Source organism: Burkholderia sp. Ed8 (assembly GCF_040761425.1).
Classification (GTDB): Bacteria; Pseudomonadota; Gammaproteobacteria; order Burkholderiales; family Burkholderiaceae; genus Burkholderia; species Burkholderia seminalis.
In genome coordinates, this window is sequence record NZ_CP142885.1 from 679,298 (window position 1) to 735,204 (window position 55,907).

Below are 55,907 nucleotides of genomic sequence, written 5' to 3' on the forward strand. Positions count from 1 at the left end.
GGATCGCCAGGGCCGCAAAGTCGAGCCCGAATTCCGACTGCCACACGGGCAGCAACGCGTAGATCATGTCCGTATAGCCATCGTGCGTGGCGTGCGCAAGGCACGACAGCCACAGCACGCGCCGTCGGGGTGACGCGGTCTCCCGCATCATGGGCGGGGAAAAATCCGGCAGGCGCATCGTCGTTCGCTCCGTGCGAGCGGTCGGTGGAAGCCGTTCGTGGCTTCGCTTTCGCGCTCGAAGTGTCAATTTTATGGTTGAGGTAGCGGCCATTTCAATTGAACTAAAATTGCGTCAACAGAGAGAAAAAGTCACGTCATGAACGACAACCAGGACACGGCGAAGCACCGGGGCGAGTTGCCCCCGCTCAATGCGCTGCGCGCGTTCGACGCGGTCGCGCGGCACGGCAGCTTCGCGGGGGCGGCGCTGGAGCTGCATGTCACCCACTGGGCCGTAGGCAAGCAGATCAGGCTGCTGGAGGACTGGTTCGGCCTGCCGTTGTTCGACCGTCGTCCGCGCGGTGTCGTGCTGACCGACGAAGGAGCCGCGCTGCTGAATGACGTCAGCCACGTGTTCGAGCGCCTCGGTACCGCGGTGGGGCGGCTGCGCCACGACACGTTCAAGCACCGGATATCGGGCGTCGTGCGGGTGAATGTGCCGATGAGCTTTGCGCTGTGCTGGCTGCTGCCGCGGCTCGCCGATTTCCATTCGCGGTACCCCGACATCGACGTCAGGGTATCGACGACATCGCGCAAGTTGCGCTATGTCGCCGACGCTTTCGATATCGGGGTCCGTTCCGGTCCCGAGCAGGGCGCGGGCGTCGTATCGCGTCCGCTGATGCCCGACCTGCGCGTGCCGGCCTGCAATCCCGCGTTGCTGCGCCGGCATCCGATACAAAGCGTGGCCGACCTGCGCCATCACACCCTGCTGCATTCGGCCACGACGCGCTCCGCCTGGTCGCACTGGTTGCAGGAGGCGGGTGCTTCCGATCTGCGCGCCGCGCGTCATGTCGAATTCGATCATGTGAATCTTCAGCTCGGCGCGGCCGTCGAGGGGCTCGGCGTGGCCCTGGCGTCGTTGCCGCTGATCGGGCGCGATCTCGCCGAGGGGCGCCTCGTGTGTCCGATCGCGTCGCCCGTATGGCGTGCTGACGACTACATGCTGGTGACGAGCGCCGATCGTGCCGACGATGCCGCGGTGTCCGCGTTCGAGCGATGGATGGAAGGCGTGGCGAGCCGAGAGGCGGGATAGGCTCGCGGTGTCGGTCCGCGCGATCGGCACGGCGATGCACAGGGCCGGCGGTGCGGGGGCGGCGCAGCCGCGTCGATACCGCCGGTGGAGGCACGACGAAGCGCCGGCTTCGCTGCCATTGCGCCGGGCGTTTCGTTACCGTCCGGCGCCGGTCAACATGCCCGCTTCACGCGAACGCTCGATGTCGGGGCTGCGATACGCGCGCTCCGGAATCTCCGCGAGCCGCGACGCATGCACCTGCCGCGGCGCCAGCCCGTAGAACTTCTGGAAGCTCATGATCAGCGGCGACCACTTGTCCGGATCGATGCGGTCCGCATGGCCGTCCATCAGCAGGTCGGGATGCGCGTGCACGCGCTGGATGCGCAACTCGAACACGCGGATATGGCCGCGCAGGTCCGGCGCCTCGTCGCCGATCCCGTGCGCGGCCGCGACGACCGCTTCCATGTGCACCGGGCATTCGAGCGCGCGCGGCGGCGCGACGGTTTGCGACGCGGCTGCGGTGAGCCCGGCCGTGCCGAACTTGTCGGGTTCGAATACGTAGCCTTTCGCGCGTTTGCCGTCGGGCACCGGATACGTGCCCGTCGTGCGCGCGATCCGGTCGACCGCGTCCGCCTGCGCCGACGACGGCAGGTTCAGCACGCATTCGCCGGTGCGCAACAGGTTGCGGGTGGTCTGCGAGCTGGCGGCGATGCCGATCACGCCGCGCCAGCCGAGCCAGAACGCGGACGAGATCGGCGCGAGATTGGGCGTGCCGTTTTCGTTCAGCGTGCTGACCAGCACGACGGGCGTGCCGAAATAGAGGATGTTCGGTTCGGTGACGCAATGCGGCGCATTCATGGCGGGTGCCCTCGTTGACGGATCAGTCCGCATGCTGATCCGGTCGCGGCGGCGCGGCGCTCCGAATCTTGTCGTGTCATTCCGGAAGAGCGCAGGCGGCGTGGGCGCCGCGACGGGCCGGCCGGCATCGCGCGCGCTTTTCCGCTAGAGTAGGAAATCGTCGGCCGCGACCGCCGCACCACGCTCGCGGGCGCGGCCCCGTTCCGCCAACGCACACGAGGGCCCGATGGACACCGAACAACGCTACACCGCCAATGCGCCGACGCGCGCGGAAGTCGACGCACTGGGCGGCGCAACCGTCATCGAATTCGGCGCGAACTGGTGCGGGATCTGCGCAGGCGCGCAGCCCGCGATCGCCGCGTCGTTCTCCGCGCATCCTGCGGTGCGGCACCTGAAGATCGAGGATGGCCCGGGCCGCCCGCTCGGCCGCTCGTTCGGCGTGAAGCTGTGGCCGACCCTCGTCTTCCTGCGCGACGGCGTCGAGGTCGCGCGCGTCGTGCGCCCCGCCGACGCGAAACAGATCGAAGCCGACGGCTTCGCCGCGCTGGTCTGAGGTGGCCGAGATGCAACAGGCCCTCACGCACATCGGCGTCGACACGCGCGGCGGCGGCCTCGTCGAATTCACGCCGCAGGTGCGCGCGTTCGTCGACCAGCAGGCGATCCGCACCGGCCTCGTCACCGTGTTCTGCCGCCATACATCGGCGTCGCTGCTGATCCAGGAGAATGCCGATCCGTCGGTGCGGCGCGACATCGAACGCTATTTCGCGACGCTCGCGCCCGAGGACGACACGCGCTACGAGCACGACACCGAAGGCGCGGACGACATGCCCGCGCATCTGCGCACGGCGCTCACGCAGGTGCAGCTGTCGATTCCGGTCGAGCACGGGCGCATGGTGCTCGGCACGTGGCAGGGGATCTACCTGTTCGAGCATCGCCGCGCGGCGCACCGGCGCGATATCGTGCTGCATCTGATCGGCGAGTAGGCGGGAACGGGGAACGGGCGATGCGCCTGCTCAGGCGAGCAGCTTCTCGACGAGCGTGCCGAGCTCGCGCAAATGGACGGGTTTCGGCAGGAATGCATCGAACACCTGCTTGTTCTCGCGCAGCGCGGCCGACTCATATGCGCTGACGCCGAGGATCGCCGGATGGCGGCCGTCGTGGTCGGGTTCCGCCGCCGCGCGAATGCGCCGCGCGACCTCGAAGCCGCTCAGGTCCGGCAGTTCGAGATCGAGCACGACGATGTCGTAGCGGCCCGTGCCGAAGCGTGCGACGCCTTCCTGCCCGGTGCCGCACAGTTCGGCCTCGATGCCGAGGGCCGATAGCATCGCGCCAAGCGTTTCGCGCGCGTTGTCGTTGTCGTCGACCACCAGCGCGCGCCGGTCGCGGAGCGCGATCGCGGGCGGCAGTGCGGGCACGTCGCCGGCCGCGTGGCCGGCCGTGTCGATGCCCGGCACTTCGGCCGGCAGCGTCACGACGAACACGCTGCCTTCGCCGACCACGCTGCGCACGTCCACATGCCCGCGCAGCGTCGTCACGATTTCGCGCACGACCGCGAGCCCCATGCCGATCCCGTCCACATGCAGCCCGACCGCGTCGTTCGCGCGATAGAACGGCTCGAAGATCTTCGACAGGTGTTGCTTCGCGATGCCGGCGCCCGTGTCGTGCACGGCGATCTTCACCTGCTGGCCGGCCGGCGTGTCGGCGAGCGTGATCGACACCTTGATCGATCCGCCGTGCGTGTACTTGACCGAGTTCTCGATCAGGTTCGACAGCACCTGCCGCAGCAGCTTGCGATCGGAGCGGATCGCGAGACCCGGCGGCTCGATCCGCTGTTCGACCGTGATCCGCTTGGCCAGGATCTTCTCGCGCAACGGTTCGATCGCTTCGGCGAGCAGCGGCGCGATTCCGACGGTATCCAGTTCGGCCAGGCGTTTCGTCGAGCGCAGCTTGATGTAGTCGGTGAGGTCCTTGACGAGTGCTTCGAGCGACAGCGCGGAATTCTGCAGCCGCCGGATCGTCTTCAGGTTCGCGTCGGACTGCGGGCGCGCGAGCAGGATCTCGATCGACCCGCAGATGGCCTGCAGCGGCGTGCGCAGCTCGTGGCTGACCATCCCGAGGAACGCGTTCTTCGCCTCGATCATCTCGAACGCGCGGTCGGAGGCCTTGCGCTCGGCGTCGAGCGCCGCGTTTTGCCGTTCGAGCAGGTCGTCGCGCGTGCGCATCGTGTAGAACAGCAGCAGGAACAGTGCGCACAGGATCACGCCGAGCACGATGCCGAGGATCAGGATCGCACGCTGCTTTTCCTTCAGCTGATGGAACGTGAAATCGCGTTGTGCCATCTCGATCGCGCGGAAGTAGTTCGCGAGGCCGTTGACCTTCGGCCAGTATGCATTGACTTCGTCGATCACCTGCCGCGCGTTCTTCGGCGTGTCGCGCAGCGGCGGCACTTCCTGCTTCAGGCGCGTCATGAATTCACCGAGCGCGTCGATCTCGTTGCGCGCGCGCGGAATGCGCAGCCAGTATTCGGATACTTCGGACGGCCGCTGCAGGAACCCGAACGACACCGACAGGCTGTCGAGCTGCATCCGCACGTGATCGAAGTCGTCGTCCTCGCGTGTCGCGTAGAGGATCAGTTGCCGGTCGAATCGCGTATAGACGTTGCGGTATTGCGCGGCGGTCCAGAACACGCCTTCGCGCGGCCCTTCGAGCACGCCCTCGTTGACCGAGGTCGCGAGCAGGTCCCACAGCAGGAACGCCCACGCGGCGAACCCCATGATCCACAGCGAGCCGAGGACCAGGATGATCTTTCTGTTTTTCCACCGCCGGCGTTTCATGTCGCGGTCGAACTCACTTCACGGTCAGGCCGATGATCTGCCACGCGAACTTGGCCTCGCCGAGCGGCGTCTTCAGTTCGTCGGGATACTGGTCGCGCGGATACATGATCCACAGCGGGCCGTAGTTGTCGTTGCCGAGCACCTTGCCGTTCATCGTCCGCGCGAGGATCACGCCGTACTTGTCGGCATCCGACACGGGAATCGTGAACGTGTACTCGTCGATGCAGCGGAATTCGATCTGCGTGCCATGCGCGCCGACGGTCTTCAGCACGTCCGACAGGCGCGGGCCGGTGAAGGTCGACTTCGGCGTCCAGCTCGTCGACGTGACGATCGTATGCTGCGGCAGCGCCATCAGCGCCTGCTCGGAAAAGACGTAGGTCATCTTCCCCTGCTGGTTGCTCTTGCTGATCCTGCCGTCGACGGTGAACGTAAACGACGAAGCCGCCCATGCCGAGGCGGCCATGCCGAACAGGCAGGCCGTCAGCAGGCTCTTGATCCAGATGGTTGAAATGCGCATGTCGTGCCCTCGGTCTCGTGGTTCGTGTCGTGGTTTGTGGTTCGGGACTCAGTTCGCGGCGGCCACGGCCGGCAGCGTGATCTTCAGTTCGCGCGCCACTTCGGCGAACAGGATCGGCAGGCGCACCGGCTTTTCCTCGCAGCGCGCGTTGTAGTGCGACACGATGTGCGCGATTTCGTCCTCGCTGGCTTCGCCGGTCGAGATCTTGCCGGTCAGCAGGAAGATCGGCGCGCCGCTGTTCTCGCTCGAACGGATGCCGCGCACGAGTTCGGCGGCCGTCTGGTCGCCGAGCATCCAGTCGAGGATGTAGCCGTCGAAATCCTCGACTTCCAGCGCCTTGCGGAACGTCGCGCCGTCGAAGTACGGAATCGCGTTCACGCCTTTCTCGATGAAATATTCACACACCGTCTCGGCGACATCCTGCGAATCGTCGACCACGGCGATCCGCGCCGCGTAGACGTTCGGCTGGGTCGAGCGCAGCTCGATCACGTCGACCGGATAGGTGCGGCCCTCGCGCGCGTGCTGGCGCTCGGTCACGATCCATTCGCCCTGCCACTGCAGCGCGACGAAATCCGTCTCGATCTGGCTGCTGGCCTTCGTCGAGATCGCGGCGCGGCAGCGGAAGCGCCTCGATTCGATCACGAACGTCGCGTCGATCATCTCGGCGGCGGCCGGCTGCGTGCCCTTGTCGTCGAGCAGGATCGCGGGCGGCACGCCGAAGTGCGTCGCGATGTCCTGCAGCTGCGACAGGTTCCACGGGATCAGGCCTTTCATCTTGCGCGTGACGACCGAGAAGCTCAGGCCGAGCACGTTGGCGATCGTCGTGTTGTGGCTACGCGGCGGAATGCCGTTCCGGTTCAGTAGATCGCGCACCTTGTTCGCGGTGATGAGATCGACATTGGCCTGCTCGGTGGTGGACATCTCGATGGGGTCTCGAAGGGTTTTGGGCGAGGGAGAGCATAGCAAAACTGACGTGTCACGCAAACTTTGAAAAAGCGAATGACCTTGACATGCCATTTTTCTCCATTATTATTGCTCACCACGTCACTATTGTTTGCCGCGTCATGTTTGGAGATCGATGCCGGGATAGCCGGTACAGCGAAAAGCGGCAGCCATGAAATGGTGACGGAACAATTCCAAGAGAGAACCTGAGAGAGCCTTGGACTGCGTGTCGGCGTTGGCGGATTGTATCCGTTGCGCCGCACGCAACCAGGTACGAGCTCACGGGGTGGGATGGCTCGAAGAATTGCGGCGCCAATAAAACTGAGGACTGTACCAATGTATCGCCGTTTACTCGCTCCGGGGCTGCTGTTGCTGCTGGCCGCGTGCGCGCAGGACCCGTCCGTCACCGGCAACACGGTACGGATCTGCGACGACACCGGGTGTTCCGATCGCCCGAAAGATCAGGTGTCCTATCAGAAGAAGGACGATGCGGAAGACCGGGAAGATCCGCGTATCGCCGCGCTGAAGCAGACCGCGAAGACCCAGCCGAAGGCTGCCTACGACCTCGGCCTGCGTTATTTCCGCGGCGACGGCGTGCGCCAGGACAGCTATCAGGCGCTCAAGTGGATGCGCGAGGCCGCCGAGCGCGGCGACCTGCAGGCGCAGAAGGCGCTCGGCAGTTTCTACCTGTTCGGCCTCGAGGAAATGGGCTCCGACGCGCGCGAAGCGGAGAAGTGGCTGTCGATCGCGGCCGGCCGCGGCGACAAGGAATCGAAAAAGCTGCTCGATCTCGCGCGCAAGGCCAAGAAGGAAGACGAAGAAGACTGGAAGTGGCGCACGCAGTGGCGTGACGTCTATTACGGCTACTGGTACTCGGGCTATCCGTACTACGGCGTCTGGCAGCAGACGTACTGGTACTACTGACCGCGCATCAGGCAACGGGGGCAGCAGCGGGGAGACCACCATCGCGCGCCACGCCGGGGGGCTTATCGAAGTTCGCACGAACACATAAGCCGAACAACGACTCTAATCGATCGACAACGACATGAAGACCAACCTTTCCCAACGTCTCACTCAAGGTGCGCTGGTTGCAGCGCTTGGCGCGTCCGTCGCGGGTTGCGGCGGCGTGGTGACGCCCGGCGGACAGAACGCCGGCGTGACGGGTGCCGCGGCAGGCGGCGCGAGCGCGGGCGCGGATTCGCAGCTGCAGCGCTGTGCGTCGCCGCTCGGCACGATCGCCGTCGACGACGGCCGCAACGCCGACTGGTGGGGCCCGTTCGGTAGCGCGACCAAGATGACGACGATCGATCCACTGCTGCGCCTGGCCGTGCAGCAGTCGAACTGCTTCGTGATCACGTCGATCGGCAACCAGAAGAGCGACGCGCGCCTGTCGCGCATCACGCAGCTGCAGCGCAACTCGGGCGAATACCGCGCGGGCTCGAAGCAACAGAAGGGCCAGCGTGTCGCGGCCGACTACTACATGGAGCCGCAGATCGTGATCAACGATTCGCCGATCGGCGGCATCGGCAGCATGATCGGCGGGCTAATCGGCAACAGCGCGGTGGCGGCGGTGGCCGGCCACCTGCAGACGAAGGCGTCGGTCGTGACGCTGACGCTGTTCGACGTGCGCTCGGCCGTGCAGATCGCGGCGTCGGAAGGCAGCTCGACGGCGACCAACTACGGTGCGGCGCTGGGCGGATTCGGCGGCGGCGTGGGCGGTGCGCTCGCCGGGTTCTCGTCGACGCCGGAAGGCAAGGCGACGGTCGTCGCGTTCATCGACGCGTACAACAAGATGGTCGTGGCGCTGCGCAGCTACAAGGCGCAGGACGTGAAGGGCGGCCTCGGCCGCGGCGGCCAGCTGCAGGTCAACTGACGTTCCCGGGCCGGTGGTTGGCCGCCGGCCCAATCCCGATGCGGATGGTCCGTGCGCGCGGCGTGATCCGTGCGTAACGGCTTCGTTCGTCCTGTTCGTTCAGAAGGTGATTCCGATGAAAACCGTTGCATTGATCGCATTGACTTGCCTGGCGCTGACCGCTTGCGGCGGCGACGACACTTCCGCGCCTGCATCGTCCGGCGGATCGGGCACGAGCAACAACGGCGGCAGCGGTGGCACGGGCACCGGCTCCGGCGGGACGGGCGGCGGCGGGGCGGGAAGCGGTGGTTCGGGCGGCTCCGGCGGCGGTACGCTGACGTGGCGCTACGAGGCACAGCCGGTCGCGGCGGATCGGGCGAGCTTCCTGACGCTGGTCAACAACGAGGGCGCAAAAGGCTATCGATATCTGGGCGACTATTTCTACAATGCGAGCAACGGCGGGTCGCAGTCGATCTTCGTGAACGACGGCACCGCGCAGACCTACACGTACCAGTTGCAGACGGCGCCGGCCGACATGACGTCCTTCGTGAACGCGGCCAACGCGCAAGGGGCGAGCGGCTACCGCTACGAAGGGCCGCTCACGTACGGCGACCTCTATCGCAAGGACGGCGGCTCGTCGGCCACCTACACGTACACGGCGACGGGCCTGCCCGCCGACGCCAACGCATTCCTCGCGCAGGCGAACGGACAGGGCCAGTCGGGCTACTGGTTCCTTGGCCCGATGGCGGTGGGCACCGCGCAGGCGAACGTGTACATGAAGAACAACGCGTCGAACGCGACCTATACGTACGACGCGCTGGCGCCGACGTCGACGGTCGGCGACTTCATCGCACAGGCCAACAGCGAGGGGGCGAAGGGTTATCGCGCGAAGGGCGCGATGGCATTCGGTACGGCGATCTCGTGGGTCTACGTGAAGGACCAGACGCAGTCGCCGACCTTCACGTACCAGTCGGCCGCGATCCAGTCGACCGGCGCCAGCTTCGTTCAGCAGGCGAACACATTCGGCGCGCAGGGCAGCGCGTATCTGAGCGATCTCGCGCTCGGCTCGCCCGCGCCGGTGATGGCGTCGTTCTATTTCACGCCGAAGAACTGCACGGGCTTCCTGTGCACGACGCTGAATCCGCTCACCCAGAACTGAGCGGGCGATCCTGCCGGGAAGTCCCGCGCGGGTCGAATCGGGTGCCTCGGTGCGTCACGAGATTCGTTGACGCATCTTTTTGCCGCCGGCTCGCCGGCGGTATTTCATTGTGGACGGACCTGAGGCGATTCGCCGAAGCGACGGGTCCGAACGGCGCGGTGCGCGACACGCGATTCCACCGCCGATTCTCGTTCAAGTTCAAAACAATCATTAAAACAAATAGGACGTGTACTAAAAGGATAATGCACACCTGATTTTCGTGGTGTCGTTAGGCATGATCGGGACCTTACCGTCCCGAATGTTTCCATCGTGACGTCCGGCCGGCCGGGATTTGCCGCAGGTCCGCGTTCCGGGCTCCGTCACATCGAGCCATGCCATACAGCACGCTTCAGTCCATTCGCCGCTACCAGAGCATTTCGATGTTCGGGGGCGGCATCGTCGTCACGATCCTGATCCTGATCGCCTGCGGGCTCGGGATCACGTCGATCGTCTACGGCCATCTGGACGGCGAGCGGCGCAATTTCCTGAACGGTGTCGAGGAAGCCGCGGACGAGGTGCAGGTGGCCGAGACGTCGTTCCGCAACGGCGTCACGAATACGCAACTCATCTGGCGGGAGATCGGCGCGGCGCCGGCCGAGGTCGTGAACGCGTTCTTCGCCGACGGCCAGCAGCTGGCGATCAAGCCGTATCCGTCGCTCGTGGTCGGCGTGCCGGGGCAAACCGCGCGGCGCGACGAGGTCGCTCGTTATCTCGCGCTGTCGTTCATGCTGTCGCGCATCTGCGCGGCGAGTTCGCTCAATCGCGGGCGTACGCTCGAGGGGTACCACTACAGTACGCGCACGGGCGTCTTCGGCCTGGTGCCACACCTGGCGCGCGACAATCCGGCACTGGCGTCGGCCGACGCGCGTGCGCAAGTATTCGATGCGCTGCGCATCGATTTCGACGGCTCGCCGCCGGCGCCGAACGACGGTCGGCCGAACGTCCGCTGGCTGCCGCCCTACGTCAACCCCGTCACCGGGCAGATGCGCATCCGCGTCGCTGCCGAGGCGCGCGCCGCCGGCCAGCCGTTCGCGGTGCTGGTCACCGAATACGCACCCGACTACCTGCTGTCGTGGCTGCCCGGACGGGGCTTGGCCGGCACGTTCTTCATCACGTCGGCGGACAACCGGCTGATCGCGATCGATCCGGACGTCGCACGCACGAACGCCCTGAGCGAGCGCTTGCTGAGCCTCGATGTCGCGCATCGTGGAAGGGTGTCCGCCGAGCCGCTCTTTCGCGACGGCGCGATCGTGTTCAGCAGCAAGCTCGCGGCAACCGGCTGGACGATCGCCTATGTGCTGTCGTGGGCCGACGTGCTGGCCGGCATCGGCGTGCAGGCCGGCGGGCTCGCGGCGTCGACCCTCGTTGCGATCATCGTGATGTGGCTGCTGCTCGTGCGTTTCCACCGGCGCGTGCTTGTGCCGGTGTATGCACGCTCGGCCCGCGTGTTCGACAGCGAGGCGCTGTGCCGCAGCGTGATCGCGATGGCGCCGGTCGGCATCGGCCTCGTGTCGTTGTCCGACCGGCGCGTGATGCTCGCGAGCGACGCGCTCAAGCAGATGCTGCTGCCGCATGAAGGCGATTACCATGCGCTGTCCGCGCTGGCACTCGAGAAGTACGACGCGTTCGTCGCGAACGGCGGGGCCGGCCGGACGATGACGACCGAACTCGTGCTCGACGCACGCGGCGATACGCCGCTGCACCTGGAGATCATCGCGCACGGCGCGCGTTATCAAGGCGAGGACGTGCTGATCGCGACGTTCGCCGACATGAGCGCGCAGTGCCGCCTCGTTCATCAGCTCGAGGAAGCGGTGCGCGCGGCCGATTCGGCGAATGCGGCCAAGTCGTCGTTTCTCGCCGCGACGAGTCATGAGATCCGCACGCCGCTGAACGTGATCCTCGGCAACCTCGAGCTGCTCGAGCGCACGGCGCTCGATGCCTCGCAGCAAGGCCGCGTGCGGACGCTGCGCGCGTCGGCCGAAGGGCTGCTCGCGATCGTCAGCGACGTGCTCGATTTCTCGAAGATCGAAGCCGGCGCGATGTCGGTCGAGTCGATCGAGTTCGACGTGATCGCGGTGATCGAGCGCGAGCTCGCGGCATTCGCGTCGGTCGCGAAGGCAAAAGGGTTGCCGCTGTTCGCCGATATCGATGCGAGCGGCGCGCAGCGCATGCGCGGCGATCCGACGCGGCTCGCGCAGGTGGTCGGCAACCTGCTGAGCAACGCGATCAAGTTCACGAGCGCCGGGCGCATCGTCGCGCGCGTGGCGGTCGGGCGAAATGCGCGCGGCGCGCCCGAGATCGCCATCGGCATCGAGGATACCGGCATCGGGATCGACCCTGCGCAACAGGGCAAGCTGTTCAAGGCGTTCTCGCAGGTCGATGCGTCGATCACGCGGCGCTATGGCGGCACGGGGCTCGGGCTCGCGCTGTGCGACCGGCTGGTCGCGGCGATGGGCGGGACGATTGCGGTCGACAGCGCGCCGGGCGTCGGCAGCCTGTTCACCGTGCGCTTGCCGCTGCACACGGGCATTGCGCCGAAATCCCCGGCCAGCGCGGGTGCCGGCCGGACGCTGATCGTCGTGTCGCCGGAGGACGCGTGGCGTGCGTTTGCCTTTCCGCATCTGCGTGCATGGGGGTTCGACGTCGCGATGCATCCGAGTCCGATCGGGATTGCCGCCGGGTGCCTCGCGCGTGCACACGCGATCGTGCTCTTCGGCGATTCCGACCAATGGCGGCGCGAGGAGCTCGACAGCCTCGGCGGCGGTACGCCGGTCGTGCTGGCGACGCCGGACGGCCCGCTGCAGCCGGACGTCGCGGGCCGCACGATCCGCGTGTCGAGTTATTCGCTGAACGGGCTGCGCATGGCGATCGCGCAGGCGCGAGTCGCTACCGCCGAGTCGCCGCGCGGGCCGGGGTGCGCGCCCGATTTCGGGCAGTCGGCGTCGCCGGCTTCCAGTACGCGTGTGCCGCGTGTGCTGGTCGCAGACGATGCGGCGGTCAACGGGTCGATTTTCCGCGAGCAGCTGGATGTGCTCGGTTGCACGGTCCGGTGTGTGTCGTCCGGCGGCGCGGCGCTCGACACGCTCGAGAGCGGCATGTGGGACGTGCTGCTGCTCGGTGCCGACTTGCCCGACATGTCGGTCCGGGAACTGGTCGAAGCCGTTCATGCGCGCGCGTTGCCGTGCGACATGATCGTCGTGGCATCGTATCTGGCGCCCGACAATGCCCGGCGCTACGCGGCATCGAACGTCGCGTACGTGTTGACCAAGCCGGTGACGCTGGCCGACCTGCGCCGCGGCCTCGCCCGCGTCGCGCGGCGGCGCGGGATCACACTCCCCGCGGGCGCGGCGGACAAGCGGCCTGCTTCGGGCGTCATGGCTGCTGCGACGATGCACTGGCCCGGACGGTAAAAAAAGAGGCGGCGCGAGGGCGACGCAGATCGCCTGCGTCAGAACAGGGAAGGCAGACACGCCGCATTGCTTCAATGCCGCGTGATTTCGACTGAAGAAGGAAGGGTAAGGCCGTGCGCTATATGGGAAAGGTGTTCGGGCTGCTACTTGGATTCGCGACGTTGCCAGAGAAATCCAGACGGCATTTCCTGATGAAGCTGAACGAATTCATGATGATGTCGCCGTCGCAAAAGCGGCGGGCCGTCACCGAGTGGCAGCACGCCGTGGATGACGAGCCCGGCGAGCCGGACGAAACCGTGGTCAAGCACTAGGGAGCGGCTTCGGCCGCTCGGCGGGACGGGATGGATCGACGGCGTGGGGGCGCCGCCGATCGGACGGGCGTGGGCGGCGGACTGTCGACGGTTCATACCGCAATGTCGTGGTGCGCGCGCCAGCCGGCGAGATGGGCATGTGTGTCGACAGACCGCCACGCTTGATCGTACAGCCGTCTATTATCTTAAAATTGCGCTGCGCACCGCCCGGTTCGCTGGATGCCGCAACGCGATCGTGTTGCGGGATCGATTCGAGCTCCGGCGCGTCGCACAACATCGCACGTCGGGCCGCGTGTATCGGGAGAAAAGTAGAGATGGATGAATTTTTTGTGCGGGTGATGGTGGCGGACGATCATCCTTCGTCCGCGCTCGGGATGTCGCAGGCGCTCGCGGGCAGCAGCACGATCAAGCTGCTCGGCACTGTCTCGAATTCGACCGACCTCGTGGCGATGCTCGACGAGCAGCAGAGCGACGTGCTCGTCGTCGACTATGTGATGCCCGGCGGCAAGTATGGCGACGGTCTGTCATTGCTGTCCTTTCTGCAGCGTCGTTATCCGGCGCTTCGCCTCGTGACGATCACGATGATCGACAACCCGAGCGTGCTGCTCGCGATTCAGAAGCAGGGCGTCGGGTGCATCCTGAGCAAGTCCGATGCGATTTCGCATCTGGTGGGCGCGGTGCATGCGGCCTTCGTCGGGGCCAATTATCTGTCTCCGTTCGTCAAGAGGCTGCTGGAGGACTGCCAGCCGTCGGCGGGTGTCCGCACCTTGACCGCCCGCGAGATCGAAGTCGTGCGGCTTTACGGCGCCGGCCTGACGGTCGGCGAGATCGCCGTCCAGCTTCACCGCAGCAAGCAGACGATCAGTTCGCAGAAATCGAGTGCCATGAAGAAGCTCGGTATCGTTCGCGACGCCGATCTGATTCGCTACGCGAGCGAGGGCCAGCTGCCCGAATTGCCCGAGGCCAGTGCATAGACGGTGTCCGTCGGACACTACCGAGTGACCCGGACGGCGCACGACGCGGTGCCGACGCCGAGACGACTTCGACGACACTCATGCCAACCAAACTGAAAGCGCTGATCGCGCATGCCGCGGCCGCGGGCCGCAAGCCGTTCGAACCGGGGCGCGTGCGACGGCAGCAGCAATGGCTGCTGTACGGAAGCGGTGTGGCGATCACGGTGTTCGTCCTGGCCTGCGCGGCACTCGTCGTGCGGCTCGACCTGCAGGAATCGGTTGCGCATGAGCGGTCGGAGTTCCTGGTCCGCAAGGCCGACCTGCTGGCGGAGATGGAGGTGGTCAAGGCCCTCCAGAATCGCTATGTCGAAAACTTCGAGTTGATGGCTCGGCGCGGACCGACCACCCCGCCCGATGCGCTCGAGCCGTTTGTCGACGGGCGCGGCAGGCTGGCCGTCCTCGGACACGCGGGACGTGTAGCAGTGGCCGCGTTTGCGGCCGGTTCGTCGTCCCGGCCAAGGGGCGCCTACGCACCGTTTCTCGCGGCGTTTCTCGAGACGGTCGAGAAGACGGGCGTCATGCCGCCGAGGCAGCCCGGCGACCCGGGCATGGGCGGATATCTGATCGATCCGGCGGGCGACTTCGTCATCGTGACCGGGTATCCGCTGGTGAAGTCGACGCTCGCGCTGCCGGCCGGTTTCGACGTGAAGGCATTGATCCGGCAGCTGCAGCCGCCGGCCGATTTCGTATCGGCCGCCGCCGCGCCCGGCAATCGGCCGATTTTTCTGGACAGGCGGCAGGATCCGCTGCTCGGGCGGTCCGTGCTGCGGTTCGCGCAGGCGGTGCGAGATACGCAGGGCAAGCCGATCGCATGGTTTGTCATCGTCACGCGGCCGGAGATCGACGACATCCTGCGTTCCGCGTCCGCCGGCCAGAACTATGCACTGGTCGATTCGAACGCGAATGTCCTGACCGGCCAGCAGGCTGCGCCCGTGCTGACTGGCCGTGCGCTCGATTACGCGCGCGCGGCCGGAGGTGAACGGGCTGCCGCACACCGTGTCGGCACGAATATCGTCATCGGCGATCGCATGCCGGGATTCGACGAGGTACTCACCGCGACGCATTCGTGGCGCAGTGTGTTCGACGACGTGGCCGTCCGCCTGGGTATCGCAACCGGTCTCGCGTTGCTCGCGATCGGAACGGTGTGGTTCGCGATCGTCATGTTCGACCGGCGCGCGCTGCGCCCGGCCAACCGCCGCGCGATCCGGCTGATCGAAAGCGAGGCGCTCAACCGCACGCTGATTCGCACGGCGCCGGCCGGCATCATGCTGCTGTCGCTGGCCAACGGCGACACGATGGCGCGTAACGAAGCCGCACGGATTTACGGCGACGCCGGCACGGCGCCGTTGCTCGGCAAGCGCATCTGGCACGCATACCGCGACAATATCGCGGGCGGACGAAAGCCGCGCGTCGTCACGCACGAATTGGCGGTCGACCGGGCCGGTGGCGGGGCCGCCTACCTGGCCGCGCACATCGTCCGCACCCGCTATCGCGGCGTCGACGTGCTGCTTTGCACGCTGACCGACATCACCGCGCGCAAACAGGCCGAAGACAAACTCCATGAAGCGCGCGAAGCCGCGGACGACGCGAACAAGGCGAAGTCGACCTTCCTGGCGACGATGAGTCACGAGATTCGTACGCCGCTGAACGCCATCGTCGGCAATCTCGAATTGATGGCGCGCGCGGCGCTGCCCGCCGCGGAACAGCGCCGACTGCGGACGGTCATGTCATCGTCCGACGCGCTGTTGCGCGTGATCAACGACGTGCTCGATCTGTCGAAGGCCGAGTCCAACCAGATGGTGCTGGAAGCCGTGCCGTTCGACCTGCGTGCGGTGCTGCGCGACGTCGCGGCGATCTTTCGGCCGCTCGCCGACGCGAAACGGCTCGTACTCGAATGCCGCGTCGCGCCGGGGTTGGCCGACGGTTACGTCGGCGATCCGACCCGCCTGCGTCAGATCGTGTCGAACCTTGTCAGTAATGCGATCAAATTCACCGAGCACGGCAGCGTGACGATCGACGCGCTGCCGGCTGCCGCTTCCGGCAGGCCGCGCGGCGTCGAAATCGTGGTGCGCGACACGGGCATCGGCATCCCCGCGGAAGCGTTGCCGACGCTGTTCGACGTGTACGTGCAGACCGATCCGTCGATTTACCGGCGCTTCGGCGGCACCGGGCTCGGGCTGCCGCTCTGCGGACGTCTCGCGCGGCTGATGGGCGGCGCGCTGACGGTCGACAGCCGACCGGGTGCGGGGACGGGCTTCACCGCATCGTTGCCGCTGGCGGAGGCGCCGCCCGGATGGCGTGCCGCGTTCGACGACGAGCCCGCGGCAGCGGCGTTGCCGACGCACGCGGACGAAAGCGTGCCGCTGCGCGTGCTCGTCGCGGAAGACCACCCGGCGAGCCGCGTATTGTTGCGGGATCAACTCGATGCGCTGCGCTACGATGCGACGATCGTCACGAACGGCGTCGAGGCAATGCGTGCCTTCTTCGCGCGTTCGTACGACGTGGTACTGACCGATCTCGGCATGCCGGAACTCGACGGCTTTGCGCTGGCGAACTTCCTGCGCGAGCAGGGGGCGACGGTACCCGTGATCGCGATGACCGCGCACGCGACCGAAGAGGATCGCAGGCGGTGCGCGCAGGCCGGCGTCGCGGAAGTCGTGCTCAAGCCGCTGTCGATCGATGCGCTCGGGGCGGTGTTGCAACGCCATGGGGCGCGTGGCGCGACGGCGTTGCAGGCGGTCGATCGCGACGACCGGCAGGCGCCGCCGATGACGGACGCGATTCGTGAACAATTGCGTGCCGCGACACTGCACTCGCTGGCGACGATCGACGCCGCATTGCCGCGCGGCGACCACGATCGCGTCAAGGGCGAACTGCATTCGATGCGAGGCGGCTTTGCGCTGGCCGGCGACGCAGACGCGAGCGATACGTGCGCGAGAGGCGAGCGCGTGCTGGCCGCGGGCGGTGTCGATGCACTCCGGCCGGAGTGGCCGGAGATGCGCGTGGAGGTGGAGGCTGCGTTGTCGAGATTGTCCGGCGTCTGAACGATGCGACGCCATGCTTGCGGGCGCGATGGCGGGCGATGCCTGCGACGTTGACGGCCGACGACCATGCGCGCGCCGTGCCGGCGCGCGCACTGAATCGTCGAGCGGTACGCGCCGGCGAGCGTGTTCATGGACGGCGCGCGAAAACGATGAGGGGCGCACGGGCACCGCACGGCATTGCGCGGAACGGTGCAACGCTCGACCACCGGCTATCCCGCATGCCGCCGCCTCGGGCGGATGCCGGAGGCGCAGCTTCATGACGCGGAATTGGCCGTCGTGCGCCGGATCGACTGCGGAAGCCCGTCAGCCGTTGCGGAAGATCTCCGCGTAAGCGCTCAAGGCCGGCACGCCGCCAAGGTGCGCATACAGCACCTTCGACCCCGGCTCGAATTCCCCGCGCCGCACCTTGTCGATCATCCCGTGCATTGATTTCCCTTCATAGACGGGATCGGTCAGCATGCCTTCGAGCCGCGCGCACATCCGGATCGCCTCCAGCGTGCCTTCATCGGCAGCCCGTATTCGGGGCCGGCAAAACGCGTATCGAGCACGACGTCCCGGTCGTCGATGCGGCGCCCGAGTTCGACGATCTCGGCCGTATGCCGCGCGATGCGCGTGATCTGCGCATGCGTCTTCTCCGGCGTCGCGGACGCATCGATGCCGATCACGCGGTCCGCGCGCCCGTCGGCCGCGAAGCCGACGACCATCCCGGCCTGCGTGCTGCCCGTGACCGAGCAGACCACGATGTAATCGAACCTGAAGCCGAGCTGCGCTTCCTGTTCCCGCACTTCTTCCGCGAAGCCCACGAAACCGAGGCCGCCGAGCGGATGCTCGGAACATCCGGCCGGAATCGGGTAAGGCTTGCCGCCCGCCTGCCGCACGCTGTCCATTGCTTCTTCCCAACTGCGGCGAATGCCGATGTCGAAGCCGTCGGCGACGAGCCGTACGTCGGCCCCCATCATCCGCGACAGCTGGATGTTGCCGACGCGGTCGTATACCGGATCGTCGTAGTTGACCCAGTGCTCCTGCACGAGCACGCACTTCATCCCGAGATGCGCGGCGACGGCCGCGACCTGGCGTGTCTGGTTCGATTGCACGCTGCCGATCGACACGAGCGTGTCCGCACCCTGCGCGAGCGCATCGGGAATCAGGTATTCGAGCTTGCGGGTCTTGTTGCCGCCGAACGCAAGGCCGCTGTTGCAGTCCTCACGTTTCGCATACAGCTCGACCTTGCCGCCGAGATGCGCGCTCAGGCGCTTGAGCGGCTGGATCGGGGGCGGACCGAACGTGAGCGGATAACGGGGGAAACGTCGCAGGTTCGTCGACGCGCTCCGGGGGACGGTGGACAGGAAACCGGATCGGCGGGGTGCGGCTTGCACGCCGTGTCCCGATGGAAAAATGATAGGCAGGATGGTGCGAAATGGGCTTGCGAAATAAATAATGAAAACCTACGTTATCTGTGAGGTCAGGAATGAATGAATAATTTTGATTCGCAAAATTTCGAGGAAACGCAATGAAATTAGATCGCGTCAGTGCATCGCCGGCCGACGCCGCGGCGGCGCTCGACCGCATCGACCGCGCGATCCTGCGGCAGTTGCAGCAGGACGCGTCGATCTCGAACGTGAGCCTCGCGGCGAAGGTGAAGCTGAGCGCGCCGGCGTGCCTGCGGCGCGTCGAGCGGTTGAAGGAGATGGGATTGATTCGCGGCATCGTCGCGCTGCTCGACCCGAAGCCGCTGGGTGCCGGGATGCTGGTCGTGATCGGCTTCGTGCTCGATCGTTCGACGCCGGAAGCATTCGCCGAATTCGAGAAGGCCGCGCAGAAAGTGTCGGGGTGCGTCGAGTGTCACGTGGTGACCGGCGAATTCGACTACTTCATGCTGCTCCGCACGCGCGACAACGAGAGCTTCAACCGTTTGCATGCCGAACAGTTGCTGTACCTGCCCGGTGTGCGACAGGTGCGCTCGTTCATGGTGCTCAAGGAAATTCTGTCGACGCACGCGTTGCCGGTTTAGCGTGGAGCGCCGTCGATTCCCGCCGGTCCGTGTGAGAGCGGCGCATGCGCCGCGGCGTGGAGGGGCCGGGCGAACGCGGCGCTCGGCGGCTTGAAGCCGCTCGACGTGCGCGGTCGCGTTGCCCGATCAGCGCTGCCATGGCGCACCGCCTGGATGCGAGGTCTTGCCGAGACGCTCGCGTGCGTCGCGCACGACGGTCGCATCGAGTGCGCCGTCATCGGCGAGCGCCTTCAGCGCGGCGAGCACGATGCTCGCGCGATCGACCTCGAAGAATGCGCGCAGCGCGTCGCGCGTGTCGCTGCGGCCGAACCCGTCGGTGCCGAGCGTCACGTAGCGGCGCGGCACGTAGGCGCGGATCAGCTCGGGCACCGCGCGCACATAGTCGGTCGCGGCGACCACCGGGCCCTGCGTTCCTTCAAGCATCCGCGTGACATACGACGATGCCGATCCGTCGCCAAGCCGCGACAGCCGTTCGGCTTCCATCCCGTCGCGCTGCAATTCGCTGAAGCTCGTGACGCTCCAGACGGCCGCATCGATTCCCCAGCCGTCCTGCAGCATCCGCTGCGCGGCGAGCACTTCGCCGAGAATCGCGCCGGCGCCGAACAACTGCACGCGCGCGGCCGCGTTCGAGGCGGACGGCAGCCGGTGCATGCCCTTCAGGATGCCTGCGCGACGGGCGGCCGGATCGTCGCCGGGCATCGACGGCTGCGCGTAGTTCTCGTTCATGACGGTCACGTAATAGAACACGTCGCGCTGCTGCTCGACCATCTCGCGCATGCCGGCATCGACGATCGTCGCGACTTCGTACGCGAACGCCGGGTCGTACGCGCGGCAGTTCGGAATCGTCGACGCCGCGAGATGGCTGCTGCCGTCCTGGTGCTGCAGGCCTTCGCCGCCGAGCGTCGTGCGGCCCGCTGTCGCGCCGACGAGGAAGCCGCGCGAGCGCTGGTCGGCGGCGGCCCAGATCAGGTCGCCGATGCGCTGGAAACCGAACATCGAGTAGTAGATGTAGAACGGCAGCATCGGCAGGTCGTGCACGCTGTACGACGTCGCCGCGGCGATCCACGACGACACCGCGCCGGCTTCCGAAATCCCTTCCTCGAGAATCTGCCCGCGCGTGTCCTCGCGGTAGTAGAGCATCGAGCCGAGATCCTCGGGTTCGTAGCGCTGGCCGAGCGGCGAGTAGATGCCGACCTGCCGGAACAGGCTCGCCATGCCGAACGTGCGCGCTTCGTCGGCCACGATCGGCACGACGCGCGGGCCGAGGTCGCGATCCTTCAGCAGCGCTGCCAGCATGCGCACGAGCGCCATCGTCGTCGACATCTCGCGGTTCGCCGCGTCCAGCGCGAACGCACCCCAGGCAGGCATCGGCGGGACGGTCAGTCCTTGCGATGCCGCCATCCGCCTTCTGGGCAGATAGCCGCCCAGGGCAGCCCGGCGGGCATGCAGGTAACGCATCTCCGGGCTGTCTTCCGCTGGCTTGTAAAACTTCAACTGCTCGACGTCGCTGTCCGACAGCGGCAACCGGAAACGGTCGCGGAACGCCTTCAGGTCGTCGACGTCCAGCTTCTTCTGCTGGTGGGTCGTCATCCGCCCCTGGCCGATCGTGCCCATCCCGTAACCCTTCATCGTCTTCGCGAGGATCACCGTCGGCTGGCCGCGATGGGCGAGCGCGCGCGCATACGCGGCGTGCAGCTTGAGCGCGTCGTGGCCGCCGCGGCGCAGGCGGTCGATTTCCGCATCGGTCAATTGCGCGGCGAGCGTGTCGAGCGCCGGGTCGCGGCTGAAGAAGCGTGCACGGTTGTACGCGCCATCGTTCGCGGAGAAGGTCTGGAACTGGCCGTCGACGGTGTCGGCGAACGCGCGGGCGAGCGCGCCGGCGTGATCGCGCGCGAACAGCGGATCCCAGTCGGAACCCCACAGCACCTTGATGACGTTCCAGCCGGCGCCGGCGAACAACGCCTCGAGTTCGTCGATCACGCGGCCGTTGCCGCGCACCGGGCCGTCGAGCCGCTGCAGATTGCAATTGATCACGAACACGAGGTTGTCGAGCCCTTCGCGGGCGGCGAGCGACAGCGCGCCGAGCGATTCGGGTTCGTCCATTTCACCGTCGCCGAAGAAGCCCCACACGGTGCGGTTCGCGGTGTCCGCCAGGCCGCGATGCTGCAGGTAGCGCATGAAGCGCGCCTGGTAGATCGCGTTGATCGGACCGATGCCCATCGAGCCGGTCGGGAACTGCCAGAAGTCGGGCATCAGCCACGGATGCGGATACGAGCACAGACCGGGCCCGGCGATTTCGCGGCGGTAGTGCTTCAGGTGTGCCTCGTCGAGGAAGCCTTCGAGATACGCGCGTGCATAGACGCCCGGCGACGAATGCGGCTGGAAGTAGACGAGATCGCCGCCGGAACCGCCTTCGTCATGCCCTTCGCCCGTCGCCGCGCGGAAGAAATGGTTGAAGCCGACTTCGAACAGGTCGGACGCCGACGCATAGCTCGCGATGTGTCCGCCGAGCTCGCCGTATGCACGGTTCGCGCGCACGACCATCGCGAGCGCATTCCAGCGCAGCGCGGCCGACAGACGCGCTTCGAGATCGGCATCGCCCGGATACGGCGGTTGTTCGTGCGCGGCGATCGTGTTCACGTACGGCGTGACCGGGCCGCGCGATGCAGCAAGACCGCGCGTGCGCGCGTGCGCGGCCAGGCGATCGAGCAGGAACTGCGCGCGATCCTGGCCGACGTGAGCGACGACCGCGTCGAGCGCCTCCAGCCATTCGGCGGTTTCTTCGGGGTCGGCATCGGCATGCGCAAGGCCCGCGCGCCGCGTGGCGTCAATTCCGTTCGACAGGTCCGTCATCGCAGGTCTCCCGCACGCCGGTTCGGGCGGCGCGCAATCAGTGGCAATCGGTCGAATCATGCTACCCGTCGATCCGCAAAATATGCGTCTGATTTCATTGGAGTTTCACGGTCTGATAGTGTAAATATTCCGGTTATCGCCACTCTTTCGGAATATTTCGATCATGAGCACAAACCCGCGGCGGCTCGACCGCATCGACATCGGCATCCTGAACCAGCTTCAGCAGAACGCGCGGATCACCAACGCGGAACTCGCACGCGCGGTGAACCTGTCGGCCACGCCGTGCTTCAACCGCGTGCGCGCGCTGGAGAAGCTCGGGCTGTTCCGGCAGCAGGTCACGCTGCTCGATCCCGAGCCGCTCGGGCTGCGGATCAACGTGTTCATCCAGGTCAGCCTGGAAAAACAGGTCGAGGATGCGTTGCAGCGCTTCGAGGAGGCGATCTCGCAGCGGCCCGAGGTGATGGAGTGCTATTTGATGTCGGGCGACGCCGATTACCTGTTGCGCGTCGTGATGCCCGACATGCGCACGCTCGAGCGCTTCATCATCGAGCGGTTGACGACGATCCCCGGGGTGTCGAACATCCGCTCGAGCTTTGCGCTGAAGCAGGTGCGCTACAAGACCGCGCTGCCGCTGCCGGCGGCGGGGCTCACGCTCGTCGATCCGGACGAGGCGGCGTCCGACTGGAGTTGAGCGCGCGCCAGCCGACGAAGCGGCGACGATTGCCTGACATGACCGAAAGGAACGGGCCGGGACGCCTGTGGGCTTCGCGACGCGGTGCGGCACGATCGCGTATGCTCGTTTGGTCGCCGGCGAAGGCAGCCGCCGGAGCCGGTTCATTCGTGTGACGACCGATCAACGAGCGAGGGCATCATGGCAAGACAGACGATGGCGGAATACCTGGCGAAGACGCTGGCGGCAGCGGGCGTCGAGCGCATCTGGGGCGTGACGGGCGACAGCTTGAACGGCCTGTCGTTCAGCCTGAGCCAGATTGGCTCGATCCGCTGGATGCATACGCGGCACGAGGAAAGCGCCGCGTTCGCGGCCGGTGCCGATGCCGCGTCGACCGGCCGGCTCGCGGTGTGCGCCGGCAGCTGCGGCCCCGGCAACCTGCACCTGATCAACGGGCTGTACGACTGCCACCGCAATCACCAGCCGGTGCTCGCGATTGCCGCGCACATTCCGTCGACCGAGATCGGCCTCGGCTACTTCCAGGAAACCCATCCGCAGGAACTGTTCCGCGAGTGCAGCCACTTCGCCGAACTCGTGACGAACGCGTCGCAGTTCCCGCGCGTGCTCGCGCGCGCGATGCGTACCGCGATCGACGAGCGCGGCGTCGCGGTGATCGTGCTGCCGGGCGACATCGCGCTCGGCGACGGCCCGGACGAGGCGCCGGCATGGAGCGAATCGGCGCCGCCGTCGATCCTGCCGGCCGATGCTGATCTCGACCGGCTCGCGGCACTGCTCAACGCATCCGACGCGGTCACGCTGCTGTGCGGCAGCGGCACGCAGGGCGCGCACGACGAAGTGGTCGCGCTGGCCGACACGCTCGGCGCGCCGGTCGTGCATGCGCTGCGCGGCAAGCAGTTCGTCGAATGGGACAACCCGTTCGACGTCGGGATGACGGGGCTGATCGGCTTCAGCTCGGGTTATCACGCGATGGAATCGTGCGACACGCTGCTGATGCTCGGCACGGATTTCCCGTACCGGCCATTCTATCCGGCGAATGCGAAGATCGCGCAGATCGACTGGAAGGGCTCGCAGCTCGGTCACCGCGCGCCGCTCGCGCTCGGCCTCGTCGGCACCGTGAAGGAAACGATCGCGGCACTGCTGCCGCGCCTGACGCGCAAGACGCAGCGGCGTTTCCTCGAGAACGCGCTGAAGCACTACGCGGCCGCGCGCAAGGGGCTCGACGATCTCGCGGTGGCCGAGCCGCCCGGCCGCGCGATCCATCCGCAGTACCTGACGAAGCTCGTCGACGACGTCGCGGCCGACGACGCGATCTTCACGGCCGACGTCGGCACGCCGACGTTGTGGGCCGCGCGCTACCTGACGATGAACGGCAAGCGGCAGCTCCACGGCTCGTTCAACCACGGGTCGATGGCGAACGCGATGCCGCAGGCGCTCGGCGCGCAGGGCGCGCATCCGGGGCGGCAGGTCGTGTCGCTGTCCGGCGACGGCGGGCTGTCGATGCTGCTCGGCGATCTGCTGAGCGCGCGCCAGCTCAACCTGCCGATCAAGATCGTCGTGTACAACAACAGCCTGCTCGGCTTCGTGTCGATGGAGCTGAAGGCGGCCGGTTATCTCGATACGAACGTCGACCTGAGCCCGACGGACTTCGCGGCGATAGCGAAGGGCGCGGGTATCTTCAGCGTGCGGGTCGAGCACTCGGAGAACGTCGAGCACGCGTTGCGCACGGCGTTCGAGCATGACGGACCGGCCGTCGTCGACGTCGTGACGTCGAAGTACGAACTCGCGATGCCGCCGAAGATCGAGCTCGCGCATGCGAAGGGCTTCAGCCTGTTCATGCTGCGCGCGATCCTCAGCGGGCGCGGCGACGAGATCGTCGAGCTCGCGAGAACCAACCTGCGGTGACGGCAGCGCGTGCGCCGCATGGCGGCCGCGTCGGGAACGCCGGCGCGGCCGCTCGCATCGACGGCCGGCGCGCGCGCCGCGATCGCGGCCGCGCGGCAGCCGATCCGGCTCGTCGGCGCACGTGAGCGCGTGCATATGCTGCAGTGCGTCGATCGCCGGTCGGGCACGAATTGATCAGGCAAATCAGGGACAATCTTCACGTCGCCTTAAGTTTGCGTTTCCTAGAATCGATTGATCGCCGCGCGTCCCGCGGCGGACCGATTCGCCCAGGAGGATGCGCATGCCGAAGCACCGTGTCGCCGTAGCCTTGTTCCACGCAGTCATCCGCCTGTCGAGGCCGATGACGCAACCGCTCGAGGGTCGCCGATGATGTGGCCGAACGCATGGCGGGTCTCGGCGCTGTTCGTGCGCGAGTGGGTCGGCCGTCCGGCCGCGGTGGGGGCGTTGTGCCCGAGTTCGCGGCACCTGGCGCGCGAGATGGCCGACGCGGTACCGGCTGGCGACGGGCTGGTCGTCGAGCTCGGCGGCGGCACCGGCGCGATCACCGCGGCGTTGCTCGAGCGCGGCGTCGCGCCGCGGCGCCTCGTCGTGGTCGAACGCTCGCCCGCGTTCGTGCGGCATCTGCGACGGCGCTTTCCCGGCATCACGATCGTGTCGGGCGATGCGCGGCAGCTCGAGCGGCTGCTGCCGCCCGATGCGCGCGTCGATGCGATCGTGTCGTGCCTGCCGTTGCGCACGCTGCCGCGCGAGGACGTGGCGGCGATCGTCGATCAATGTCACCGCGTGCTGTCGGCCGACGGCGTGATGATTCAGTTCACGTACGACCTGCGGCCGCCCCGCCGCCATCCGCTCGGCGATGCGGCGTTTGTCGCCAGCGGCAGCCGGATCGTCTGGTCGAATCTTCCGCCCGCGCGCATCGTGACCGTGCGCTGTGCCGCCGCGGAATACGCGGGCTGACTCGATCGAAACGTCGTAAGCGGACCCTGGCCGTTTTTTCCGTTTTCGCCGCCGCGCGACATGGATCGCCGCCGCCGCGCTACACGCGTGCGCGGTTCGTCACTTGCACCGCCGGCCGTAACGCGAGCCGCTTGATCAGGCGGTCGAGCGGCGTCGCGTAGCCGCGCGCGATGACGGCACTCGACCCGGCCGACAGCACCAGATACGCGACGAGCAACGCCAGCTTGCCGTCTCCGTGCGTGCCCGACGGCGGCCACACCGTGCGCAACGCGCCGAGCACGATCAGGTGGAACAGATACAGCTCGTAGCTGAGCCGGCCGCTCCAGCGCAGCGGCGCGAGCACGCGACCGTGCGCGCGTTCGCGTTCGGCATGCGCGCCGATCAGCAGCACGGCGGTGCCGAGCGCCATCGCGGAGACGCCGGGCACATGGCTTTCGGCAATCGGCCACGCGAGATAGAGCGCCGTCATTCCCGCCGCGACGAGCCATTGCACGGGCGCGGCCGCGAGCACCTGCCAGCGCGCGCGTTCGGCCAGCAGCGCGGTGCAGCAGCCGATCGCGATGCCGTCGAAGCATGCAAAGTACGCATAGAGGAAGCCGCCTTCGTCGCCCGGATGCGTGTAGCGATACACGGGGCCGATCGCGGCGATCAGCAGCCAGAACGCGAACAGCCGCCCGTCGCGGCGCAATGCGATGCACAGCAGCGGAAACGACAGGTAGAACACCTCCTCGACCGACAGCGACCACAGCACGCCGAGCGCGTAATTGACCCAGCCGTATGCGCCGATCAGCACGTTCATCCAGAACGTGAGCGACGCGAGGTTCACGAGCCAGTACGACACGGCGATGCCCTGCGGCGCATGGTTCGTGAAGATCGGCACGCCGGCCGCCGCGAGGCCGTTGACGAGCGCGAGCAGCAGAAGCAGGCAAGGGACGATCCGCGCGATACGCGACACGTAGAACGCGCGTACGTCGAGCGCGCCGAGGCTGCCCCAGCGGCGGCGCGCATTCGACGTGATCAGGTAGCCCGAGATCGCGAAGAACATCGTCACGCCGTAGTTGCCGTTGCGCACGATCGCGTGGATGGTGTCCCAGCCGAGCACGCGCGCGAGCGCGGTGTCGCGCAGCGGATACGCGATGTTGAAGTGATGCAGCAGCACGAGCAGGATCGACACGCCGCGCAGCAGGTCGATGCGTGCGTTGCGCCGTCCGGTGCTCATGGCGACGCGCCTGCTTCGGCGAGTGCCGGCAGCGCCGCGAGGAACGTGTCGCGCGAGCGCAGGCCGGCATTCGGCGTTTGCCGCGTGTCGTCCTGGATCAGGTTCGCGAACACCAGCGTGCGCGATCCCTTCGTCGCCCAGCCGACGAACCAGCCGTACGCATGCGCGCCGTCGTATTTGAGACCCGGCGAGCCGGTGCCGGTCTTGCCGTGCACGATCCAGCCGCCCGGTTGCGCGTCGATCAGCGTGATGCGCTCGGTCATGTCGTACGCATGCGCGCTGACGGGCAGCGTGCGGCGCACGATCTTGCGCATGAACGCGACCTGTTCGAGCGGCGAGATCCGCAGCGACGAATTGGCCCACGCGCCCATCACGCCGCTCAGTTCACCCTGCTTGCTGGTGACGTCGGCGTTGCCGTAACCGAACGCGCTGGCGTACTGCTGGAAGCGTGCCTGTCCGAGCGCCTGCGCGACCTGCTCCGAATACCAGAAGATCGACAGCTTCATCCAGCGCGCCGGGTCGGTCGGTTCGCGCCACGGCGCACCGCCCCAGTCGGGGTAGCCGGCGTGGAAGTCGAGCGTGGGCGTGTGCTCGTCCGTCAGCACGCCGGCGTCGAAACCCATCAGGCTGATCGCCACCTTGAACGTCGATGCGGACGTGACGCGGGTCGCGCAGTCGCCTTGCTGCACGAGCACTCGGCCGGTGGCGGCGTCGGCGACGACGGTGCAGACGGGATGGGCATGGGCGGATGCGGCGGCCAGCAGGCCCGTGGCGAAGGCCAGCAGCGCGGTGCGGCAGTGCTTCAAGTGTTGCTCCCTGGAAAGCGTGCGGAAGTTGCGCGGGGCGGGCGGGGAAGCGGGCAGCCGCGCAATCGGAACGACGGCCTGCTTTGAAGGGGAGGGCGGATCGCGGCCGTCGGGATCACACAGTGTATCGGCTGATCGCGGGCCGTTGACCTGTCATGGTTGACGGGGTGCGTGCGGCTTTCGGCGGATGGGGCTGCCGGCGCCCGTCACGGCACGGCGTGATCCATGAAAAAACGCGCCGGCAGGCTGGCGCTTGCGGGCGGGCGAAGACACCTCGGGCCGACCGGCGCGGGTGTCGCGTGAAGGAGGGAGAACCGGGTTGCGTCAGAACTTGTGGCGCAGCGCGAGGCGCACGGCCACCTGGTTCGACGTCGACGACGGTGCGTCGGTGCCGGGGATGAAAGCGTTGTCGAGGATCGCGTTCGTCTTGTCGCCGGCGATGTGCTGGTACGCGGCCTGCACGTACACGTCGGTGCGCTTCGACAGGTTGTAGTCGGCCATCAGCCCGACCGAGTGGATTTTCGGCTTCGCGTCGCCGGTCGATGCGTCGTACTTCTCGAGCGACAGGACATACTGCGCGCCGACCATGAATGCCGGCGTGATCTGGTACGAGCCGTTCACCTCGAAGTTCTGGTACTTGATCGCGCTGACCGTCGCCCCCGGCGCGATGATCGCGCCCGGCGTGCCGAGGTAGCCGTTGCCGGTCGGGTTCTTGTAGTTCGAGTTCGTATACGCGAAGCCGACGGTCGCGGGCCCGAACGAGTAGTTGATGCCCGCGCCGAACACGCGCATGCGCTCGGCGATGTAGCTCGCGTCGTTCGCGGTGATCGCACCGGCCGAGCCGTCGCCCGGGCGGTTCGCCTGCAGGTAGGCGGCGCCGATCAGCAGCCCGTTGTTCTGGTACTGCGCGCCGAAGCTGTAGGCGCGGTGTCCGAGAAGTTCGTGCTGTTGCTGAAGCTGTACGCGCCGCCGAACTGGAAGCCGCCGAAGTTCGGGCTCGCGTACTTGACGGTGTTGTCGAGCCGGAACGAGTTGTCGGTGTTGTCGTTGTCGAACGGATGCGCGAGCAGGTAGCCGCCCCAGTTGCCGTTGGCGGTGGTCGGCGCGAGATAGTCGACGACGGAATCGTACTGGCGGCCGAACGTCAGCGTGCCGTACTGTGTCTGGCTCAGGCCGACGTACGCCTGGCGGCCGAACATGCGGCCGCCCTGGTTGAGGCGGCCGGTGTTCACGTCGAAGCCGTTTTCGAGCTGGAAGATCGCCTTCATGCCGCCGCCGAGATCCTCGCTGCCCTTCAGGCCCCAGCGGCTGCCTTGCGCGTAGCCGCTGGCCATCTCGTAGACGTGGCCGGTGCCGACGTTGTTCGTGTAGTTCAGGCCTTCGTCGATCACGCCGTACAGCGTGACGCTGCTTTGCGCGAACGCGGGCGCTGCGAAGGTTGCCGTCACGGCGAGCGCCGTCAGGGTCTTTTTCATTGAGATCTCCGGGATATCCAGCGTGTATCGGTTGTCGTGAGCGCGTCCGGCGAGGCGCGCCCCCGTCATCCGGGGCGATCCGGCGCCGCGCGCGGCGCCGGCAACGTGCGGCGGCGCGGCAACGGCGGCGTCGGGTCGTGTCTCCTCCGATGACACCGCGCATTCTTCCCAAGCCGAAACGGATTCGAAAGCGAGTAATTTCGATGGACGGGATCGGGTTCGCCAATGGGGGCGGCGCAGGCCGTTTCGACAGTCGAAACGGCGGGGACGGCGCGGCCGTTCGACACCGGCCGGGGGCGTTCGAACAGGCGCCCGCGCCGGGTCATGGCCGGCTGCCTGCAATCGCCTGCAAGGCCCGTCCGGCGGGCCTCCTGGGGGCGATGGCGATCGATTGGCGCCGCCGATTGCAATGATCGGAATTACTCGTTTCCCTAAACAAAATGGCCGCTCGAACATGCAGGCTGACCGGACGTGGATGCATTCACGATGCGCCGGTTGCCGCGCATGCCGCGACGCACAAACAACAGATTCGATTTGGAGACGACCCACCATGCAGATTCGACGACTGAAAACGGTCCTTCTCGCCGCCGCGGCGATCCTGTCCGCGCCCGCGGCCCACGCGGCCGGCGGCGCGTGCGCCGACGGCAAGACGGTCCATTTCGCGGGCATCACATGGGAGAGCGGGTCGTTCGCGACCGAGGTGCTGCGGCAGATCATGGAGAAGGGCTACGGCTGCAGGACGGACGTCGTGCCGGGCAGCACGGCCGCCACCGAAACGGCGCTCGCGCGCAACGACCTGCAGATCTGGGCCGAGCAGTGGATGGGCCGCAGCGAGATCACCGCGAAGGCCGTCTCGTCGGGCGCCGTGAAGCTGATCGGCGACACGCTGCCCGGCGGTACCACCGAAGGCTGGTTCGTGCCCGACTACGTGGTGAAGGGCGATCCGGCGCGCAACATCAAGCCGGTCGCGCCGGGGCTCGCGTCGGTCGACGATCTGCCGAAGTACAAGCAGGTGTTCGCCGACGAGGAGGAGCCGGACAAGGGCCGCTTCCTGAACTGCCCGACCGGCTGGGACTGCGAGCGCGTGAACACGCGCCTGTTGCGCGTGCTGAAGCTCGACCAGTCGTACACGAACTTCCATCCGGGCACGGGTGCGGCGCTGGATGCGGCGATCGCGTCCGCGTACCAGCGCGGCGCGCCGATCGTGTTCTATTACTGGGGCCCGGCCGCGCTGATGGCGAAATACAAGTTCACGGCGCTGAAGATGCCGGCCTTCAACGAAGCATGCTGGAAGACGCTGCGCGACGAGAGCAGCACGCATCAGTGCGCGTCGTCGTACATGGTGTCGCGGCTGACGGTCGGCGTGTCGAAGCCGTTCGCCGATGCGAACCCCGATCTCGTCGGCGTGTTCGGCAAGGTGCGGTTTCCGATGGACTTCCTGAACCAGACGATCCTCGAGATGACGACGAAGAAGATCGACGGCGCGGCGATGGCCACGCAGTTCCTGAAGACCCGCCCGGACATGTGGAAGCAGTGGGTGCCGGCCGACGTCGCGCAGAAGATCGCCGGCAGCCTGAAGGGCGCGTAACCTGCGCGCGGCGGCGGGCCCGCGCTCGCCGCCGCCGTCACGCGCCTTCGCGGCGCGACGGAGAATCAACATGAACGGCTTCTTCCTGCACCTGTCGATCGCCGACTGGGTCAACCGCGCGCTCGAGACGTTCGTCGCGCAATACGGCGACAGTTTTCATCACTTCAGCACGCTGCTGCTGCGCTACCTGCTCGTGCCGCTCGAAGGCGCGTTGCGCATGGCGCCGCCGTGGCTCGTGCTGCTGGTCGTCGGCGCGATCGCGTGGAATGCGACGCGCCGCATCGGCCTCGGCGCGCTCTTCATGCTGCTGCTCTACGCGATCGGCTGCTTCGGCCTGTGGGACAAGCTGATGCAGACGCTCGCGCTGATGCTCGTCGCGACTGTGCTGTCGGTCGCGATCGGCGTGCCGGTCGGCATTCTGGCGTCGCGCAGCGCGTGGTTGCGGCGGATGCTGCTGCCGGTGCTCGACGTGATGCAGACATTGCCGAGCTTCGTCTACCTGATCCCGGTGCTGATGCTGTTCGGCCTCGGCAAGGTACCCGCGATCCTCGCGACGATCATCTACGCGCTGCCGCCGCTGATCCGCCTGACCGATCTCGGCATCCGCCAGGTCGATCCGGACGTGACGGAAGCCGCGCGCGCGTTCGGCACCACGCGCTGGCAGCTGCTCGTCAACGTGCAATTGCCGCTGGCGCGGCCGAGCATCATGGCCGGCATCAACCAGACGACGATGATGGCGCTGTCGATGGTCGTGATCGCGTCGATGATCGGCTCGCGCGGGCTCGGCGAGGACGTGCTCGCGGGCATCCAGACGCTCGACGTCGGCAAGGGCACGCAGGCCGGCCTCGCGATCGTGATTCTCGCGATCGTGATCGACCGGATCAGCCAGGGCTTCGGTCAGGAGCGGCGCGCGCGGCGGCGGCTTGCGCAGCAGCGCCGGCAGAAGGGTGCATCGCGCGTGCCGTACCGGCTGCCGCGCAATGCGTCGGCGCCGAGCGTCGATTCGAATCAGGCGACGCAATCGTCGCGCGCATAGGAGCGGAGACAGACATGGCGACCATCGACGTCAAACACGTGTACAAGCTGTTCGGGCCGCAGGCCGCGCATGCGCGCGTGCTCGACCTGCTGCGGGCCGGCAGGCGCAAGGCCGACGTGCTGGCCGAAACCGGCTGCAACGTCGGGCTCAACGACGTGAGCCTCGGCATCGAGTCGGGCGAGATCTTCGTGATCATGGGGCTGTCGGGTTCCGGGAAATCGACGCTCGTGCGGCACTTCAACCGGCTGATCGAGCCGACGGCCGGCGAGATCGTGATCGACGGCAGCGACGTGATCAAGCTCGACGCGCACGGGCTGCGCGAGCTGCGCCGCTACAAGGTCAGCATGGTGTTCCAGAACTTCGGGTTGCTGCCGCACCAGACCGTGCTCGACAACGCCGCGTATGCGCTGCGCACGCGGGGCGGGAAGCGGCACGACGCGGCCGACGCGGCGCGCAACTGGCTGACGAAGGTCGGGCTCGACGGCTACGGCGATCATTACCCGGACGAGCTGTCGGGCGGGATGCGGCAGCGCGTCGGGCTGGCGCGCGCGCTGGCGGCCGACACCGACGTGCTGCTGATGGACGAGGCGTTTTCGGCGCTCGATCCGCTGATCCGCACCGAGATGCAGGATCAGCTGCTCGAGCTGCAGGCGACGCTGTCGAAGACGATCGTGTTCATCACGCACGATCTCGACGAGGCGCTGCGCATCGGCGACCGCATCGCGATCCTGCGCGACGGCACGCTCGTGCAGGTCGGCACGCCCGACGATATCCTGTCGCGGCCGGCCGACGATTACGTGAAGCGGTTCGTCGAGAAGCGCACGAGCGTGAACTGACCTGGCGCATCGTCTTGCTCAGGCCGCACGGTGCGCGGCCGTCGTCAACACGATCTTGCCGATGTGCACGCCCGAATCGATCAGCGTGTGCGCATCGCGCGCGTCGTCGAGCGAGAAGGACCGAAACACCTGCGGCCTGACCGTGCCGGCCGCGACGTGCGGCCACAGGTGCCGTTCCAGCTCGGCGATGAGCGCGCCTTTCTCCTCGGGCGTGCGCGAGCGCAGCGTCGAGCCGATGTGCGTCAGGCGCTTGGTCATCATCGGCCACACGTCGAGTTCCTTCGCCGGCCCGTTGAGCGCGCTCACCTGCAGGATCCGGCCGTTCGTCGCCGCGGCCCGGTAATTGCGCGCGACGTAGTCGCCCGCGATGATGTCGAGGATTACGTCCACGCCGGGGCCGGCGGTGATCCTGTCGACTTCGGCGACGAAATCCTCTTCCCGGTAATGCACCGCGTGATCCGCGCCCAGCCGCAGGCTCGCGGCGCGATGAGCTTCCGAGCCGACCGTCGTGATGACGGTCGATGCACCCATTGCCTTCGCGATCATCGTCGCGGTGGTGCCGATGCCCGACGCGCCGCCGTGGACCAGCACCGATTCGCCGGCCTGCAGCCGTCCGCGCTGGATCAGGTTCAGCCACACCGTCAGGAACGTTTCCGGCATCGCCGCGGCTTCGATCATGTCGAGGCCGGGCGGCAGCTTCATCGTGGTGAGGCGGTGGGCGACCGCGTATTCCGCGTAGCCGCCGCCCGTCACCAGCGCGCTGACCTGATCGCCCGGGACGAATTCGCGCACGGCCTCGCCGGTCGCGACGACTTCGCCCGCGAGCTCGAGGCCCGGGATGTCGGACGCGCCGGGCGGCGGGTGGTAGTGCCCCTTGCGTTGCAGCACGTCCGGGCCGTTCACGCCGGCGGCGTGAACCCGGATCAGCACTTCGTCGGCGTTCGGCCGCGGCACCGGGCGCCGTGTCGTTGCCAGCACCTCGGGGCCGCCGGGGCGGGTGATTTCGACTGCCGCCATGTCGGCGGGAAGGGGCGCGTGCGTACCGGACATGTTTGCCTCGCAACGGGTAGATGAGTGATCGGTGAAAAAAGTATAGGCTTCTGGGTTGATGAATTCGCGCAGCGATTTTCAAGACAACAGATGCAAATTTGCATCACTTCAGGAGAAGGCCTTTGAACTGGGACGACGCGCGGATTTTTCTCGCCATCCACCGGGAACGCAGCCTGCGCGGCGCCGCGCGGGTGGTCGGGCTCGACCAGGCGACGGTCGGCAGGCGGCTCGCGGCACTCGAGCGCGCGCTCGGCGCGACGCTGTTCCTGCGCACGTCGGCCGGTTACGTGCCGACCGCGGTGGGCGAGGTTGCGCTGCGCAACGTGGAGAAGATGGAGCAGTCGGTGATTGATCTGATGCGGCAGACCCAGGGCGTCGACCGGCGCCTTGCGGGTGACGTGCGCGTGACGACGACCGATACGATCGGGCTCGAATTCGTGATGCGCGCGATGCGCAACCTGCACGACGAGCATCCGGACGTGCGTGTGCTGCTCAACACGTCGACGCAGGTGGAGAATCTCGCCAAGCGCGAGGCGGACATCGCCATCCGCACGATCAAGCCCGACAACCCCGATCTGCTCGTGCGCCGGCTTGCTGCGTGGCCGACGGGGTTATACGCGTCGGCGGACTATCTGGACCGGCATGGCGAACCGGTGCCCGGCACCGGCTTCGACGGCCACGATCTCGTGTGCTTCCTGCCGCACCTGAATGCGCGCCGCCCGCTCACGATGGTCGGCGAGCCGGTTCGGGCCGGACGGATCGTGTCGGGGCTGAATTCGAATCTCATGCTGCGCGCGGCGGCGCGTGCCGGGCTCGGGCTCGCCGAACTCCCGGTGCCGATCGCGGAGCGAGACGGGCTGGTGCGCGTGTGGCCGGCGCGTACGTCGGCGCGCCCTTACGAAGTCTGGATGGTGACGCACAAGGATTTGCGGCATACCGCGCGGATGAGCGCGATGATCGATCACATCGTGCGGGTGTTCGACGCCGTGCCGGCATCGGGCGGTGCTTGGGGGGATGCCGGGCACGTGTGACGCGAGCCGGAAGGGCGGCAGGCCGCGACGGGATGCGGGCCGTCCGCGTCGATCGGCGCGGTGCAACGCGCCGTGCCGTGTTTCATTCCGGTTCGCGTATCGCCTGCCGTTACGGTTCGATCGACAGATACCGCGGATAGCGCCCGCTGCCGTAGTTGTCAGGCATCCTGCATTTCTGGTAACACTGCGTCAGCCGGAACGCGGCCTTCTCCCGGTCCGTGTCGTCGCCGTCCTGCAGCCAGATCGCGTGGCTTTTCTCCGCGAGCAGGATCAGCAGGCGCCGTCTGGTGGCCGACAGGGCCGAACGCTCCAGCAGGTCGCAGACGAGATTGGCCGTGACCATGCCGAACAGCCGGCGGTGCTCGCGGCAGTCGCTGGACGCGAGCAAGTGCATCGCTTCGGTGAATGCCGCTTCCGCCTCGGCCGCGGATTGTTGAAGCGTGATCGCGGGGAGCGCGAGTGCCGTGACGTAGAGGCGATCGTCGGCGTCGAACCGGTCGAGCGGCGCATGCAAGTCCCGCGATTTCTCGAGCACCGCATGCTGGCGATCGATCCGCCGGCGCGCATCGGCCGGTGCATCGTCGTGCGCGTCCACGAGTCGTTCGAGCGCGTCCATTCCCGCTTCCCAGTCGCCGAGATGCTCGCCGAATACATGCGTCACGAGCGCCGCCAGCTCGACGAGGTCCTGCGCGCCCATCGGGAGCGCCAGCCGTTCCCGCAGGCGGGTCGCGACCGCTATCGGCTGCTTCGTATGCTCCTGCCAGTCCCGGATCAGCAATTCGCGCAATGGCTCGTCGTGTACTTGCATTGTTTCCATGCATTCCTCCGTTCGGTTGCACGAATGGTAGGAGCGGGGATCGCGTGTGTACAGTGCAGGTTTGTCAGATATATGATGCATTCAACGCAAATCTGCGAGGAGCACGGCGTTGAACCGAATCGACCTGAACCTGTTGCTGGCGCTGAAGGCGCTGATCGACGAGGAAAGCGTGTCGCGCGCGGCGCGCAGCCTCGATTTGAGTCCGTCCGCGATGAGCCGGACCCTTGCCCGCGTTCAGGACGCGATCGGCGACAAGGTGCTGGTACGCGCGGGCAAGGGCATGGTGGCGACCGAAACGGCGCGCCGGCTGAAGGCGCCGCTCGACCGCATCCTGCAGGATGTGGAACAGCTGCTCGGTGCGCAGCACCGGTCGATCGACGCGCAACGCGTGTTCAACATCAGCGCCAACGACGGATTCATCGATTCGTTTGCGGTGCCCATCATCGAGCAGGCGTACGCGGCATGGTCGCATGCGAAGCTGCGGTTCCTGCCCAAGCACGAGAAGACGGTGGCGCGGCTGCGCAGCGGCGAAGTCGATATCGAAATCGGCGTGATCGGCGAGACGGGGCCGGAAATCATGGTCCGCAAGCTGTTCGACGACCGCATGGTCGGCGTGCTGCGCAAAGGCCATCGGCTGGCGCGGCGCCGGATGACGCTGGACGCGTACCTGTCCGTGCCGCACATCAGCGTGTCGCGCAAAGGGCGGTTTCACGGGCCGATCGACGATGCGCTCGGCGAGCAGGGGCGCGAGCGGAACGTGATCGCGGTGGTGCCGAACTTCAAATCGGGCATCGAGCTGGCCCGGCGTTCGGACTGGATCGTGCAGGTGCCGGAGAAGCACACCGCTCAGGCCCGGCGAGACGTCGTGACGTTCGAGTTGCCGGTCGCGACGCCGGGGCTGGCGATCTCGATCATGTGGCATCCCCGCTTCGACCGGGACACGGTGCATGCGGGGCTGCGGGACCTGATCGTGAAGGTTTGCCGGCAGGTCGTGGACGCGGGGAACGGCTGAGGGCCGGCGGCCGCCGCCGGCCCTGCCGGCGTGGCGTCACTCACTGTGCGACCGTCTCCCGTTGCGTCGACGGCATGCCGGCCCGCTCCGCCAGCGCAGCCTCCGCCAGAATCAGGTCCGCGCCCTTCTCCGCGACCATCATCGTCGGTGCATTGATGTTGCCGGACGTGATGTTCGGGAAGACCGACGCATCGACGATCCGCAGCGCCTGCAGCCCGTGCACGCGCAGCGACGCATCGACGACGGATGTCGCCGCGTCGAGCCCCATCGCGCACGAGCCGCACAGGTGGTAGATCGATCCCGATTGCTCGCGGAAATACTGCAGCATCGCTTCGTCGGTGTCGACCTGCGGCCCCGGCGAGATTTCCTCGACGGTCATCGACTTCAGCGCCGGCGCGCGCATCAGCGCCCGGATCACCTTGCTGCCCTGCACGGCTTCGTCGAGATCCTTCTGCGTGGTCAGCGCGTTGATGTGGATCTTCGCGGCATCTTCCGCGCGGTTCGACGCGATCTCGATCGTACCGCGGCTGGTCGGCCGGCACGGGTTGAACGCGATCAGGAAGCCCGAATACGGCTCGGGCTTGATGCTCGCACGGTCGCTCTTCGGAATCCGGTACGACAGCGGGTTGAAGTACAGCTGCAGGTTCGGCTCCCGCACGTCAGCCGAGCCGCGGAAGAAGCCGCCGGCCTGGTTAACGCTCATCGCGAGCGGGCCGCGCTTCGTCAGCAGGTAGCGCAAGCCGATCTTCATCTTGCCGAGCAGCGTGCCCATCTCGTCGTTCAGCGTCGGCCGGTTCGCCTTGAAGTAGAAGCTCACGCACAGATGGTCCTGCAGGTTGCGGCCGACGGCCGGCAGCGCATGCGCGTGCTCGGCGAGGCGGACGGATTCCCGCCGCTGCCGGCGGCCGATCTCGAACTGCATCGCTCGCCCGGCATCTGCGATCCGCTGACCGACGATCTCGTGTCGCTGATCGAATCGATGGTCGACGAACGACGGCGCGCGTCGCTCGAGGCGTTTGCATAGCGCAGCGGTCGCGCGGCAGGGGAGGCGTGGGGTCGAATCGGTACGGCGCGCTGCGCTCTGCATGCCGTTTTTTGCGTCGCCGCGGCATTTTTTTGCACGACGTTTATGCCGTCTCTTCTAAGCTGGGGGACATGTCGAACAGCCGGGACGGCTCCCGTCCACTCCATGACCTTCATCCATCCCTTTCCCGCCTTCGATGTCGCCGGCCGCCAAATGCGCGCCGGCACCCGCACCCGCGTCATTCCGTTGCCGCCGCCGCGCCCGCGCCTGCAGTTGCCCGTCACGCTGACGGCCGATTCCGGCGAGCACGCGCGCGAGCGGCTCGCGGCGCTGCTGCATTCGCCGCTCGGCGTGTATGTCGTCCGCGCCCGCGCGGTGCGCGACGTGATCCACGTTCATTTCGAGATCGCGCCGGAAGACCTGGACTTCACGCTGCACTTGCTGATCGCGCAGCAGGCCGGTGCGGTGATCGGGCCCGTCGCGCGCCGGTTGCATGTCGGGCCGCGGGCCCGGTGACGCGGGGAACGGTTGTTGCTCGTACACGGACGGTTCGTTTGCTCCGCCGCCGGATCGCCGGTCGCCGTGGCTGTCCATCGGCCGGCGGCGCCGGAGGTTCGCGCGCCGCGTCGTGCGCGGCGCTACCCCCTGAATACGGAGTGACCATGTACATCCCGGAAGAAGTGCGTGTCGCGCGGCCGGCAAGCCGCCGCGCGCGGACGGCATCGCTGCCGTCAGGGCAGCAACTCGCGCGTCAGCTGCTGACGACGGTACGCGTGGCCGAAGTGCTGCTGCATCAGGCGATCGTCCTGCCGCCCCGGCATCAGTGGTCGGTCGACACCGAACGGGTCGACGCGATCGGCGGCCCGCTCGCGGCGTGGGAGACCTGCGTGATCTGGCGGATCGGCAAGGTATTCGGCGCGACGGTCAGCCCGGCCGCGCGCGTCAACGATCCCGTGCAGGTGGCGGTCGAGATCCGGCTTTATCTGCCTGAGCAGGCGTATGTGGCCGGGCAGCGCGTGAGCGTCTTCGGGCGTCGCCACGGCCATCGGTTCGGTGCGACGCTGTCGGTCGCATCGGGCGCGCAGTGGGGCGGGCGGCGCTCCGAGCACGTGGCGCCGGAACACCGGTACGTGTGCGGCGACACGCTCGAAGCGCTCGTCGATGCGGTCGCCGCGCATGTCAACGCGGCGCTGGGCGCGGCAGGGTTCGGCGCGACGCGCTGATCACGCGTCGCCGGTCTGCCCGGTCTGGCGCTGCAGGTCTTCCATCAGTTGTTCCGCGAGAAAGTCGCACGGCGGCCGCTTCGATTTCGTGCTGCGCGCGAGGATCAGTTCGAGCGGCGGCAGATCGGGCAAGCCGTGCGAGCGGCCGAGCATCGACAGTTGCGCGGGAATCGCGCAGCGCGCGAGCGGCGCGACCGCGAGGCCGGCCTCGACCATGCTGAGCAGCCCGAGCAGGCTCGGGCTTTCATACGACGTGCGGTACGGCACCTTCGCGCGTTCGAGGCTGCGGATCGCGTTCTCGCGCGCGACGCTGCCCGGCATGAACACCGCGATCGGCAAAGGCCGTTCTTCCCATACGCGCGGCCCGTTCGTCATCGCGGCCCACGCCATCGGCTCGTGGCGGATGAAGTCGCCGGTCAGCCCCTTGATGCGCGTGCCGCACACGAGATCGACGGTGCCCTCCTTGATCAGCGGCGCAAGCGCACTGCTCGGCAACCCCATCACCTGGATCTCGACCTTCGGATAGGTCGCCGAAAATTTCTTCAGGACCGACGGCAGCAGCGACGACGCGTAGTCGTCCGGCACGCCGATCACGACCTTGCCGGTCACTTCCGGCCGCACCACGGCCGCCCACGCCTCGTCGCGCAGCGCCAGCATTCGTCTGGCGAATCCCAGCAGCACCTCGCCCTCGCGCGTCAGCACGATGCTGCGCGGCTTGCGCACGAACAGCGGCCGGCCGATCGCGTCCTCCAGGCTCTTGATCTGCATGCTCACGGCAGACTGCGAGCGGTTCACGGCCTCGGCCGCGCGGGTCATGTTGCCGGTCTCCGCGACGGCGACGACGGTGGCCAGCACGTCGTGATCGAGCATCTTCATCGGTATCAGGAAAACTGAACGTAACGATCAACATTATGCGTTTTTATTGTTGATGTGTGTCTGCCATAGTGCGATCACGCTGGCGTCCTGCCCACGGGTGGCGCGGCATTCAGGCCGGTCGACCCGGTGGGCAGCACTGAACGAGGAAGCGTGGTGTATCGATGATCGACCATCCGTTGCGCGCCGCGCTGGCCGCCGAATTGCATGCCAGGCCGTTTCTGCGGCTCGCCGAAGCCGTGTCGCTCACGCACTACGCGATCTACGCGGACGGCCAGCCCGATATCCACGAAACGCTGCTGCACGCGCTGTGCCGCGACACCGGCATTGCCGCGCCGCACGAAGGCGCGACGCACCACGCGGTGCAGTCGCCGTGCGGCTGGCACCTGAAGTGGGAGCGTCACACCGAATTCTCGACTTTCACGTTCGTCGCGCCGCGTCGTGACACCGGCTACTTTGACGATCTCGCGATCGAAGGCATTCCGGCCGCGTGGTTCGCGCGGCTGGCCGGCATCCGTTTCGTCGCGGTGAGGATGGAGCTGCTGTCGGGCGACGCCGCGCGACGCGTGTGCGGCGACCTGCGGCGCTGGATCGACGGGCCCGCGCTCGTCGGCAGCAACGTGCTCGGCGGCGGCAAGGTGTTCTGCGACTGGCACGTGCGCGACGACGGTTTCATGCGTTTTCTCGTCATCGACGAGGATTTCCGCGAGGAGCAGGGCGGCCGCCTGCTGCAGCGCCTGTATGAAATCGAAACGTACCGGATGATGGCCTTGCTCGCGTTGCCTGTCGCGCGCCGGATGAGCCGCGAGCTCGACGAGATCCACGCGGCGCTGCATGCGTTGATGCAGCGGATGGACGCGAGCGGCGCCGACGGCGACGACACGGCGCTGCTCGTCAAGCTCACGCATCTCGCGGTGCGGGTCGAGTCGCTGGCGGGGGCCGGCGCACGCTTCAGTGCGTCGCGCGCGTACGAAAAGCTCGTGCTGGCGCGCATTCAGGAACTGCGCGAAGAGCGGATCGAAGGGATGCCGACGATCGCCGAATTCATGGAGCGGCGCTTCGCGCCGGCGATGGAAACGTGCCGCAGCGTATGGGCGCGCCACGAGCAGATCGCCGCGCGGATCGCCCGCGCGGTCGACCTGCTGCGCACGCGCGTGAACCTCGCGCAGGAAAAGGACGTGACGCGCCTGCTGGCCGGGATGGAGCGCACCGCGCGCAACCAGCTTCATCTGCAGCATGCGGTCGAAGGTCTGTCGGTGGCGGCTATTTCGTACTACGTGCTGTCGCTCGCGACGGCGGCGTTCAAGGCGCTGCACGTGATGAACCTGCCGGTCGATCCGGAGCTGGCGGAAGGCCTGCTGATCGCACCGGTCGTGTTCGCGGTGATCCACATCACGCGGCGCACACGTGCGCAGCTTGCGCGGTCGGAAGCCGCGCATGACGGTGCGCCCGTGCAGGTGACGGCGTTGAAGCGCGTCGGTTAGTTGATCAAGAACACAATCAAGGAAAGGAGTGGAGATGACTTTTTCGCAGAATCAAGCGGGGTTTTACAGCGGTTTCGATGCAGCGTTCGACGAGCCGGCATCGGACGATGCCGGTGTGCCGGAAGCGGCGCGCGTGACGTCGTATCAGGCCGTGCTGCAGGAACCGATGACGTCGCTCGTCGGGAATACGCTCGACCGGCCGGAGGTCGCGGCGGTGGCGATTCTCGGGTACAACTGACGCGATCGTTCGCGCCGATCCGGCGTAGCGCCGGCGTTCATGATCCGGCCGTTCCTGGGCGTGCCGGACGTGGTTCGCCTTCTTTTTTCCCTTTCCCTGCCCCCAGCGCGAGCGCCAGCTCGACGAACGCACGCGCGGCCGCGCTCCGGTACGCGCCCTTGCGCTGCAGCAGCACGGCCGTGCGCCGCAGGACGGCCGGATCGAGCGCGACGGCGACGAGATCGTCATGCCCCGTCGCGATCGTCGCGGGCAGCAGCGTTGCGAGGTTCGTGCGGTGCACGATCTCGATCACCGCACCCAGCGAATTCGCCTCCATCAGCACGCGCGGCTGCACATCGTGCTCGCGGAAATAGCGGTCGATCTGCACGCGTGTCGCGAATTCCGCGGTGAGCAACACGAGCGACGCGTCGTGCAGCGCGCGCTGGCCGGCCTTGCGTTTTCCCGCGAGTGCATGCCGACGGCTCACGACGAGCGCGAGCGTTTCGACCAGCAGTGCCTCTACTGCGATATCCGCCGACTGCACGTCCTCGAATGCGATGCCGACGTCGAGCTCGTCGTCGACGAGCAGCGTCTCGATACGCTCCTGCGACAGCTCGCGCACCGACAGCGTCACGTCCGGATAGCGGCCGTGGAACGCCTCGACGAGCGGCCCGACGAGATAGCTCGTGAAGGTCGGCGTGACCGCGATCCGCAGCGAACCGCGGCTGAGATCCTGCACGTCGTGAATCGCGCGCCGGCCTTCAGCGAGATCGTGCAGCGCCTGCCGTGCGTAGCGGAAATACACGTCGCCGGCATCGGTCAGCCGCGTGACGCGCCCGGTGCGGTCGAACAGTTGCGCGCCGAGCGTCTCCTCGAGCTGGCGGATCTGCTGCGACAGCGCGGGCTGCGACACGTGCAGCGCGGCGGCCGCGCGCGTGAAGCTGCGGTGCTCGGCGACGGCCAGGAAGTAGTTGATATGGCGCAGCAGCATGGCGATTCCTATAAGGCGTACTTATCCGATTGATCATAAATCAGTCTTTTACGTTATTGGAAGCGCGGCGTAACCTGCCCTTCATCGATTCCACCTGCACCGGAGAACACGTGATGAAGGACATCATCGAAGGCTTCCTGAAGTTCCAGCGTGACGCGTATCCGGAACGCGCCGCGCTGTTCCGCGATCTCGCGCGCAGCCAGCACCCGCGTGCGCTGTTCATCTCGTGCTCGGACAGCCGGCTCGTGCCGGAGCTCGTCACGCAGCGCGAACCGGGCGACCTGTTCGTGATCCGCAACGCCGGCAACATCGTGCCGTCGTACGGCCCAGAGCCGGGCGGCGTGTCGGCGTCGGTCGAATATGCGGTCGCCGCGCTGCGCGTGACCGACGTCGTGATCTGCGGTCATTCGGATTGCGGCGCGATGACCGCGATCGCGACCTGTCAGTGCATGGACCACATGCCGGCCGTCGGCCACTGGCTGCGCTATGCCGATTCGGCGCGCGTCGTGAACGAGGCGCGCCCGCATCGCAGCGAACGCGAGCGGATCGACTCGATGGTGCGCGAGAACGTCGTCGCGCAACTCGCCAACCTGAAGACGCACCCCGCCGTGCGGCTCGCGCTCGAAGAAGGACGTCTCGCGCTGCACGGCTGGGTCTACGACATCGAATCGGGCTGTATCGACGCCTACGACGGCGCGGCCGGCCGGTTCGTGTCCCTCGCGGACCACCCCGGTGTCCGCGCGACTCCCGCGACGCTTGCCGCCGCGGCCTGAATCCGGATTGCTCCCACCCCACCACGAGGAATTGCCATGATCCAGTCCCAGCACAGCCAGACTGCCCGCCACGCGCTTGCGGAAACCGTCGTGCTCGCGAAAGCGCGCAAGAACCTGTCGTTCGCCCAGCTCACCGAAGGCACGGGGCTGAGCGAAGCGTTCGTCACCGCCGCGCTGCTCGGCCAGCATGCGCTGCCGGCCGATGCGGCGCGCGTCGTTGCCGACAAGCTCGGCCTCGACGACGATGCGGTACTGCTGCTGCAGACGATCCCGCTGCGCGGCAGCATCGACGATCGCGTGCCGACCGACCCGACGATCTACCGTTTCTACGAAATGCTGCAGGTGTACGGCACGACGCTGAAGGCGCTCGTCCACGAGAAGTTCGGCGACGGCATCATCAGCGCGATCAACTTCCGGCTCGACGTGAAGAAGGTCGACGATCCCGAAGGCGGTTCGCGTGCGGTGATCACGCTCGACGGCAAGTACCTGCCGACCAAGCCGTTCTGACGTTTGCGCGGCGCGGCGGCAGCGGTGCCGCATGCGCCCGACGTGCGCCGGCCGCCGAGGGTGCAGCGGACGCGCGAGCGGCACCGCACGGCCGCCCGAAAGGCGGCGTTCTCGGTGGCGTGAGCGTGTGGCGGCGCGCTATAGTCATGCGACGCCCGCCGCGGGTACCGCGCACCCGGCGGCTTCATTCACGCACGCGTTCGCCCGATGACTACCCCTGCCGACGTCACCCTGCAACTGACCGATACCGAACAACCGGCCGCCCGCCATTTCATCAGCCGCAAGCTCGGCGAATTCAACCGTGCGATGACGGGGCGCGCCGACTCGGCCGCGCTCGACGTCTACGTGACCGATCCCGCGACCGGCGAGATATTGGGCGGCCTGACGGGCCGCACGTCGCTCGGCCTCTTTTTCATCGACCTGTTCTACCTGCCCGAATCGCTGCGCGGCGGCGGATTCGGCAGCCGGCTGCTGCGCGAGGCCGAAGCGGAGGCGAAGCGGCGCGGCTGCGCGCGTGCGGTGCTGTACACGATCTCGTTCCAGGCGCCGGACTTCTACCGGAAGCAGGGCTACGAGACGTTCGGCGAAGTGCCTTGCGATCCCGAAGGCGCGGCGCGCGTGTTCATGGTCAAGGTGCTTTGAGCGCTGCGTGGCGGTGCGGGCTACTTCCTGACGCCTGCCGACATCGCGGACGACCGGCCGGCACAGGCAACGCCCGCATGGCGCGCGTTACCGCCCCGGCGCGGCCCGCTCGACGATCATGTCGTAGAGCGCACGCGCGGCCGGTGACAGTTGCGCGCTCTTGCGCGTGACGAGCACGAGCGTGCGCGACACCGACGGCTCGACGAGCTCGATCGTGCGGATCATCGGATACGCGTTCTTCTGGATCGCGAGTTTCGGCACGACGGCCGCACCGAGCCCTTCCGCGACGAGCCCGAGCGCCGTCGAACTGCGCTGCACTTCGTAGAACGAATGCAGCGACACGCCGCTCGTCTTCAGCGCGCCTTCGAGCAGCCCGCGATTGCCGCTCACCTCGCCGGCGAAGATCAGCGGATGCGGCTGCAGCGCCGCCCAGCGGATGCGCCGGCGCCTCGCGAGCGGATGATCGTCGCGGCACACGAGCACGTAGGGATCGTGCGTGAGCGGCACGCTGACAAGTTCGGGATGCTGGTCGCCGGCGATGCTGATGCCGAATTCGGCTTCGCGCCGCAGCACGGCCTGCAGCACCGACGCCGACGCATGGTCGAGGATCTTCACGCGATCGTGCGGGCGATGCCCGGAGAACGCGCGCAGGATGCGCGGCAGGTATTGCACGCCGACCGTCGGCACGCACGCGATCGTGACGTCGCCGCGCTGGCTCAGGCCCGTCTCGCGGATTTCGGTCAGCGCGTCGGACAACTCGTTCAGCAGCCGGCGCGCTTGCGGCAGAAAGCGCCGGCCGATCTCGGTCAGCGTGGTGCGGCGCGTCGTGCGCTCGACCAGCGCGACGCCGAGATAGGATTCGAGCTTGCGCAGCCGCTGCGTGATCGCCGTTTGCGTGACGTGCAGCGTGTCGGCCGCCTGCCGGAAGCTGCCGCCGTCGGCGATCGCGACGAAAGCCTGGACACCGAGCGTATCGATCTTCATCAGAATTTTGAATCAATAACGATATTAAATTCATTTTACTGAAGGTCGGATACGGTCGCAGAATGCGCTGGATCGGCGGCTGCCCGGATCCCGGCGCGCATGCCGCCTCCGCCCACAAGGAGAATCATCGTGACGACCCCACTCGATCTATACGCAAACCAGTACGTGCGGTTCGAGGACGAACGCACGCGGCCGGTGCGCGACCTGCTGGCCGCCGTGCCGAAGACGCCGATCCGTACCGCGATCGACATCGGCTGCGGGCCCGGCAATTCGACCGAGGCGCTGATGGCACGCGCGCCGGACGCGACGATCCACGGGATCGACGCATCGGCGGACATGATCGCGGCCGCGCGCAAGCGGCTGCCGGCGTTGCGGTTCGATCTCGCTGATGTCGCCACGTGGGACGATCCGGGCGGCTATGACCTGATCCTGTCGAACGCGGTGCTGCAGTGGGTGCCCGCGCACGACACGCTGTTCCCGATGCTCGTCGGCCGGCTCGCGCCGGGCGGCCATCTCGCGGTGCAGATGCCGGACAACCTCGACGAGCCCGCGCACCGGCTGATGCGCGAGGTCGCCGCGGCCGGGCCGTGGGCCGACAAGCTGAAAGGGGCGGCGCGTACCGAGCGGTTCGATGCGCGCTACTACCATGCGCTGCTGTCGCCGCTGTGTTCGCGCGTGGACGTGTGGCGCACGACCTACTATCACCCGCTGCGCGGCGGTGCGGACGCGGTCGTCGAATGGTTCAAGGGCAGTGCGCTGCGGCCGTTCCTTGCCGCGCTCGACGCTGCCGAGCAGCGCGCGTTCCTCGCGCGTTATCGCGACGCGATCGCCGGGCCGGACGGTTATCCGGTACTCGACGACGGCACCGTGCTGCTGCCGTTCCCGCGCCTGTTCATCGTGGCGACTCGGAAGTAATTCGGCCATGACGTGACGGGCGACGGGGCGTCAGCGCACCGGCCGCACCGATGCGGGATCGACCGTGCGGCTCCGAGCGGTCTGCCCGTCGCGCAGGTCCTTGTACCAGAACAGCGCGACTTCCCCGGCGTTCTCGCCGCCTGCATACAGGAAGCGGTCGTGGCCGCCGAGCGTAAAGCCCGCGCGCGCATAAGTGGAGCAGGCCGCGACGTTGTTCGCCTGCGTTTCCAGCCGCATGAAGCCGAACCCGTGATGGCGCGCCCAGGCTTCCGCGGCCGCCAGCAGGAATTGCCCGATACCGAGGCGCCGATGCTCGCGGTCGACGGCCAGTTCGGCGATTTCGGCCATGCCGTTCCAGCGCTCGGCGACCGCGACGAACCCGGCGAACCGCCCGCCGGCGGTCGCGCGAAAGAGCGCTGTCTTGCCCGACGCTTCATCGGCCCAGCCGGCCGGATCGAACCCGTAGTTTTTGCGGCGCGCGGGCAACGCGCGCAGGTCGAGCAAATCCTGATACGGCGCATTCAGCTCCCATGCGATGTCGAACGAGAAGTCGCATTGGTCCAGCTCGTCGGCGGCAAGCGAGATCGCCGGTTCGATGCTGATGTGCTCGGCTCGGTCCATATGTCGGTGTCCTGTCTTCGGCGGAGGGTGTGGTCTCGTTGGTGGCGCGATCGCCGGCGCACCGATGTGCATCGAATCGCGCCCGTTCCCGTTCTTCGTTTTCTGCATCTGCACCATTCGCTGCATGCGAAACCGGTACAGACACGGCTGTGTGCCCGCCTGATTATGCTGGATTTCGGCGTCGTCACGGCGTTGCTGCCGGTGCGATGACGACCGCCGCGCGTCGTGTCTCCCAATCGCGACGGCAGTCGATCGTCAGCGGATGAAAGACGACAGGAAACCGAATGATTGTTTACCGTTTTGAACAACTCGACATGTTCCGTCAAACAGTTTGACGGTCGTGGCGCCGTCAAGCATCGCGTCGTCCACTGCTCCACGAAAGCCGGAAGAGAGGCTGACCTGCATCGCCGGCGCAACGCGGATCGGCCTGCGTCACCCGTTTTTGCCGCGGCGCGCGTCATGCACGCGCGCCGGCCGGAACGTTGAAGCGACGACGAAACGGCCGCGACCTCAGATGCTGATCGCGATGGGGCCTGCCAGCGGCGTATAGCCGTCGTCGAACAGCAGCCACGCATCGTACTGGCCCGATGCAAGCGTGCTGTTCGCGGTCGACGAGAACAGCAGCGAGCCGGTGCTCTTGGGCAGGTACGCCCACGACTTGTAGCCACCCCGGGTCGGTTGCGCGCCGCGCGGATAGATGCCGACCCAGTTCTTCGGGCTGTGGCGCCACGGCGGCACGACGTAGTCGAACCGCAGCGTAGCGTACGACGACCCCTGCGACGCCAGCGCCGCGACGAATTTCCCGTTCGTATTGCCGATCGCCGAATCCGTCAGCAACGTGCCGGATTGCGTCTGCACGCAGCCGGCGATACGGCGCAGGAAGTTCGGATCGTTCGCGTCGCGGATGCTCGCGTCGTACCAGCCGGCGTCGCCGTACCACGTGACCGCCTGCGTCGCACCGGCCGGTACGCTGACCGACTGCGCGCGGTTCATCCCGTACGCATTGTCGACGAGCTGGAACGTCGTCGTGCTCGAACCGGCCGAATTGTCGAGCGTGATCTGCACGTTGCCGTTCTGTACGTCGTAGCAGAGCGACACTTCGCCGGTCGATCCCGCGTTCCCCGCTGCGCCGATGGTGCCGCGGAACGTCTGCAGGAACCCGTTCGGGCCGTAGATCGAATAGTCGTAGCCGCCCGCCGAATTCAGCGCGAGCGAATCCGTGAGGCACGCGCCGGTGCCGGTGCCGATCGTGTACTGCCGCGGCGTCGTGCTCGTGCCGTCGACCCATGCCTGCAGGTGCACGCCGGCCGCACCCGTGTTGGTCATCGTCAGCGCGAGCGTCTTGCCGGAGCGGTTGACGCGGCCCTGGACGAAGAACTCGTACGGCAGCCGGCACGCGGTGTTGCGGCCGGCCGTTTGCGCCGGAACCGCGGTGGTCGTGGCCGGCGGAATCAGCACCGTCGAGCCGTTCGGGTCCATGTTGCTGGCCGCCGCCGGAATCGCCGGAATCGTCTGGTCGGGATTCGCGAAGTCGAACGCCGACGTGAGATCGCCGCACACCGTGCGGCGCCACGGCGTGATGTTGGTCTCCTGCAGCCCGAAGCGCGCTTCCAGAAAACGGATCACCGACGTGTGATCGAAGACCTGCGAGTTGACCTTGCCGCCTTTCGACCACGGCGAGATCACGAACATCGGCACGCGCGGGCCCAGCCCGATCGGGACGTCGCCGCTCGCGGCGCCGTCCGATGCGGCGCCGCTGCCGGCCACGAATTCCGCGGCCGTCGAGACCGTCGACCGGCCGGTGCCGGCGGCGGCGCTCGACGGGACGGCCGGCGGCACGTGGTCGAACAGGCCGTCGTTCTCGTCGTACATCACGACCAGCACGGTGCTGGCCCACACCGCCGGATTCGACGTCAGCGCGTTGAGCACGTTGCTGACATACCATTCGCCGCCGCTCGCGGCCCACGACGGGTGTTCGCAATACGCATAGGGCGCGGCGATCCACGATACCTGCGGCAGCGTGCCGTTCGCGACGTCGGCCCGCAGTTGACTGAACAGACGGGTGTCGTACTCCGTGCCGCCGCCGGTCGGGTCGATCTGCGTGCCGTCGAGCGCCGGCGCGAGCGGATCATTCGCGCCGAGGTTCTGGTACTGCTTGAAGTTCAGGATGACGTTGTCGCCGTAGTTGCCGTTCCACCAGAGATCCTTGCTCGACCCGTTGTATTCGCCGTAGCCGTGGCCGGCATCGAGGCCGTTGCCCTTGTCCTGGTAGAACTTCCACGTGACGCCGGCCGAGTTCAGGCGTTCCGGCATCGTGGTCCAGCCGGTGCCGGTCATCGTGTTCGTCGTGTACGGCGAATAGCCGGCGACGTTGCCGCAGCAGCCGGTCCACAGATACAGGCGGTTCGGGTCGGTCGGGCCGAGCATCGAGCAGTGGTACGCGTCGCATACGGTGAACGCGCTGGCCAGCGCGTAGTAGAACGGGATGTCGTTCTGCGTGAAGTAGTACATCGTGCCGCTGGTCTTCGCGGCGACCCAGTTGTCGTAGCGGCCGTTGTTCCATGCGCTGTGCGTGCCGCTCCAGCTGTGATCGAGGTCGCCGTAGTACGTGTCGCCGTTCGCGACGCCGGAAACGGGCGGCGACGGGTTGAACGGGAACACGTAGGACAGCGTCGATGGCTGGCGCCAGACCGGGTAGCCGCTGGAGATCACGACCGGCCGCGGATCGCCGAAGCCGCGCGCGCCGCGCAGCGTGCCGAGATAGTGGTCGAACGACCGGTTTTCCTGCATCAGGATGACGACGTGCTTGACGTCCTGGATCGTGCCGGTGACGGTGGCGGCCGGAATCGATTGTGCGCGCAGGATGCTTTCGGGCAGCATGCCCGTCACCGCGGTGGCGCCGGCGAGCTTCAGCGCATCGGCGAGGAACTGACGTCGTGTCGTGGGTTTGTTTTGCATGATCGCTCCTTGTCCTGGATGGCGGATGGGGCCGGGGCCGGTCAATGGCACGCGCTTGCGCAGTGCAGGACCGGCGCGGACGCCGAACCCGGTGCCGACGCGCGCGCGGCGGCGACAGTGCCCGCCGCGCCCGGGTCGCCGTCGCCGCAGGCGGCCAGCGCGCACAGCAGCGCGATCATGAAAACGCCGCGCCAGTGCGGAATACGGCTTTCCGCGGGGCGAGGCGGGACGACTTGATTTCGATCCGATTCGAATCGGATTCCTGATTGATCGGGATGGTTGCTGCGTGCTCCGTATTTCATTTCCCCTCCAGACATGAAAATGGACAGCAGAGAATATCGCCCGAATCAGAACAACTTCATGACAGGCCAGCCGCGTTTGCCGGCGACCTGGGAAAGCTTCGAGTCGGGATTGGTCGCGACCGGATGCGTGACGTAGTCGAGCAGCGGCACGTCGTTGATCGAATCGCTGTAGAAGTAGGTCCGTTCGAAATCGGACGGCAGGTAGCCGAGCGATTTCAGCCATGCCGCCGTGCGCACGATCTTGCCTTCCCGGAAACTCGGCACGCCGATGCTGCGCCCGGTGAACCGCCCGGCCGGCGTGCCGTCGTCGGTATCGAGCTCGATGCCGAGCAGGTGCTCGATCCCGAACTCGGCCGCGATCGGCCGTGTGACGAAGACGTTGGTCGCCGTCACGATGCAGCAGAGATCGCCGTTCTCGCGATGCCGGTCGACCAGCGCGCGTGCCTCCGGTGTAATCGCCGGCCGGATCACCTCGTCCATGAACTGCGCATGCCACCGTTCGAGCTGCGCGCGCGAGTAGCGCGTGAGCGGCGCGAGCGTCACGGCGAGATACGCATCCATGTCGAGCGTGCCGGCCGCATAGTGGCCGTAGTGCTCGTCGATCAGCGCCGTGTGCGCGTCGTCCTCCTGCCAGCCGACCCGCGTGATGAAGCGGCTCCAGGCCTGGTCGCTGTCGAGCGGCAGCAGCGTGTGATCGAGGTCGAACAGCGCGAGATTCTTGTGCATGGGCCTTTCCCTGTATGGCGTATTTACGCGCCGATGAGCTTCTCGATCGCGTCCCTGGCGTTTTTCCCGTCGATGGTCGTGACGCCGTCGAGCCACTTCGACAGCACGCCCGGGTTCTTCTTCGCCCATTCCTTCGCGACCGCGACCGGATCGGCGTGATTCATGATCGGCACCATCAGCTGGTTTTCCTCGTCGGTCGTGAATTTCAGGTTGGTCAGCAGCCGGCCGACGTTCGGGCAGCGTTCGAGATAGCCGGGCGTGACGAGCGTGTAGACCTTCGCCGAGCCGTAGTTCGGACCGAACACGGTGTCGCCGCCGTCGAGATACGCGATCTTGTAGTTGATGTTCATCGGATGCGGCTCCCACGCCAGGAACACGATCATCCGGTGTTCCTGCACCGCGCGCGTGACCTGGACGAGCATCCCGGCCTCGCTCGATTCGACCAGCTTGAAGCCGCCGAGCCCGAATTCGTTCCTGTCGATCATCCGCTGGACCAGTGCATTGCCGTTGTTGCCGGCGCCGATCCCGTAGATCTTGCCGTCGAGCTGGTCGCGGAATCTGGCGATGTCGGCGAAGCTCCTGAGGCCCTTGTCCGACGCATACTGCGGCACGGCCAGCGTGTAGCGCGCGCCGACCAGGTTGGGTTGCGGCAGCAGGTGCACGGCGCCGGCATCGACGAACGGCTTCACGGTCGGCGTCATGCTCGGATCCCAGTAGCCGAGGAACGCATCGATCTGCGCCTTCTTCACGCCGGCCAGCACGATCGGCGGCGACGCGATCGTCTTGGTTGCCTCGTAGCCGAGCCCGTCCAGGAGCATCATCGCGACGCCGGTGGTGGCCGCGATGTCGCTCCAGCCCACGTCGCCGAGGGTCACCTTCCTGCAGGTATCGCCCTCGGACGCATGAGCGGGTGCCGTTAAAAATGCCGCCAGCAGCGTCGCAGCCAGCATCCATGCTTTCTTGATCATGATGGTCTCCTAAGCAAGTGTTTCGGATCGTGTTACCTGATTGGTCTGACGATTGATCGTGTGGATCGGATGAAACAAACGAACCTGGGTCTGGCTTTGTCGTTTTGCGTACCGTATATTAGAACGCACAAAATCGCAAGATTGCACAAAAATACAACCCGGCGAACGCGAAGGCGGCCGGGCGAAGCCGGGGCGAGCCGCGCAGCGGTCCGTGCGGTCCGTGCGTCATCAAGTGAATCCGTCAGGAAGGAGTGTTCGAATGATCAGTCAGCTGGAAATCGTTTCCCGCCTGTTGCTGGCGGCCCTGCTCGGCAGCATCGTCGGCATCGAGCGCGAGCGTCTGTCATGGGCGGCCGGGTTGCGCACGCATATGCTGGTGGCCGTGGGCGCCGCGCTGGTGATGATCGTGTCGGCGTTCGGCTTCGCGGATATCCAGGAGGCGAAGAACGTGTCGCTCGACCCGTCGCGGGTCGCCGCGCAGGTCGTATCGGGTATCGGTTTTCTCGGCGCGGGGTCGATCATGTTGCGCGGCGAGATCATCCGCGGGCTGACGACCGCGGCGAGCCTGTGGGTCGTCGCGGCGGTCGGACTGGCGGTGGGCGGCGGCATGTACGTGGCCGCGATCGCCGCGACGGCGATCGTGCTGGCGATCCTGGCCGGGCTGAAGCCGATCGAGAAGCGCTTTTTCGCCGCGCGGCAGCGCTGGGGCGTGCGCATCCTCGCGAGCCGAGGCGCCGTGAAACTGACGTCGCTGCAGTCGATGCCCGGCATCGACCAGGCGCGCATCGTCCAGTTCATCATCGAGCAGGACGACGCGACACCCGACGACGACCGCATCCACGTGGTGTTCTCGAAGATGACGAGCCGCGAATTCCAGGTGGTCCGTCAATCGCTGCAGACCCTCGTCGGCGTCAAAAAAATGGAAGAAAGCGCCGGGTAGACGGCCGTTCGAATAAGATTGACAGACTTTTCCGAGGACATTTCATGTGGCAAGAAGAGCGATACCAGAGGATCCGGCTTCTGTTATCGAAGATGCAGCGCGTGTCCACCGACCGAATCATGGCCGACCTGAACGTGTCGCGCGAAACCGTGCGCCGCGATCTCGTCGACCTCGAGGCGCTCGGTGAACTGAAGCGTGTGCACGGCGGCGCGGTGCAGGTCGGCGACGAAGCGCCGATCGCCGAGCGCGCGCAGACGCACGTGAAGGCGAAGCTGGCGATCGCGCGCGCGGCCGCGCGGCTCGTCACGGGCTCGCAGACGCTGTTCATCGACGCCGGCACGACCACCACGCTGCTGGCCGAGGAACTGGCGAAGTTGTCGGGCCTCACGATCGTCACGAACTCGATCGACGTCGCGCTGAAGATGCGCTCGAGCGACCCGGCGCAAGGCAGGAACGAAACGATCCTGCTCGGCGGGATGATTGGCAGCCGCGCGGCCGCGACGGTCGGCGACGGCACGGTCGCCGAGATCTTCCGCTACCGCGCCGATCTCGCGCTGCTGTCGCCGGTGGGCGTCGATGCCGTTCGCGGCGCGACGAACTACGACCGGATGGAAACCGAGGTGGCGCGCGCGATGGTGAGCAACGCGGCGGACGTGGCGATCCTGGCCGATTTCAGCAAGCTCGGCACGAACAGCCGGATCAGCTTCTGTGAGCCCGCTCGGATCGGCACGCTGGTGACCGACCAGAAGGCGGAATCGGTCGACAGCTACAAGCGCATCAGGAAGGCCGTCGGGAACGTCGTGCTGGCATAGCGCCCGCGGGCAGGGGCGATCGGCTGCCGTCTACGGCCCATGTGGCCCGCCGTTTGCACCCGGACCGCTGTCGGCCGACGACGGCGCGCCGCCGCCGTTCCCGGGCGCCGACCGGCTGCCCGCGCCGCGCTGCGTGAAGCGGCTCGTCGGCATCGTCGCGCGCCTGCCGGGGGCCGGGCGCGGCGTTTTCCGTGCAGGCCATCGTGTATGCTTGCCCGCATCGATCACTCGGCGGACAACATGAAGACTTCGGCACACCCCAAGCCTGAGGTGCGGTTCAGGATGCGTATCCAGCAGGCCGACACGATTGCGCTCGGCCCGGGCAAGGTCGCGCTGCTCGAGGCGGTGCGCGAGCACGGTTCGATTTCGGCGGCGGCGCGCAGCCTGAAGATGTCGTACCGGCGCGCGTGGCTGCTGATGGACGAACTGAACCGTTCGCTGAAATCGCCCGCGACGGTGTCCGAGCATGGCGGGCAGAGCGGCGGCGGCAGCGTGCTGACGCCGGTCGGCGAGGAGATCATCCGCCTTTATCGCGGGATCGAGGCGCGCGCTTACGCGGCGTGCGCGGACGACATCGCCGCGCTCACGAAAATGGTGCGTCGCTGACGGGGGCGTTGTGCCGGCGCTGGCCTACCCGTGCCGCAAGCAGAAGCGTGACGGGTCGCTCGCGGCGCCATCCGGCGCGATGACGTCGCGTGCCCGTGCATCGAGCCGTCCGATCAATTCGACGAAGCTCGCGACGCTGGCGGTCCGCAACGGGTAGTACGCGATGTGGTGGCGTTCGCAGATACGCTTGAGCAGGTTCATCGAATCGTGATCGATGCAGTCGACCGGGAAGACGACCATCTGCGCGCCCGGCAGCGCGGCGGCCAGCAGGCCCTTGCGATCCTCGACGCCGCCGTCGTGCAGCGTCACTTCGCCGCCCGACGCCTCGACGATCCGCCGGATCGCCCGGTTCGAACCGGGCCGCCCGCCGACGTAGACGACGCGCCTGCCCTGCAGCATCGACAGCGCATTCGTCGCCGGGGCGGCCGGGTCGGCCGCCGACGCCTGCACCGCCTGTTCGATCGCGCTCGCCTCCGCGCGCAGCGTCTTTACCATCGCCGTCAGGTCGTCGAGCCGCGCGCGCATCGCGCGGGCGCTCGCCTGTTCCGCGGCGATCCGCTCCTCGGCGGCCTCGCGGCGGCTCGTGTGCAGCGCAAGCCGTTCGTCGCGCGCGGTCAGCGCCTCGCGCAGTTCGTGCACTTCGTCGCGCAACGCGCTTTCGGCGGCCAGCGGCCGCGCGTGGTGGCGGGCGTGGAGCGCGTCCCGTTCCTGCAGTGCTGCGTCGCGCTGCGTGCTCATCTCGTGCAGGCGTGCCTGCTGCCGTTCGAGCTTCGCATGCAATGCCGCGTTCTCTTCCTCCAGCGCGACCAGCCGCCGGATATCGGCGCGATTGGCCGCGCCGACCAGGTGCGACAGCATGTGCAGGTCGCCGAATGCGGCCTGGCGCACGCCCATCGTCGTGCGCGGATGCGTCATCAGTGCCCAGTACGCGGGCGGAATGTCGCCGCGCTTGAGCGATTCCTTCCAGCGCGTGAGCAGTTCGTCCGCGTCCTTTGCGTTGTCGAACGCGCGTATCGCGCCCGCATGGCGTTCGTCGAGCGCCTTGTGCAACGCCTTGGCGCCGGCCGTGCCGTCGATCGCGAGCGCGACGGCCGCGTGATGGATGTCGAGGTCGGTCGCACGCTGCCGGTCGAGGTCGGTGAACTTCGGCACGAGCTTGCGCAGTTCGTGCGTGGTCAGGCAGGTGCCGATGATCGAGCAGTGCAGGTTCGCATCGAGTTCGGACAGGCGCGCGCGGCGCTTCAACTTGGCCTGTTGCGCGCGGGACGGCGCGCAGCACGCGTCGATCCGCGCGCCGGTGGCCGCGGACGGAAGGCCGCCGGACGACGGGAGATCCGCCGTGCGGGCCAGGCGAAAGGGCGGAGCGTGCATGTTGACCTCTATCCGGCACGATCGGACCGGAGACGGATGCGCGAAAGATTTGCGAAATATACCACGGAATATAACGGGAACAATTCCGGGGAAACCATCGGGCGATGCGGGGGATGGTCAGCAGGACAGCGCCGGACGGCAGGGTTGCGGTAGCGCGGCCGGCGCCGCGGGCGAAAGGGGGAGCGATGCCGGCGCGTGGCGCGCCATCACGGATTCGACGCACAGCCCGACGAACAGCACGTCGACGCGCTCGAGCGCGGCAACCGCGTCGCGCATCGCGACCGGGTCGTTGCTGAACGAATCGGAAAACACGTCGTCGCGCGTGCGTTCGAGGCCGCGCGCGTGGCCGATCGCGCGTTCGAGGTCGGGCAGGCGCGTGAAGCGGGCGGCGCGTGCGTCGCGTTCGAGCGTCGCCAGCAGTTCACGAAAGCCCATTGCCGACAACGCTTCGTCCGGCATCGCGCCGGTGTGCGCGGCGG

At 67.2% G+C, this 55,907-nt stretch carries 52 protein-coding genes and 3 pseudogenes (2 of these 55 running past the window's edge); 32 read left to right on the forward strand and 23 right to left on the reverse strand.

All coding sequences use genetic code 11. The features are described 5' to 3' along the window. Positions 1-178, reverse strand: partial view of an MFS transporter gene (locus VXM69_RS03185; RefSeq protein WP_034188555.1) — the start only. Its footprint begins 1,025 nt before the window's first position; 178 of the gene's 1,203 nt are visible here — the first part of the coding sequence; it begins with the start codon at positions 176-178; its stop codon lies off the left edge, out of view. Between the two features lie 138 nt (positions 179-316). On the opposite strand from VXM69_RS03185, the gene gcvA reads away from it, so the two are divergent. After that, the gene (gene gcvA / locus VXM69_RS03190) at positions 317-1,249 is read left to right on the forward strand and encodes a transcriptional regulator GcvA (RefSeq protein WP_034188554.1); all 933 of its coding nucleotides are present in this window, start codon (positions 317-319) and stop codon (positions 1,247-1,249) included. Between the two features lie 135 nt (positions 1,250-1,384). Here the strand turns inward: gcvA and VXM69_RS03195 are convergent, their stop codons facing one another. Further along, entirely contained in the window at positions 1,385-2,086 is a 702-nt protein-coding gene (locus VXM69_RS03195) for a flavin reductase family protein (protein WP_367188978.1), read from the reverse strand. A 226-nt stretch (positions 2,087-2,312) separates the two neighbouring features. Here VXM69_RS03195 and VXM69_RS03200 point away from each other — a divergent pair, with 226 nt between their 5' ends. Then, positions 2,313-2,639: a thioredoxin family protein gene (locus tag VXM69_RS03200; protein ID WP_059559975.1), complete on the forward strand. Its 327-nt coding sequence runs from the start codon at positions 2,313-2,315 to the stop codon at positions 2,637-2,639. Positions 2,640-2,649: 10 nt separating this feature from the next. Next, positions 2,650-3,069: a secondary thiamine-phosphate synthase enzyme YjbQ gene (locus VXM69_RS03205; protein ID WP_034188617.1), complete on the forward strand. Its 420-nt coding sequence runs from the start codon at positions 2,650-2,652 to the stop codon at positions 3,067-3,069. Between the two features lie 30 nt (positions 3,070-3,099). Here the strand turns inward: VXM69_RS03205 and atsR are convergent, their stop codons facing one another. The 3 genes from atsR to VXM69_RS03220 are packed head-to-tail and all read right to left on the reverse strand — an operon-like array spanning position 3,100 to position 6,358. Continuing rightward, on the reverse strand, positions 3,100-4,920 hold the full coding sequence (gene atsR, locus VXM69_RS03210) for a hybrid sensor histidine kinase/response regulator AtsR (RefSeq protein WP_367188979.1): 1,821 nt from the start codon (positions 4,918-4,920) through the stop codon (positions 3,100-3,102). A 13-nt stretch (positions 4,921-4,933) separates the two neighbouring features. Then, a complete protein-coding gene (locus tag VXM69_RS03215; RefSeq protein ID WP_367188980.1) occupies positions 4,934-5,437 on the reverse strand; it encodes a molybdopterin-dependent oxidoreductase in 504 nt (167 codons plus the stop codon). A 48-nt stretch (positions 5,438-5,485) separates the two neighbouring features. After that, positions 5,486-6,358, reverse strand: coding sequence for a helix-turn-helix domain-containing protein (locus tag VXM69_RS03220; RefSeq protein ID WP_034188549.1), 873 nt, complete (start codon positions 6,356-6,358; stop codon positions 5,486-5,488). Positions 6,359-6,715: 357 nt separating this feature from the next. On the opposite strand from VXM69_RS03220, the gene VXM69_RS03225 reads away from it, so the two are divergent. From VXM69_RS03225 to VXM69_RS03255, 7 genes are all read left to right on the forward strand, one after another. Then, the gene (locus VXM69_RS03225; RefSeq protein WP_034188548.1) at positions 6,716-7,303 is read left to right on the forward strand and encodes a tetratricopeptide repeat protein; all 588 of its coding nucleotides are present in this window, start codon (positions 6,716-6,718) and stop codon (positions 7,301-7,303) included. A 121-nt stretch (positions 7,304-7,424) separates the two neighbouring features. After that, positions 7,425-8,252: a hypothetical protein gene (locus VXM69_RS03230; protein WP_034188547.1), complete on the forward strand. Its 828-nt coding sequence runs from the start codon at positions 7,425-7,427 to the stop codon at positions 8,250-8,252. A 115-nt stretch (positions 8,253-8,367) separates the two neighbouring features. Continuing rightward, the gene (locus VXM69_RS03235) at positions 8,368-9,390 is read left to right on the forward strand and encodes a hypothetical protein (protein WP_034188546.1); all 1,023 of its coding nucleotides are present in this window, start codon (positions 8,368-8,370) and stop codon (positions 9,388-9,390) included. A gap of 371 nt (positions 9,391-9,761) precedes the next feature. After that, positions 9,762-12,839, forward strand: coding sequence for an ATP-binding protein (locus VXM69_RS03240; protein ID WP_367188981.1), 3,078 nt, complete (start codon positions 9,762-9,764; stop codon positions 12,837-12,839). Between the two features lie 122 nt (positions 12,840-12,961). Beyond that, entirely contained in the window at positions 12,962-13,150 is a 189-nt protein-coding gene (locus VXM69_RS03245; RefSeq protein WP_034188544.1) for a hypothetical protein, read from the forward strand. 314 nt (positions 13,151-13,464) lie between these two features. Then, positions 13,465-14,124 (forward strand): response regulator, encoded by a 660-nt coding sequence (locus VXM69_RS03250; RefSeq protein ID WP_034188543.1) that lies wholly within the window; start codon positions 13,465-13,467, stop codon positions 14,122-14,124. A gap of 80 nt (positions 14,125-14,204) precedes the next feature. Continuing rightward, positions 14,205-17,207 carry an ATP-binding protein gene (locus VXM69_RS03255; protein ID WP_367188982.1) on the forward strand — a complete coding sequence of 1,001 codons (3,003 nt, stop codon included), beginning with the start codon at positions 14,205-14,207 and terminating at the stop codon, positions 17,205-17,207. 303 nt (positions 17,208-17,510) lie between these two features. Here VXM69_RS03255 and VXM69_RS03260 read toward each other — a convergent pair. Then, positions 17,511-18,553: pseudogene (locus VXM69_RS03260) on the reverse strand (1-aminocyclopropane-1-carboxylate deaminase). Positions 18,554-18,717: 164 nt separating this feature from the next. Between VXM69_RS03260 and VXM69_RS03265 the strand changes: the two are divergent. After that, on the forward strand, positions 18,718-19,218 hold the full coding sequence (locus VXM69_RS03265) for an Lrp/AsnC ligand binding domain-containing protein (protein WP_034188541.1): 501 nt from the start codon (positions 18,718-18,720) through the stop codon (positions 19,216-19,218). Positions 19,219-19,344: 126 nt separating this feature from the next. Here VXM69_RS03265 and mdeB read toward each other — a convergent pair whose 3' ends face one another. Further along, entirely contained in the window at positions 19,345-22,071 is a 2,727-nt protein-coding gene (gene mdeB / locus VXM69_RS03270; RefSeq protein WP_367188983.1) for an alpha-ketoglutarate dehydrogenase, read from the reverse strand. Positions 22,072-22,234: 163 nt separating this feature from the next. Here mdeB and VXM69_RS03275 point away from each other — a divergent pair, with 163 nt between their 5' ends. From VXM69_RS03275 to VXM69_RS03290, 4 genes are all read left to right on the forward strand, one after another. Beyond that, complete coding sequence (locus tag VXM69_RS03275; protein WP_014900480.1) at positions 22,235-22,762, forward strand: Lrp/AsnC family transcriptional regulator; 528 nt, start codon at positions 22,235-22,237, stop codon at positions 22,760-22,762. 180 nt (positions 22,763-22,942) lie between these two features. Beyond that, on the forward strand, positions 22,943-24,664 hold the full coding sequence (poxB, locus tag VXM69_RS03280) for a ubiquinone-dependent pyruvate dehydrogenase (protein ID WP_069704398.1): 1,722 nt from the start codon (positions 22,943-22,945) through the stop codon (positions 24,662-24,664). Between the two features lie 9 nt (positions 24,665-24,673). Further along, entirely contained in the window at positions 24,674-24,838 is a 165-nt protein-coding gene (locus VXM69_RS03285; RefSeq protein ID WP_367188984.1) for a hypothetical protein, read from the forward strand. 192 nt (positions 24,839-25,030) lie between these two features. Beyond that, positions 25,031-25,621 carry a class I SAM-dependent methyltransferase gene (locus VXM69_RS03290; protein WP_367188985.1) on the forward strand — a complete coding sequence of 197 codons (591 nt, stop codon included), beginning with the start codon at positions 25,031-25,033 and terminating at the stop codon, positions 25,619-25,621. 79 nt (positions 25,622-25,700) lie between these two features. On the opposite strand, the gene VXM69_RS03295 is transcribed toward VXM69_RS03290, so the two are convergent. The 3 genes and pseudogenes from VXM69_RS03295 to VXM69_RS03305 form a co-directional block, all read right to left on the reverse strand. Then, positions 25,701-26,840, reverse strand: a complete 1,140-nt coding sequence (locus tag VXM69_RS03295) for an acyltransferase family protein (RefSeq protein ID WP_367188986.1) — start codon at positions 26,838-26,840, stop codon at positions 25,701-25,703. Then, entirely contained in the window at positions 26,837-27,646 is an 810-nt protein-coding gene (blaOXA, locus tag VXM69_RS03300; protein ID WP_367188987.1) for an OXA-1043 family class D beta-lactamase, read from the reverse strand. The genes VXM69_RS03295 and blaOXA overlap by 4 nt, the downstream gene beginning before the upstream one ends. Positions 27,647-27,970: 324 nt before the next feature. Continuing rightward, positions 27,971-29,790 (reverse strand): annotated as a pseudogene (locus VXM69_RS03305) (porin). Here VXM69_RS03305 and VXM69_RS03310 point away from each other — a divergent pair. The 3 genes from VXM69_RS03310 to VXM69_RS03320 all read left to right on the forward strand — a co-directional run bounded on the left by VXM69_RS03310 (position 29,672) and on the right by VXM69_RS03320 (position 32,581). Then, positions 29,672-30,709 (forward strand): ABC transporter substrate-binding protein, encoded by a 1,038-nt coding sequence (locus VXM69_RS03310; protein WP_367188988.1) that lies wholly within the window; start codon positions 29,672-29,674, stop codon positions 30,707-30,709. The pseudogene VXM69_RS03305 and the gene VXM69_RS03310 sit on opposite strands and share 119 nt — an antisense overlap. 70 nt (positions 30,710-30,779) lie before the next feature. After that, positions 30,780-31,745: a proline/glycine betaine ABC transporter permease gene (locus tag VXM69_RS03315; protein ID WP_034188532.1), complete on the forward strand. Its 966-nt coding sequence runs from the start codon at positions 30,780-30,782 to the stop codon at positions 31,743-31,745. A gap of 14 nt (positions 31,746-31,759) precedes the next feature. Continuing rightward, positions 31,760-32,581: a glycine betaine/L-proline ABC transporter ATP-binding protein gene (locus VXM69_RS03320; RefSeq protein ID WP_053092594.1), complete on the forward strand. Its 822-nt coding sequence runs from the start codon at positions 31,760-31,762 to the stop codon at positions 32,579-32,581. Positions 32,582-32,599: 18 nt separating this feature from the next. Here VXM69_RS03320 and VXM69_RS03325 read toward each other — a convergent pair whose 3' ends face one another. Next, positions 32,600-33,631, reverse strand: coding sequence for an NAD(P)H-quinone oxidoreductase (locus VXM69_RS03325; RefSeq protein ID WP_367188989.1), 1,032 nt, complete (start codon positions 33,629-33,631; stop codon positions 32,600-32,602). A 122-nt stretch (positions 33,632-33,753) separates the two neighbouring features. Between VXM69_RS03325 and VXM69_RS03330 the strand changes: the two genes are divergently transcribed. Continuing rightward, on the forward strand, positions 33,754-34,662 hold the full coding sequence (locus tag VXM69_RS03330; protein ID WP_069704405.1) for a LysR family transcriptional regulator: 909 nt from the start codon (positions 33,754-33,756) through the stop codon (positions 34,660-34,662). Positions 34,663-34,771: 109 nt separating this feature from the next. Here VXM69_RS03330 and VXM69_RS03335 read toward each other — a convergent pair whose 3' ends face one another. Further along, complete coding sequence (locus tag VXM69_RS03335) at positions 34,772-35,479, reverse strand: hypothetical protein (RefSeq protein ID WP_367188990.1); 708 nt, start codon at positions 35,477-35,479, stop codon at positions 34,772-34,774. A gap of 109 nt (positions 35,480-35,588) precedes the next feature. Here VXM69_RS03335 and VXM69_RS03340 point away from each other — a divergent pair, with 109 nt between their 5' ends. Then, a complete protein-coding gene (locus VXM69_RS03340) occupies positions 35,589-36,491 on the forward strand; it encodes a LysR substrate-binding domain-containing protein (protein WP_034188529.1) in 903 nt (300 codons plus the stop codon). A gap of 40 nt (positions 36,492-36,531) precedes the next feature. Here VXM69_RS03340 and VXM69_RS03345 read toward each other — a convergent pair. Then, positions 36,532-37,347: pseudogene (locus tag VXM69_RS03345) on the reverse strand (GMC family oxidoreductase); the annotation flags it as partial. On the opposite strand from VXM69_RS03345, the gene VXM69_RS03350 reads away from it, so the two are divergent. From VXM69_RS03350 to VXM69_RS03360, 3 genes are all read left to right on the forward strand, one after another. Next, entirely contained in the window at positions 37,315-37,515 is a 201-nt protein-coding gene (locus VXM69_RS03350) for a hypothetical protein (protein ID WP_083286463.1), read from the forward strand. The pseudogene VXM69_RS03345 and the gene VXM69_RS03350 sit on opposite strands and share 33 nt — an antisense overlap. A gap of 165 nt (positions 37,516-37,680) precedes the next feature. Next, the gene (locus VXM69_RS03355) at positions 37,681-38,031 is read left to right on the forward strand and encodes a hypothetical protein (protein WP_367188991.1); all 351 of its coding nucleotides are present in this window, start codon (positions 37,681-37,683) and stop codon (positions 38,029-38,031) included. Between the two features lie 146 nt (positions 38,032-38,177). Beyond that, a complete protein-coding gene (locus VXM69_RS03360) occupies positions 38,178-38,738 on the forward strand; it encodes a hypothetical protein (RefSeq protein WP_034188527.1) in 561 nt (186 codons plus the stop codon). Here VXM69_RS03360 and VXM69_RS03365 read toward each other — a convergent pair whose 3' ends face one another. After that, the gene (locus VXM69_RS03365) at positions 38,739-39,614 is read right to left on the reverse strand and encodes a LysR family transcriptional regulator (RefSeq protein WP_027782171.1); all 876 of its coding nucleotides are present in this window, start codon (positions 39,612-39,614) and stop codon (positions 38,739-38,741) included. 161 nt (positions 39,615-39,775) lie between these two features. Between VXM69_RS03365 and VXM69_RS03370 the strand changes: the two genes are divergently transcribed. Next, entirely contained in the window at positions 39,776-41,095 is a 1,320-nt protein-coding gene (locus VXM69_RS03370; protein ID WP_034188526.1) for a DUF3422 family protein, read from the forward strand. Positions 41,096-41,129: 34 nt separating this feature from the next. Then, positions 41,130-41,333: a hypothetical protein gene (locus VXM69_RS03375; protein ID WP_124670156.1), complete on the forward strand. Its 204-nt coding sequence runs from the start codon at positions 41,130-41,132 to the stop codon at positions 41,331-41,333. 37 nt (positions 41,334-41,370) lie between these two features. On the opposite strand, the gene cynR is transcribed toward VXM69_RS03375, so the two are convergent. Continuing rightward, positions 41,371-42,303: a transcriptional regulator CynR gene (cynR, locus tag VXM69_RS03380; protein ID WP_367188992.1), complete on the reverse strand. Its 933-nt coding sequence runs from the start codon at positions 42,301-42,303 to the stop codon at positions 41,371-41,373. A 113-nt stretch (positions 42,304-42,416) separates the two neighbouring features. Here cynR and VXM69_RS03385 point away from each other — a divergent pair, with 113 nt between their 5' ends. From VXM69_RS03385 to VXM69_RS03395, 3 genes are all read left to right on the forward strand, one after another. Continuing rightward, positions 42,417-43,076 (forward strand): carbonic anhydrase, encoded by a 660-nt coding sequence (locus VXM69_RS03385; RefSeq protein WP_034188523.1) that lies wholly within the window; start codon positions 42,417-42,419, stop codon positions 43,074-43,076. Between the two features lie 36 nt (positions 43,077-43,112). Further along, positions 43,113-43,583, forward strand: coding sequence for a cyanase (cynS, locus tag VXM69_RS03390; RefSeq protein WP_047901820.1), 471 nt, complete (start codon positions 43,113-43,115; stop codon positions 43,581-43,583). A 207-nt stretch (positions 43,584-43,790) separates the two neighbouring features. Next, a complete protein-coding gene (locus VXM69_RS03395) occupies positions 43,791-44,225 on the forward strand; it encodes a GNAT family N-acetyltransferase (protein WP_367188993.1) in 435 nt (144 codons plus the stop codon). Between the two features lie 87 nt (positions 44,226-44,312). Here the strand turns inward: VXM69_RS03395 and VXM69_RS03400 are convergent, their stop codons facing one another. Then, a complete protein-coding gene (locus VXM69_RS03400) occupies positions 44,313-45,209 on the reverse strand; it encodes a LysR family transcriptional regulator (protein WP_034188520.1) in 897 nt (298 codons plus the stop codon). 129 nt (positions 45,210-45,338) lie between these two features. Here VXM69_RS03400 and tam point away from each other — a divergent pair, with 129 nt between their 5' ends. Further along, a complete protein-coding gene (gene tam / locus VXM69_RS03405) occupies positions 45,339-46,124 on the forward strand; it encodes a trans-aconitate 2-methyltransferase (RefSeq protein WP_367188994.1) in 786 nt (261 codons plus the stop codon). A 30-nt stretch (positions 46,125-46,154) separates the two neighbouring features. On the opposite strand, the gene VXM69_RS03410 is transcribed toward tam, so the two are convergent. The 5 genes from VXM69_RS03410 to VXM69_RS03430 form a co-directional block, all read right to left on the reverse strand. Continuing rightward, on the reverse strand, positions 46,155-46,745 hold the full coding sequence (locus VXM69_RS03410; RefSeq protein WP_124670154.1) for a GNAT family N-acetyltransferase: 591 nt from the start codon (positions 46,743-46,745) through the stop codon (positions 46,155-46,157). A gap of 510 nt (positions 46,746-47,255) precedes the next feature. After that, a complete protein-coding gene (locus VXM69_RS03415) occupies positions 47,256-49,703 on the reverse strand; it encodes a phosphocholine-specific phospholipase C (protein WP_367188995.1) in 2,448 nt (815 codons plus the stop codon). A 41-nt stretch (positions 49,704-49,744) separates the two neighbouring features. Further along, a complete protein-coding gene (locus VXM69_RS03420) occupies positions 49,745-49,882 on the reverse strand; it encodes a hypothetical protein (protein ID WP_226103870.1) in 138 nt (45 codons plus the stop codon). 168 nt (positions 49,883-50,050) lie between these two features. Next, a complete protein-coding gene (locus VXM69_RS03425) occupies positions 50,051-50,731 on the reverse strand; it encodes an HAD family phosphatase (RefSeq protein ID WP_034188515.1) in 681 nt (226 codons plus the stop codon). A 23-nt stretch (positions 50,732-50,754) separates the two neighbouring features. Next, positions 50,755-51,699 (reverse strand): choline ABC transporter substrate-binding protein, encoded by a 945-nt coding sequence (locus tag VXM69_RS03430; protein ID WP_034188514.1) that lies wholly within the window; start codon positions 51,697-51,699, stop codon positions 50,755-50,757. Between the two features lie 259 nt (positions 51,700-51,958). Between VXM69_RS03430 and VXM69_RS03435 the strand changes: the two genes are divergently transcribed. The 3 genes from VXM69_RS03435 to VXM69_RS03445 all read left to right on the forward strand — a co-directional run bounded on the left by VXM69_RS03435 (position 51,959) and on the right by VXM69_RS03445 (position 54,057). After that, positions 51,959-52,639, forward strand: a complete 681-nt coding sequence (locus tag VXM69_RS03435) for an MgtC/SapB family protein (protein WP_069704411.1) — start codon at positions 51,959-51,961, stop codon at positions 52,637-52,639. Positions 52,640-52,683: 44 nt separating this feature from the next. Then, complete coding sequence (locus VXM69_RS03440) at positions 52,684-53,451, forward strand: DeoR/GlpR family DNA-binding transcription regulator (protein WP_034188512.1); 768 nt, start codon at positions 52,684-52,686, stop codon at positions 53,449-53,451. A gap of 282 nt (positions 53,452-53,733) precedes the next feature. Then, positions 53,734-54,057, forward strand: a complete 324-nt coding sequence (locus VXM69_RS03445; protein WP_034188511.1) for a winged helix-turn-helix domain-containing protein — start codon at positions 53,734-53,736, stop codon at positions 54,055-54,057. A gap of 24 nt (positions 54,058-54,081) precedes the next feature. Here the strand turns inward: VXM69_RS03445 and VXM69_RS03450 are convergent, their stop codons facing one another. After that, complete coding sequence (locus tag VXM69_RS03450) at positions 54,082-55,428, reverse strand: DUF2325 domain-containing protein (protein ID WP_367188996.1); 1,347 nt, start codon at positions 55,426-55,428, stop codon at positions 54,082-54,084. 117 nt (positions 55,429-55,545) lie between these two features. After that, positions 55,546-55,907, reverse strand: the 3' portion of a protein-coding gene (locus tag VXM69_RS03455) for a hypothetical protein (RefSeq protein ID WP_367188998.1). Its footprint extends 178 nt past the window's final position; the window shows 362 of its 540 coding nt (coding positions 179-540); its start codon lies off the right edge, out of view; the stop codon is at positions 55,546-55,548.

What these genes read in the sequence shown, in the direction of transcription:
- gcvA (WP_034188554.1), top strand. Translation starts at nt 317, where the DNA reads ATGAACGACAACCAGGACACGGCGAAGCACCGGGGCGAGTTGCCCCCG.
- VXM69_RS03195 (WP_367188978.1), bottom strand. Translation starts at nt 2,086, where the DNA reads ATGAATGCGCCGCATTGCGTCACCGAACCGAACATCCTCTATTTCGGC.
- VXM69_RS03200 (WP_059559975.1), top strand. Translation starts at nt 2,313, where the DNA reads ATGGACACCGAACAACGCTACACCGCCAATGCGCCGACGCGCGCGGAA.
- VXM69_RS03205 (WP_034188617.1), top strand. Translation starts at nt 2,650, where the DNA reads ATGCAACAGGCCCTCACGCACATCGGCGTCGACACGCGCGGCGGCGGC.
- atsR (WP_367188979.1), bottom strand. Translation starts at nt 4,920, where the DNA reads ATGAAACGCCGGCGGTGGAAAAACAGAAAGATCATCCTGGTCCTCGGC.
- VXM69_RS03215 (WP_367188980.1), bottom strand. Translation starts at nt 5,437, where the DNA reads ATGCGCATTTCAACCATCTGGATCAAGAGCCTGCTGACGGCCTGCCTG.
- VXM69_RS03220 (WP_034188549.1), bottom strand. Translation starts at nt 6,358, where the DNA reads ATGTCCACCACCGAGCAGGCCAATGTCGATCTCATCACCGCGAACAAG.
- VXM69_RS03225 (WP_034188548.1), top strand. Translation starts at nt 6,716, where the DNA reads ATGTATCGCCGTTTACTCGCTCCGGGGCTGCTGTTGCTGCTGGCCGCG.
- VXM69_RS03230 (WP_034188547.1), top strand. Translation starts at nt 7,425, where the DNA reads ATGAAGACCAACCTTTCCCAACGTCTCACTCAAGGTGCGCTGGTTGCA.
- VXM69_RS03235 (WP_034188546.1), top strand. Translation starts at nt 8,368, where the DNA reads ATGAAAACCGTTGCATTGATCGCATTGACTTGCCTGGCGCTGACCGCT.
- VXM69_RS03240 (WP_367188981.1), top strand. Translation starts at nt 9,762, where the DNA reads ATGCCATACAGCACGCTTCAGTCCATTCGCCGCTACCAGAGCATTTCG.
- VXM69_RS03245 (WP_034188544.1), top strand. Translation starts at nt 12,962, where the DNA reads ATGGGAAAGGTGTTCGGGCTGCTACTTGGATTCGCGACGTTGCCAGAG.
- VXM69_RS03250 (WP_034188543.1), top strand. Translation starts at nt 13,465, where the DNA reads ATGGATGAATTTTTTGTGCGGGTGATGGTGGCGGACGATCATCCTTCG.
- VXM69_RS03255 (WP_367188982.1), top strand. Translation starts at nt 14,205, where the DNA reads ATGCCAACCAAACTGAAAGCGCTGATCGCGCATGCCGCGGCCGCGGGC.
- VXM69_RS03265 (WP_034188541.1), top strand. Translation starts at nt 18,718, where the DNA reads ATGAAATTAGATCGCGTCAGTGCATCGCCGGCCGACGCCGCGGCGGCG.
- mdeB (WP_367188983.1), bottom strand. Translation starts at nt 22,071, where the DNA reads ATGACGGACCTGTCGAACGGAATTGACGCCACGCGGCGCGCGGGCCTT.
- VXM69_RS03275 (WP_014900480.1), top strand. Translation starts at nt 22,235, where the DNA reads ATGAGCACAAACCCGCGGCGGCTCGACCGCATCGACATCGGCATCCTG.
- poxB (WP_069704398.1), top strand. Translation starts at nt 22,943, where the DNA reads ATGGCAAGACAGACGATGGCGGAATACCTGGCGAAGACGCTGGCGGCA.
- VXM69_RS03290 (WP_367188985.1), top strand. Translation starts at nt 25,031, where the DNA reads ATGATGTGGCCGAACGCATGGCGGGTCTCGGCGCTGTTCGTGCGCGAG.
- VXM69_RS03295 (WP_367188986.1), bottom strand. Translation starts at nt 26,840, where the DNA reads ATGAGCACCGGACGGCGCAACGCACGCATCGACCTGCTGCGCGGCGTG.
- VXM69_RS03310 (WP_367188988.1), top strand. Translation starts at nt 29,672, where the DNA reads ATGCAGATTCGACGACTGAAAACGGTCCTTCTCGCCGCCGCGGCGATC.
- VXM69_RS03315 (WP_034188532.1), top strand. Translation starts at nt 30,780, where the DNA reads ATGAACGGCTTCTTCCTGCACCTGTCGATCGCCGACTGGGTCAACCGC.
- VXM69_RS03320 (WP_053092594.1), top strand. Translation starts at nt 31,760, where the DNA reads ATGGCGACCATCGACGTCAAACACGTGTACAAGCTGTTCGGGCCGCAG.
- VXM69_RS03325 (WP_367188989.1), bottom strand. Translation starts at nt 33,631, where the DNA reads ATGTCCGGTACGCACGCGCCCCTTCCCGCCGACATGGCGGCAGTCGAA.
- VXM69_RS03335 (WP_367188990.1), bottom strand. Translation starts at nt 35,479, where the DNA reads ATGGAAACAATGCAAGTACACGACGAGCCATTGCGCGAATTGCTGATC.
- VXM69_RS03350 (WP_083286463.1), top strand. Translation starts at nt 37,315, where the DNA reads ATGGTCCTGCAGGTTGCGGCCGACGGCCGGCAGCGCATGCGCGTGCTC.
- VXM69_RS03355 (WP_367188991.1), top strand. Translation starts at nt 37,681, where the DNA reads ATGACCTTCATCCATCCCTTTCCCGCCTTCGATGTCGCCGGCCGCCAA.
- VXM69_RS03360 (WP_034188527.1), top strand. Translation starts at nt 38,178, where the DNA reads ATGTACATCCCGGAAGAAGTGCGTGTCGCGCGGCCGGCAAGCCGCCGC.
- VXM69_RS03365 (WP_027782171.1), bottom strand. Translation starts at nt 39,614, where the DNA reads ATGAAGATGCTCGATCACGACGTGCTGGCCACCGTCGTCGCCGTCGCG.
- VXM69_RS03370 (WP_034188526.1), top strand. Translation starts at nt 39,776, where the DNA reads ATGATCGACCATCCGTTGCGCGCCGCGCTGGCCGCCGAATTGCATGCC.
- VXM69_RS03375 (WP_124670156.1), top strand. Translation starts at nt 41,130, where the DNA reads ATGACTTTTTCGCAGAATCAAGCGGGGTTTTACAGCGGTTTCGATGCA.
- cynR (WP_367188992.1), bottom strand. Translation starts at nt 42,303, where the DNA reads ATGCTGCTGCGCCATATCAACTACTTCCTGGCCGTCGCCGAGCACCGC.
- VXM69_RS03385 (WP_034188523.1), top strand. Translation starts at nt 42,417, where the DNA reads ATGAAGGACATCATCGAAGGCTTCCTGAAGTTCCAGCGTGACGCGTAT.
- cynS (WP_047901820.1), top strand. Translation starts at nt 43,113, where the DNA reads ATGATCCAGTCCCAGCACAGCCAGACTGCCCGCCACGCGCTTGCGGAA.
- VXM69_RS03395 (WP_367188993.1), top strand. Translation starts at nt 43,791, where the DNA reads ATGACTACCCCTGCCGACGTCACCCTGCAACTGACCGATACCGAACAA.
- VXM69_RS03400 (WP_034188520.1), bottom strand. Translation starts at nt 45,209, where the DNA reads ATGAAGATCGATACGCTCGGTGTCCAGGCTTTCGTCGCGATCGCCGAC.
- VXM69_RS03410 (WP_124670154.1), bottom strand. Translation starts at nt 46,745, where the DNA reads ATGGACCGAGCCGAGCACATCAGCATCGAACCGGCGATCTCGCTTGCC.
- VXM69_RS03415 (WP_367188995.1), bottom strand. Translation starts at nt 49,703, where the DNA reads ATGCAAAACAAACCCACGACACGACGTCAGTTCCTCGCCGATGCGCTG.
- VXM69_RS03420 (WP_226103870.1), bottom strand. Translation starts at nt 49,882, where the DNA reads ATGATCGCGCTGCTGTGCGCGCTGGCCGCCTGCGGCGACGGCGACCCG.
- VXM69_RS03425 (WP_034188515.1), bottom strand. Translation starts at nt 50,731, where the DNA reads ATGCACAAGAATCTCGCGCTGTTCGACCTCGATCACACGCTGCTGCCG.
- VXM69_RS03430 (WP_034188514.1), bottom strand. Translation starts at nt 51,699, where the DNA reads ATGATCAAGAAAGCATGGATGCTGGCTGCGACGCTGCTGGCGGCATTT.
- VXM69_RS03435 (WP_069704411.1), top strand. Translation starts at nt 51,959, where the DNA reads ATGATCAGTCAGCTGGAAATCGTTTCCCGCCTGTTGCTGGCGGCCCTG.
- VXM69_RS03440 (WP_034188512.1), top strand. Translation starts at nt 52,684, where the DNA reads ATGTGGCAAGAAGAGCGATACCAGAGGATCCGGCTTCTGTTATCGAAG.
- VXM69_RS03445 (WP_034188511.1), top strand. Translation starts at nt 53,734, where the DNA reads ATGCGTATCCAGCAGGCCGACACGATTGCGCTCGGCCCGGGCAAGGTC.
- VXM69_RS03450 (WP_367188996.1), bottom strand. Translation starts at nt 55,428, where the DNA reads ATGCACGCTCCGCCCTTTCGCCTGGCCCGCACGGCGGATCTCCCGTCG.